The 54,293-nt window shown below is 67.2% G+C and carries 48 protein-coding genes (1 of these 48 cut by a window edge); 26 read left to right on the top strand and 22 right to left on the bottom strand.

From position 1 onward, the window contains the following. Nucleotides 1–234: 234 nt before the first annotated feature. Nucleotides 235–531 carry a hypothetical protein gene (locus tag NFL01S_RS34785; RefSeq protein WP_084493267.1) on the bottom strand — a complete coding sequence of 99 codons (297 nt, stop codon included), beginning with the start codon at nt 529–531 and terminating at the stop codon, nt 235–237. 464 nt (nt 532–995) lie between these two features. On the opposite strand from NFL01S_RS34785, the gene NFL01S_RS26305 reads away from it, so the two are divergent. Beyond that, nucleotides 996–1,637 carry a DUF8020 domain-containing protein gene (locus tag NFL01S_RS26305; protein ID WP_062978971.1) on the top strand — a complete coding sequence of 214 codons (642 nt, stop codon included), beginning with the start codon at nt 996–998 and terminating at the stop codon, nt 1,635–1,637. 321 nt (nt 1,638–1,958) lie between these two features. On the opposite strand, the gene NFL01S_RS26300 is transcribed toward NFL01S_RS26305, so the two are convergent. After that, nucleotides 1,959–2,753 carry an LLM class F420-dependent oxidoreductase gene (locus tag NFL01S_RS26300; protein ID WP_062979005.1) on the bottom strand — a complete coding sequence of 265 codons (795 nt, stop codon included), beginning with the start codon at nt 2,751–2,753 and terminating at the stop codon, nt 1,959–1,961. 313 nt (nt 2,754–3,066) lie between these two features. On the opposite strand from NFL01S_RS26300, the gene NFL01S_RS26295 reads away from it, so the two are divergent. The 3 genes from NFL01S_RS26295 to NFL01S_RS26285 are packed head-to-tail and all read left to right on the top strand — an operon-like array spanning nt 3,067 to nt 5,012. Then, complete coding sequence (locus NFL01S_RS26295) at nt 3,067–3,423, top strand: DUF1048 domain-containing protein (RefSeq protein WP_062978970.1); 357 nt, start codon at nt 3,067–3,069, stop codon at nt 3,421–3,423. A 10-nt stretch (nt 3,424–3,433) separates the two neighbouring features. Beyond that, nucleotides 3,434–4,243 carry an ABC transporter ATP-binding protein gene (locus NFL01S_RS26290; RefSeq protein WP_062978969.1) on the top strand — a complete coding sequence of 270 codons (810 nt, stop codon included), beginning with the start codon at nt 3,434–3,436 and terminating at the stop codon, nt 4,241–4,243. A 7-nt stretch (nt 4,244–4,250) separates the two neighbouring features. After that, nucleotides 4,251–5,012, top strand: a complete 762-nt coding sequence (locus tag NFL01S_RS26285) for an ABC transporter permease (RefSeq protein WP_062979004.1) — start codon at nt 4,251–4,253, stop codon at nt 5,010–5,012. Nucleotides 5,013–5,344: 332 nt separating this feature from the next. Here the strand turns inward: NFL01S_RS26285 and NFL01S_RS26280 are convergent, their stop codons facing one another. Genes NFL01S_RS26280 through NFL01S_RS26265 form a run of 4 tightly spaced genes read right to left on the bottom strand, consistent with a single transcriptional unit; the run spans nt 5,345 to nt 9,291 of the window. Continuing rightward, complete coding sequence (locus NFL01S_RS26280) at nt 5,345–6,784, bottom strand: MmgE/PrpD family protein (protein ID WP_062978968.1); 1,440 nt, start codon at nt 6,782–6,784, stop codon at nt 5,345–5,347. 52 nt (nt 6,785–6,836) lie between these two features. After that, nucleotides 6,837–7,676: a cyclase family protein gene (locus tag NFL01S_RS26275; RefSeq protein WP_062978967.1), complete on the bottom strand. Its 840-nt coding sequence runs from the start codon at nt 7,674–7,676 to the stop codon at nt 6,837–6,839. Beyond that, entirely contained in the window at nt 7,673–8,512 is an 840-nt protein-coding gene (locus NFL01S_RS26270; RefSeq protein WP_062978966.1) for an HpcH/HpaI aldolase/citrate lyase family protein, read from the bottom strand. Before NFL01S_RS26270 ends, NFL01S_RS26275 begins: the two co-directional genes overlap by 4 nt. Then, nucleotides 8,509–9,291 carry an IclR family transcriptional regulator gene (locus NFL01S_RS26265; RefSeq protein WP_062978965.1) on the bottom strand — a complete coding sequence of 261 codons (783 nt, stop codon included), beginning with the start codon at nt 9,289–9,291 and terminating at the stop codon, nt 8,509–8,511. Before NFL01S_RS26265 ends, NFL01S_RS26270 begins: the two co-directional genes overlap by 4 nt. Nucleotides 9,292–9,537: 246 nt before the next feature. Between NFL01S_RS26265 and NFL01S_RS26260 the strand changes: the two genes are divergently transcribed. From NFL01S_RS26260 to pip, 5 genes are all read left to right on the top strand, one after another. Beyond that, nucleotides 9,538–10,905: an FAD-dependent oxidoreductase gene (locus NFL01S_RS26260; protein WP_218019635.1), complete on the top strand. Its 1,368-nt coding sequence runs from the start codon at nt 9,538–9,540 to the stop codon at nt 10,903–10,905. A 78-nt stretch (nt 10,906–10,983) separates the two neighbouring features. Beyond that, nucleotides 10,984–12,444 (top strand): dihydroorotase, encoded by a 1,461-nt coding sequence (locus NFL01S_RS26255; RefSeq protein WP_062978963.1) that lies wholly within the window; start codon nt 10,984–10,986, stop codon nt 12,442–12,444. 11 nt (nt 12,445–12,455) lie between these two features. Further along, nucleotides 12,456–13,664, top strand: a complete 1,209-nt coding sequence (locus tag NFL01S_RS26250; RefSeq protein ID WP_062979003.1) for a CaiB/BaiF CoA transferase family protein — start codon at nt 12,456–12,458, stop codon at nt 13,662–13,664. 31 nt (nt 13,665–13,695) lie between these two features. Then, entirely contained in the window at nt 13,696–14,988 is a 1,293-nt protein-coding gene (locus NFL01S_RS26245) for an MFS transporter (protein WP_062978962.1), read from the top strand. A 186-nt stretch (nt 14,989–15,174) separates the two neighbouring features. Beyond that, on the top strand, nt 15,175–16,146 hold the full coding sequence (gene pip, locus NFL01S_RS26240) for a prolyl aminopeptidase (RefSeq protein ID WP_062978961.1): 972 nt from the start codon (nt 15,175–15,177) through the stop codon (nt 16,144–16,146). A 130-nt stretch (nt 16,147–16,276) separates the two neighbouring features. Here pip and NFL01S_RS26235 read toward each other — a convergent pair whose 3' ends face one another. The 3 genes from NFL01S_RS26235 to NFL01S_RS26225 all read right to left on the bottom strand — a co-directional run bounded on the left by NFL01S_RS26235 (nt 16,277) and on the right by NFL01S_RS26225 (nt 19,111). Next, the gene (locus tag NFL01S_RS26235) at nt 16,277–16,855 is read right to left on the bottom strand and encodes a DUF4351 domain-containing protein (RefSeq protein ID WP_062978960.1); all 579 of its coding nucleotides are present in this window, start codon (nt 16,853–16,855) and stop codon (nt 16,277–16,279) included. Between the two features lie 160 nt (nt 16,856–17,015). Beyond that, nucleotides 17,016–17,645, bottom strand: a complete 630-nt coding sequence (locus NFL01S_RS26230) for a SagB/ThcOx family dehydrogenase (RefSeq protein ID WP_062978959.1) — start codon at nt 17,643–17,645, stop codon at nt 17,016–17,018. A gap of 44 nt (nt 17,646–17,689) precedes the next feature. Further along, nucleotides 17,690–19,111, bottom strand: a complete 1,422-nt coding sequence (locus tag NFL01S_RS26225) for an ATP-binding protein (RefSeq protein ID WP_062978958.1) — start codon at nt 19,109–19,111, stop codon at nt 17,690–17,692. Between the two features lie 609 nt (nt 19,112–19,720). Between NFL01S_RS26225 and NFL01S_RS26220 the strand changes: the two genes are divergently transcribed. Continuing rightward, the gene (locus NFL01S_RS26220; RefSeq protein ID WP_062978957.1) at nt 19,721–20,794 is read left to right on the top strand and encodes an ABC transporter ATP-binding protein; all 1,074 of its coding nucleotides are present in this window, start codon (nt 19,721–19,723) and stop codon (nt 20,792–20,794) included. Nucleotides 20,795–20,922: 128 nt separating this feature from the next. Here NFL01S_RS26220 and NFL01S_RS26215 read toward each other — a convergent pair whose 3' ends face one another. Beyond that, nucleotides 20,923–21,420 (bottom strand): winged helix-turn-helix transcriptional regulator, encoded by a 498-nt coding sequence (locus NFL01S_RS26215; RefSeq protein WP_062978956.1) that lies wholly within the window; start codon nt 21,418–21,420, stop codon nt 20,923–20,925. Nucleotides 21,421–21,524: 104 nt separating this feature from the next. Between NFL01S_RS26215 and NFL01S_RS26210 the strand changes: the two genes are divergently transcribed. After that, a complete protein-coding gene (locus NFL01S_RS26210; RefSeq protein WP_062978955.1) occupies nt 21,525–22,694 on the top strand; it encodes a thiolase family protein in 1,170 nt (389 codons plus the stop codon). A 14-nt stretch (nt 22,695–22,708) separates the two neighbouring features. On the opposite strand, the gene NFL01S_RS26205 is transcribed toward NFL01S_RS26210, so the two are convergent. Together NFL01S_RS26205 and NFL01S_RS26200 are read right to left on the bottom strand one after the other, a co-directional pair. After that, a complete protein-coding gene (locus NFL01S_RS26205) occupies nt 22,709–23,983 on the bottom strand; it encodes an SGNH/GDSL hydrolase family protein (RefSeq protein ID WP_062978954.1) in 1,275 nt (424 codons plus the stop codon). Continuing rightward, a complete protein-coding gene (locus tag NFL01S_RS26200) occupies nt 23,980–25,017 on the bottom strand; it encodes a saccharopine dehydrogenase NADP-binding domain-containing protein (protein WP_062978953.1) in 1,038 nt (345 codons plus the stop codon). Before NFL01S_RS26200 ends, NFL01S_RS26205 begins: the two co-directional genes overlap by 4 nt. A 127-nt stretch (nt 25,018–25,144) precedes the next feature. Here NFL01S_RS26200 and NFL01S_RS26195 point away from each other — a divergent pair, with 127 nt between their 5' ends. After that, entirely contained in the window at nt 25,145–26,062 is a 918-nt protein-coding gene (locus NFL01S_RS26195; RefSeq protein WP_062978952.1) for an AraC family transcriptional regulator, read from the top strand. Between the two features lie 87 nt (nt 26,063–26,149). Beyond that, the gene (locus tag NFL01S_RS26190) at nt 26,150–27,139 is read left to right on the top strand and encodes an o-succinylbenzoate synthase (protein ID WP_084493265.1); all 990 of its coding nucleotides are present in this window, start codon (nt 26,150–26,152) and stop codon (nt 27,137–27,139) included. A gap of 192 nt (nt 27,140–27,331) precedes the next feature. On the opposite strand, the gene NFL01S_RS26185 is transcribed toward NFL01S_RS26190, so the two are convergent. Then, on the bottom strand, nt 27,332–27,862 hold the full coding sequence (locus NFL01S_RS26185) for a TIGR04338 family metallohydrolase (protein WP_062978951.1): 531 nt from the start codon (nt 27,860–27,862) through the stop codon (nt 27,332–27,334). Nucleotides 27,863–27,977: 115 nt separating this feature from the next. Further along, nucleotides 27,978–28,847: a DUF2786 domain-containing protein gene (locus NFL01S_RS26180; RefSeq protein WP_062978950.1), complete on the bottom strand. Its 870-nt coding sequence runs from the start codon at nt 28,845–28,847 to the stop codon at nt 27,978–27,980. A 237-nt stretch (nt 28,848–29,084) separates the two neighbouring features. Here NFL01S_RS26180 and NFL01S_RS26175 point away from each other — a divergent pair, with 237 nt between their 5' ends. The 6 genes from NFL01S_RS26175 (at nt 29,085) to NFL01S_RS26150 (ending at nt 35,802) form a co-directional block, all read left to right on the top strand. Beyond that, on the top strand, nt 29,085–30,368 hold the full coding sequence (locus NFL01S_RS26175; RefSeq protein WP_062978949.1) for an ABC transporter substrate-binding protein: 1,284 nt from the start codon (nt 29,085–29,087) through the stop codon (nt 30,366–30,368). Nucleotides 30,369–30,516: 148 nt separating this feature from the next. Then, nucleotides 30,517–31,443, top strand: a complete 927-nt coding sequence (locus tag NFL01S_RS26170; RefSeq protein ID WP_062979001.1) for a carbohydrate ABC transporter permease — start codon at nt 30,517–30,519, stop codon at nt 31,441–31,443. Next, nucleotides 31,440–32,327, top strand: a complete 888-nt coding sequence (locus NFL01S_RS26165) for a carbohydrate ABC transporter permease (protein WP_084493264.1) — start codon at nt 31,440–31,442, stop codon at nt 32,325–32,327. The genes NFL01S_RS26170 and NFL01S_RS26165 overlap by 4 nt, the downstream gene beginning before the upstream one ends. Nucleotides 32,328–32,389: 62 nt before the next feature. Continuing rightward, nucleotides 32,390–34,729: a transglycosylase domain-containing protein gene (locus tag NFL01S_RS26160; RefSeq protein WP_062978948.1), complete on the top strand. Its 2,340-nt coding sequence runs from the start codon at nt 32,390–32,392 to the stop codon at nt 34,727–34,729. A 179-nt stretch (nt 34,730–34,908) separates the two neighbouring features. Beyond that, nucleotides 34,909–35,370, top strand: a complete 462-nt coding sequence (locus NFL01S_RS26155; protein ID WP_062978947.1) for a GyrI-like domain-containing protein — start codon at nt 34,909–34,911, stop codon at nt 35,368–35,370. Between the two features lie 6 nt (nt 35,371–35,376). After that, the gene (locus tag NFL01S_RS26150; protein WP_062978946.1) at nt 35,377–35,802 is read left to right on the top strand and encodes a GyrI-like domain-containing protein; all 426 of its coding nucleotides are present in this window, start codon (nt 35,377–35,379) and stop codon (nt 35,800–35,802) included. Between the two features lie 368 nt (nt 35,803–36,170). Here the strand turns inward: NFL01S_RS26150 and NFL01S_RS26145 are convergent, their stop codons facing one another. From NFL01S_RS26145 to NFL01S_RS36180, 4 genes are all read right to left on the bottom strand, one after another. Continuing rightward, nucleotides 36,171–37,259 carry an inositol-3-phosphate synthase gene (locus NFL01S_RS26145; protein ID WP_062978945.1) on the bottom strand — a complete coding sequence of 363 codons (1,089 nt, stop codon included), beginning with the start codon at nt 37,257–37,259 and terminating at the stop codon, nt 36,171–36,173. Continuing rightward, a complete protein-coding gene (locus NFL01S_RS26140; protein WP_062978944.1) occupies nt 37,252–37,812 on the bottom strand; it encodes a PadR family transcriptional regulator in 561 nt (186 codons plus the stop codon). The genes NFL01S_RS26145 and NFL01S_RS26140 overlap by 8 nt, the downstream gene beginning before the upstream one ends. A 250-nt stretch (nt 37,813–38,062) precedes the next feature. Then, entirely contained in the window at nt 38,063–38,869 is an 807-nt protein-coding gene (locus tag NFL01S_RS26135) for a DUF1707 SHOCT-like domain-containing protein (RefSeq protein ID WP_062978943.1), read from the bottom strand. Between the two features lie 10 nt (nt 38,870–38,879). After that, nucleotides 38,880–39,962: a DUF1707 SHOCT-like domain-containing protein gene (locus NFL01S_RS36180; protein ID WP_084493263.1), complete on the bottom strand. Its 1,083-nt coding sequence runs from the start codon at nt 39,960–39,962 to the stop codon at nt 38,880–38,882. A gap of 291 nt (nt 39,963–40,253) precedes the next feature. Here NFL01S_RS36180 and NFL01S_RS26125 point away from each other — a divergent pair, with 291 nt between their 5' ends. The 3 genes from NFL01S_RS26125 to NFL01S_RS26115 all read left to right on the top strand — a co-directional run bounded on the left by NFL01S_RS26125 (nt 40,254) and on the right by NFL01S_RS26115 (nt 45,675). After that, nucleotides 40,254–40,664, top strand: coding sequence for a DUF5318 domain-containing protein (locus NFL01S_RS26125; RefSeq protein WP_168433960.1), 411 nt, complete (start codon nt 40,254–40,256; stop codon nt 40,662–40,664). 559 nt (nt 40,665–41,223) lie between these two features. After that, on the top strand, nt 41,224–43,755 hold the full coding sequence (locus tag NFL01S_RS26120) for a transglycosylase domain-containing protein (RefSeq protein ID WP_245670887.1): 2,532 nt from the start codon (nt 41,224–41,226) through the stop codon (nt 43,753–43,755). 123 nt (nt 43,756–43,878) lie between these two features. Continuing rightward, complete coding sequence (locus tag NFL01S_RS26115; RefSeq protein ID WP_245670891.1) at nt 43,879–45,675, top strand: glycosyltransferase family 87 protein; 1,797 nt, start codon at nt 43,879–43,881, stop codon at nt 45,673–45,675. Between the two features lie 371 nt (nt 45,676–46,046). Here NFL01S_RS26115 and NFL01S_RS26110 read toward each other — a convergent pair whose 3' ends face one another. Together NFL01S_RS26110 and NFL01S_RS26105 are read right to left on the bottom strand one after the other, a co-directional pair. Beyond that, nucleotides 46,047–47,606, bottom strand: a complete 1,560-nt coding sequence (locus NFL01S_RS26110; RefSeq protein ID WP_062978941.1) for a TerD family protein — start codon at nt 47,604–47,606, stop codon at nt 46,047–46,049. Between the two features lie 20 nt (nt 47,607–47,626). Next, on the bottom strand, nt 47,627–49,015 hold the full coding sequence (locus NFL01S_RS26105; protein WP_062978940.1) for a TerD family protein: 1,389 nt from the start codon (nt 49,013–49,015) through the stop codon (nt 47,627–47,629). 233 nt (nt 49,016–49,248) lie between these two features. On the opposite strand from NFL01S_RS26105, the gene NFL01S_RS26100 reads away from it, so the two are divergent. From NFL01S_RS26100 to NFL01S_RS26085, 4 genes are all read left to right on the top strand, one after another. Further along, nucleotides 49,249–49,872, top strand: coding sequence for an AIM24 family protein (locus NFL01S_RS26100; protein WP_062978939.1), 624 nt, complete (start codon nt 49,249–49,251; stop codon nt 49,870–49,872). Nucleotides 49,873–49,874: 2 nt separating this feature from the next. Continuing rightward, the gene (locus tag NFL01S_RS26095; protein ID WP_062978938.1) at nt 49,875–50,573 is read left to right on the top strand and encodes an AIM24 family protein; all 699 of its coding nucleotides are present in this window, start codon (nt 49,875–49,877) and stop codon (nt 50,571–50,573) included. A 73-nt stretch (nt 50,574–50,646) separates the two neighbouring features. Beyond that, entirely contained in the window at nt 50,647–51,408 is a 762-nt protein-coding gene (locus tag NFL01S_RS26090) for an AIM24 family protein (protein WP_062978937.1), read from the top strand. Between the two features lie 85 nt (nt 51,409–51,493). After that, nucleotides 51,494–52,459: a DUF389 domain-containing protein gene (locus NFL01S_RS26085; protein WP_062978936.1), complete on the top strand. Its 966-nt coding sequence runs from the start codon at nt 51,494–51,496 to the stop codon at nt 52,457–52,459. 132 nt (nt 52,460–52,591) lie between these two features. On the opposite strand, the gene NFL01S_RS26080 is transcribed toward NFL01S_RS26085, so the two are convergent. Both NFL01S_RS26080 and NFL01S_RS26075 read right to left on the bottom strand, forming a co-directional pair. Next, nucleotides 52,592–53,515, bottom strand: coding sequence for an HAD family hydrolase (locus NFL01S_RS26080; RefSeq protein ID WP_245670886.1), 924 nt, complete (start codon nt 53,513–53,515; stop codon nt 52,592–52,594). Next, nucleotides 53,516–54,293, bottom strand: the 3' portion of a protein-coding gene (locus NFL01S_RS26075) for a phosphoribosyltransferase (protein ID WP_063916043.1). The gene runs 1,889 nt beyond the window's last position; 778 of the gene's 2,667 nt are visible here — the last part of the coding sequence; the start codon falls outside the window, past its right edge — the gene reads right to left on this strand; the stop codon is at nt 53,516–53,518.

Genomic DNA, 54,293 nt, shown 5'->3' with positions numbered 1-54,293 from the left:
CATCGGGACGGGAGAGGCGTTACCGGACCGGAATGCCGTGGACCGTGACGCCGGTGCGGCCCGGCGAACAAGCACCCACGGGCCCGCAACAGCGATCGTGTTGACCGGTTCCGGAAAGGCCCGGTGACAGCTGTCTGCGGCCGAGCCGTGACCGGCGGCGCTTACACCGGTCGCGGCGCCGTGCGCCCTATCGCTTTCCCTCCGGGCCGGGGTCTGCTCGCGGATTCTCCAGGGTCAGTGTTCGTCGTAGTGTCCGTCGTGGGGGGCATGGCGGTGGCCGTCGTGGATGTAGTCGACATGGTCGCCGTGCGGGACAGCCACATGGCCGCAGCCCTCACCGTGCACATGGTCGTGGCTGCCGTGTTCGGTATGCGCCGCGGGCTCACATTCGTCGTAGTGGCCGGCATGTTCGCGGTGCAGGTGACCGTCGTGGACGTAATCCACATGGTCGCCGTGCGGGACCGCGACATGCCCGCAATCCGGTCCGTGTTCGTGCTCGTGTTCGGTGTGCTGTGCATGCGCCGTTGTCATAGGTGTTCCTTCTTTCCTCGAAACGGTCAGCTGGAACTACGCACACAGTTACATTATCAAGTGCGCATCAGTGCAGATAGCCACATATTCGCCGATCTTCCACCCCGGGGCGCGAGCGACACGCATACGGAGACCGATTCCGCGCCCGCAGGCGGGCAGCAGCGGTCGTTTTCCGGGGGCAGGAAAGACTGTCGCATAGGCATCCACCACAGTCGGCGAACTTCACCGACCGGCCGGCTCGGGCGGGACGGCGCTCTCGAATAGCCCATTCATCCCATCTTTAAACTTTCCCGGAAGAAATTCCGTTAAAAGATGTCGCACTTGCGCCCTCGTCGGCGTAGTGTCTCAAATGTTCGAAACCGCCGGGGCCCAGCCGTTTCGGTCCGGCGGAACTCGGTCGGCACGGCTGTCCCGACGGTAAACCGCCCTTGGCGACACCGTGATCAGATCGGACATGTGAACCAATGAGGATCCGCAAGATTGCCGCGGCCGTCGTGCCGCTCATAGCCACCGCGACCTTCGGCGCGGCAACCGCTCAAGCGGCACCGACCGCCGCGCCCGATATCGGTTACCGCACCGAACTGGTGGGCAAAACCGTTGTCACCACTCTCACGCACGGCACCTTCGAGGTAGCGGGAGAAACCGTCGATATCGTCGACGAATCCGGCGCCACCGTGATGACCCTGCCGCTGTCGGTCCGTGAGGGCAGCACCGAGTACCCGCTACCGCACGCGGTCCGGGACGAGGGCCGGGTCCTGGAGCTCACCGCGGTCAAGGATCCGGCGGCGGCGCGGCCGGCCGCCGAACCGGTGGCTTCCCCGCAGGAGAACCTCGCGGCCCAGGACAATCTCACCTCCCAGATAGGTCTCGCCTCCGCCATCGGCGGATTCATCGGGACGGTTGTCGGTGCTGTTGCCGGACTACTCATCACCGCAGGAAGCGGCGTCGGAATACCCGCAATTCCCGCCGGGATCGTCACCGGCGCGGCCCTCGGCGGCGTGATCGGCACGATCGTCGTCGGCGGCCCGACCCTGATCATCGCCGCGGTAGACCTGGTCAACACTTTGACCGCGCCGCCGGGCACCACTCGGTGGGCCGAGAAGTAGACGCCGGGGATAGTTCGTTATCGCCATCGGCGACTGCGCGGCCACGCCCGGTAGTTCAGGGCGTGGCCACTCGGCGGTGGCTGTAGCTTCGCGCCGCCCGGATACCCGGCGATGCCGGTTCTCCCGAACGAACCACTGTCATATCCCACCCCGCCCGATCCGGGCGGATCCGATTGCGCAGCGGTCACTCAGGCCGTTTCCCTTGCTTGACAGAAAGTTGGACGTTCGCACCCCGGGCCTCCGGTTCCATCGGCCGCCGAGCCGACTCGGTCCGTGCCCGCGTGCCACGCAGGCACGGAATATCGGAACGCAGCGGCGTCGTCAGGCGATACCGCTGACCGGTTCCGGGTTGACCCGGTCCCGCCAGGTAACCGCCTCCCGGACCTGGGTCAGGTCGTAGTCCGGGCCGTTGATACCCACGGTGAACAGGGTCGCCCCCGCGGCGTGGTAGGCGGGTGCCGCTTCGACGCCGGGCCAGGCCACCGACCGTTCGATCTTCGCCGGCTCGGTATCCACTCGGGCGCAATGCTCCTCCAGGATCTGGCTCTTGTGGGTGAATACGTCGAGTTCACCGAAGCTGTGCCAGATTTGAGCGTACTCGGCGACCAGTCGCAGCGTCTTCTTCTCCCCACCGCCGCCGATGAGAATCGGGATCTCACGGACCGGTTGCGGGTTCAGTTTCTCCAGCCGACCGGTGATCCGGGGCAGGTATTCCTTCAGTAGGTCCAGGCGACTGCCCGCGGTACCGAAGTCGTAGCCGTATTCGTCGTAATCGCGCTGAAACCAGCCCGAACCGATACCCAGGATGAGCCGGCCGCCGCTGATCTGATCGACGGTGCGGGCCATATCGGCGAGCAGATCGGGATTGCGATAGCCGCCGCCGGTGACCAGCGCGCCGATCTCCACCCGTTCGGTCTGCTCGGCGAACGCACCGAGCATGGTCCAGCATTCGAAGTGGGCGCCGTCGGGGTCGCCGTACAGGGGATAGAAGTGGTCCCAGTTGAACACGATATCCACGCCGGCATCCTCGGCGCGCAACACTGCGTCGCGAATGAGGCCGTAATCGGGAGCGTGCTGGGGCTGGAGTTGAATTCCGATCCGAACCGGTCGGCTCATCTGCATGACTCCTCGTAGTCGGGTTGATCTCCCGGACCCGAGGCTACCGGCGGGGCGGCGCCCCAGCCGGTTTGTTCGCCGTGGGCGCAGAGCGGCAGCCTCGGCGATCCGTTCGCTACGTCGCCGGGCGCGGCCACGACGTGCGGGCTCGGCACCAGCGCGAGCACCTGGATTTCCACCCCCGGGACACAGCCGTCCAATCCGACCCTTGCGTGTACGTATATGTCTACTTATAGTTACCTCACGCGATGTACGTATACATCTACTTATAGTCAGCTCGGTCGCGAGGTGGCGCAACGGAAGGCAGGCAGTCATGGATATCTCGAACATCACCGCGAAAGTGGTCGGAGATCTCGGCGACAAACGGCGGTGGCGGCAGTACAAGACCAGGGCGGCGCAACTACCCGGGAGTCAACGCACAGCGGTCGCAGGCTTCGAGCGATACCTGCTGCACACCGGCCGAGTAGGCGGCGTCTCGATTTTCGAGGATCTGACCGAAGTCTTCGAGCGGAGCGCGGCCGAGGGGACTCCGGTCCGCGAGATCGTCGGCGCGGACCCCGTGGAGTTCATCGAGAAGTTCGCGCGGAACTATCCCGAGGACTCGTGGATCGGCCGGGAACAGGCGCGGCTGACCAGCGCCATCGAACGCGCCGCCGGCGCTGGGAAGTAGAGGCAATTCGATGACCACACACCAAGCTCCGGCGATCCACGTACAAGGCCTGGAAAAGTCCTACAACAAGCTGGAAGTACTGCGTGGCGTGGACTTCGAAGTCGAGCGAGGCAGTATTTTCGCCCTCCTCGGATCGAACGGGGCCGGCAAGACCACCCTGGTGAAGATTCTGTCCACACTGTTGAAAGCCAACTCAGGGGCAGCCTGGGTCAACGGCTTCGACGTCGCCGCGCAACCGGGCGACGTGCGTGAGTCCATCAGCCTCACCGGCCAGTTCGCCGCCGTGGACGAAATCCTCAGCGGCCGGGAAAATCTCGTACTCATCGCGAAACTCCGGCATCTGCAGGACGCCGAGCAGATCGCCGACAACCTGCTCGAGCGGTTCTCGCTCACCGATGCGGCCGGCCGGAAAGTCTCGACCTACTCCGGCGGTATGCGTCGTCGCCTCGATATCGCCATGAGCCTCATCGGGAATCCACCGGTCGTCTTCCTCGACGAGCCGACCACCGGACTCGATCCCCAGAGCCGCGTCGAGGTGTGGCAGGCGGTGGCCGAGCTCGCCGGGCAGGGGACAACGGTGCTGCTCACAACCCAATACCTGGAGGAGGCAGAGCAACTCGCCGACCGGATCGCGATCCTGCACAAGGGACGGATCATCGTCGACGGCACCCTCGCCGAACTGAAGCAGCTGCTGCCTCCCGCCGAGGTCGAATACGTCGAGAAGCAGCCCAGCCTCGAAGACATCTTCTTCGCACTCGTCGGTGATGCCGGCGACAACGACCCCACCGGCACCGGCCGCAACCCGGCACGGACGAACTAGGACCATGATGACCACGCATTTCTTCCCCGACACCACACTGCTGCTGGGACGCTCCCTGCGCCATATCACCCGCAGCATGGACACCATCATCACGACCACGATCATGCCGATCGCCTTCCTGCTGCTGTTCGTCTATGTTTTCGGCGGCGCGATCGACTCCGGATCGGATTCCTACGTGCAGTATCTGCTGCCCGGCATTCTGCTCATCACCATCGCCTCGGGTATCTCGTACACCGCATTCCGTCTGTTCCTCGATATGCAGAGCGGTATCTTCGAACGCTTCCAGTCCATGCCGATCGCGCGCTCCGCGGTGCTCTGGGCGCACGTGTTGACCTCGCTCGTCGCAAACCTGGTCTCGGTGGTGGTCGTCGTGCTCGTCGCCCTGCTCATGGGGTTCCGGTCGAGTGCCGGGATACCGGCCTGGCTCGCGGTCGCGGGCATCTTGATGCTGTTCACCCTCGCGCTGACCTGGATCGCGGTCATTCCCGGCCTCACTGCCAAGTCACCCGACGGTGCCAGTGCGTTCTCCTACCCCCTGATCTTCCTGCCCTTCATCAGCTCGGCCTTCGTACCTACCGAAACCATGCCCGGACCGCTACGGGCATTCGCCGAGAACCAGCCTGTGACCGCGATCATCGACACCATCCGCGACCTGCTCACCCAACAGCCGGTCGGCAGCGATATCTGGATCGCATTGGCCTGGTGTGTGGGAATCCTCGTGGTCGCCTACCTGTTCGCCATGAGCGTTTACCGTCGCAAGATTTCCTGAACGGTCGCAGTGGGCCGGGACCGCCTACTTCCCGGCTGGTACTGAACAAGCGGACACGGAATCCGGCCGGGGAGATCCACCGGCCGGATTCCACTGTTGGGCGCCGTATGGCGGTGCCGGATACGGTTGACGAAGAGATCGCGACCGGAATCCTCACCGGGCGTTCGCAATTCCGAAAAGTACTTCCGAGGGGTTTTGCAGTGCCGACCGCCCCGGAACGAAGGCCACTCGGGGTCTGCGGAAATTCGATTGCTGGAGTTCCTCGACCGCTGAGAGCGACGGACCGTACCGCCCCGGGTGCGGCACGGTCCGTCGACGATGCGCCGGCGGGTTCAGGCGCGCACAGCCGCCATCAGTGTTTCCAGTGAATCCGCGACGGGGAGCGCGAGGGCGTAACCGGCAACCGCACGGGCCGCGTCCGGTTCCAGCCGGCCCTCGACGTTGAGGTCGAACTTCATGGTGAGTTCGTCGTCGGAGAGCGGATTCGCCGGACCACCGCGGTTGTGGTCCACACGGGCCTGGTGCCAGGCGCCGTCGCGAGTACGCACTCGCAACACCGCCGGGAACTGGTGCGGATAGATTTCGTCGCACCGGTCGTCGCTGTGACTGGTGACCAATCGCGCGAGTTCCAGCGTGCGTGGATCCGCGGCGGCTTCGTCGGTGAAATCCGCATGCCCCACACCGAGACCCGAACCGCCCAGCAACGCGCGGGCCACGGTGAACGGGCCGGAGAACGCAGCGTGGTACCCCGATTCGGGGGCGGCCTTGGCCGCGGGCGGTTCGGCGATGGTACGCAGCACCGGTTTCGGCACACCGAGTTCGATCGCCACGATCTCGGCAGGGTCGATTCCGTCGCGGCGCAGGATCCGGGCCGCATCGATACCGGCGTGGGTGAAGTGGTTGCACGGGTAGGGCTTGAAGAAGATTCCCGGCAGTTCCCAGTGTTCGCCGAGCCGGTCGAGGACCTTGGCGGTATCGGCGCGGTCGCCGCAGAAGGCGTGCAGGAAACCGAACCGGCCCTCGATCACCGTGGGCGGGCCGGTGAGTCCGTGCCGGGCGAATTCCGCGGCCGTGACACCGGAATGCGCCGCCCACCCGCAATGCGCGCGTTTGACGGTGCCACCGGTCCGGTTGGCCTCGAGCAGCCCGGCGCCGAAACTTGCAGCGATACCCATGGCGTCGGCGATACCCTCGGCGTCCAGCCCGTACAGCATTGCCGCGGCGCCCGCCGAACCGACGGCCCCGCAGATGGACGTGGCGTGCTGGCCACGTTCGAAGAACTCCGAATTACCGAGTTCCTCGTCGTAACCGCCCATACCGAGACGTACCGCGATCTCGATGCCCACTCCCGCGGCGTCGAGGACGGCAGCGCCCGTGGCACCGGTCGCCTCACCGACCGCAAGGGCGGCGGGGACCACCGACGCCGAGGGGTGCAGCACCGACGGAAGGTGCGTGTCGTCGGAATCCATCGAATGGGCGAGGGTGCCGTTGACCAGGGCAGCGGTGGCGGCGGGGAATTGTTCGCCGGTGCCGATACCGGTGGCGCGGGCAGCGCCTGCCCAATCGCGGGCCACTGCGGTGACTGCCCGGGCCGAGGGCTGGTCGTGTGCCGCGAGGGAGTTGCCGAGAACGTCGAGGACGCGGCGGGCCACGTCGGTGCGGAGGTCGCCCGGGAGCCCTTCGGTGCGGGTCCGTGCGGCCAGGGCCGCGAGGCGGCCGACAACGGTGTTCTCGAAATCGTGGCGAGTGTTCGCGCCGGGCTGATCAGGCATTACAGGATCCCTCCGTGGTTACGTTTCGCTGCCGCTTCCCGGCCCGATCCGCTCATTTGGCGACGACCGCGACCGGGCGCACGGGCGAACCGGTGCCGCCGGTGATCCGCAGCGGCGCCATCACGAAGGTGAACTCGGTGAGCCCCCGGGCGCTCGCGGCTTCCAGGTTCAGGTGTTCGATGATGTGGATACCGTTGTCCACCAGAAGGATTCGGTGCACTGGCAGTACACTGTGGCCCTTACCCGGCGGAATGTGTTCGAATGCGGTGGTATCCGCGCCCGCCGCCACGATTCCCGCGTCCGCCAGCCACTGCCCGGCACCGACCTCGGCGCCGGGCACACCGTCCTGCTGGCCGAGATAGCGCTGGGCGTCGTCGAAGTGGCGGGCCCAGCCGGTGCGGATGAGCACGACATCGCCGCGACGGGGAGTCACGCCGGCAGCATCGGCGGCATCGCGCAGGTCCTGTTCGGTGACGGCTTGGCCGGCTTCGAGGGCCTCGACACCGCGTACCCGCGGCACATCGAGCAGGAGCCCGCGGCAAAGCATGAACGGGATGTTCTCTGCACCGTGCTTGGAGTGGCGGCCGCCGCGCTGCGCTTCCTCGGCGTCGATATCGCCGTGCAGTTTGCCGCAGTGACTGACATGCGAGAGGGCGTCCACATGGGTGCCCACGTGACCGCCGGTCACGATGATCTCGTTGGAGGCCGAGCCGCCGTCGGGGCGGACCATATCGCCGTGCCGGCGGATGAGGGTCATCCGGAAACCGGGGTGGTTGGGCGAACACGGCATACCGGTCGTATACGGATGCCCGAGCTCGACCACCTCGAGATCGCTGCCCACCACGGCGTTCAACAGGGTGTCGGGGCCCGCGGTGACGGTTTGTTCGGTCATGCTTTCACTCCTCGTGCTGCTGTGGCCTGCGCTCGATCGAGGACCACGCGGGCATTGGCGACCACGGCGGGGTCGATGAATCTGCCGTTCTCGTCCAGAACCGCGGATTCGCCCGCCGCCATGGACGCGGCCGCGCGGTCGACGATCCGGCGCGCCCGGTCCTGTTCCTCTGCCGTCGGCGTATAGGCCGTATTGACGATGTCGATCTGATTCGGGTGGATGACGGAACGGCCGAAGAACCCCTGGGCGCGACCGGCCCGCGAGGTTTCGGCCAGGCCTGCCGGATCATCCACAGCCGTCCACACGCTCTGCACCGGTGAGGACAGTCCGGCAGCCCGGGCCGCGGTGACGATCCAGCCGCGCGCCCAGACCAGCCCTTCGGGCTCGGCGCGCAGATCGGCGGCGAGATCCGCTTCACCCAGCGCGATCCCGGTGACCCGCGGGTGGCAGCGGGCGATCTGCGGGGCGGCGAGCAAGCCCGCGGCGGATTCGATGGTGGCGTGTACGGGGCAGCGGAGTCGTTCCGCGGTGGCGGCCACCGAGTCGGGGTCATCGGATTTCGGCAGCCGTACCCCGGCCGGGTCGGGCCCACCGGCGAGTGCGGCCAGTTCGCGGTCGAGCCATTCCGACCCGAGCGCGTTGAGCCGCAACCACACCTGCCGTTCCGGCGGGGCCGCCCACAGTGCGTCGAGCGCGTTGGCGAGCGCCTGGTCCTTCGCGCCGACCGGGACCGCGTCCTCGAGGTCGATCACCACGGCGTCGGCGGCGCTCTCGATGGCCTTGCGGATCCGGTCCGCGCGGTGTCCCGGCACGTATAGCCAGCTGCGCGGGGTCATTTCGCCGACACCGCCGACCGGTGGCCGAGGGCGCGCGATACCCGCTGGGCCGCATCACGCAGCGCGTCCTCGTGCCGGTCGCAGGCTTCCTCGGTCATCCGGTAGCTCGGTCCGCAGACCGAAACCGAGCCGATCACCGCGCCGTCGGCGCCGAACACCGGCGCCGCGATCGAGCCGGCGCCTTCCTGCCGTTCGCCGGTCGACCGGCACACCCCGCGTTCCCGGGCTCGATGCAGGGCGGCACGTAGGGCATCCGGGTCGATGATGGTGCTATCGGTGAGTCGCGGCAGCGGCCGGGACAGCAGATCTTCCTGCTCGGCCTCCGAGAGATGCGCCAGGATGATTCGCCCCGACGAGCCGCTGTGCAGTTCGAAGCGGCGGCCGAGTTCCACGGTCATCTTGATTTCCTGGGTGCTCTCGACTTGATCGAGGTACACGCGCCCGCCCGGCAGGCGTCCGGTCACTGTGGCGGTCTCGCCGGTGGCGCGCTGGAGTTCGACGAGCGCCTCCCGGGCCATCCGGCGCAGCGGGGAGACGTCCAGAGCCCGGGCGCCCAGGGTCGCGGCGGCCGGGCCCAGCAGGTAACGGCGGGTTTCGGGTTCGTAGAGCAGCAAGCCGCATTCCACGAACGTCGTGAGGATGCGGTGCGCGACGGCCTTGGAGATACCGGTCGAGCGGGCGATCTCCGAGACGCCGAGTGCGCTGGACCGCCGGCCGAACTCGAGCAGTACCTCCGCTGCCCGTGCGGCGGATGTGGTGCCGCCACTCGTGGGCTCCATCGTTGGCTCCGTTCTCCGGGGTGGATTCGTGTTCCGCCGGCCCCGCCGCATGGGACGAGGCCGACCAAGCGCTGAACAAGTTGTACCGCTTAGCGAAACGATTGTCTAGCCGCTTTTTGTCACCGCAGGCCGAGTTTCCGGCGAGTAAATCCGTTCAACAGGCACTTGTGCACAGAATGCCGAACGTGCATAGTGCAGGGGACCACATTCTTGCGTTCCGCTAGCCGGAACATGATTGGAGGAAGCGTGGACGGTCTGGATTTCGATCTCGTCGTCGCCGGTGCAGGCGGCGGACTGGTCGCTGCGCTGCGCGCCGCCGAGCTCGGTGCGAATGTCCTGGTGATCGACGCCGACGAGCACTTCCAGCGCGGTAACAACACCTCGATGTGCACCGCGATGATCCCGGCTGCCGGAACCCGCTGGCAGGAAGCGGCCGGAGTTCAGGACGACCCGGACCGTTTCCTCGACGACATCGCCCGTAAGACCGGTGGCACCGCCGACCGCCGCGTGGCCCGCGCACTCGCCGAGACCAGCGCACAGCTGGTCACCTGGCTGGCCGACAACCAGGAACTCGAACTCGAACTGGTCACCGATTTCCGCTACCCCGGCCACACTGCCGACCGCTGCCACAGCATCCCCGGACGCCACGGCTCCCGGCTGCTACGGCACCTGGTGCAGCGGGCGCAGGCACATCCCCGGATCGAGCTCATCGCGCCCATGAGCCTGCGTAACGTACACACCAGCGGCGGGCGGGTCACCGGGGTCGAGATCGCCACCCCCGACGGCAACAGTGAACACCTGACCACCCGAGCCGTCCTACTGGCGACGAACGGGTTCGGCGCCGATCGCGATCTCGTCCGCCACCACCTGCCCGAAATCGCCGGCGCCCACTATCACGGCGGCCAGTTCAGCCGCGGTGACGCGCTGCGGATCGGCGCCGCACTGGGTGCCGACAGCGCCTTCCTCGACGCCTACCAAGGACATGCCGCGCTGTCGTCGCGCAGCCAGACGCTCATCGGCTGGGCGACAGTCGTGCACGGCGGCGTCATCGTCGACCGCACCGGTCGCCGCTTCGCCCCGGAAACCACCGGCTACTCCGAGTTCGCCGCCATTCTCGCCGGCCGGCCCGGCGGTACCGGCTGGATCGTCATCGACGAGCACATCGAGGAACTCTGCTCGGTATTCGACGATTTCCGCACCGTCGCCGAAAGCGGATCGCTGATCCGATCCGCCACCGCGACCGGGCTGGCCGAGAGCATCGGAGTGCCCGCCGCCGCACTCGACGACGAACTCGCCGCGGCCCACCGCGCCGCCGCCGGGGCCGAACCCGACCGGCAGGGCCGCACCGACGCCCGCCATCCGCTGACCGCGCCCTACATCGCGATAGCCATCACCCCCGCCCTCTTCCACACCCAGGGCGGTCTCGTCGTCGACGAGCACGCACGAGTACTCGCCGGCGGCACCCCGATACCCGGCCTGTACGCCTCCGGCGGCGCCGCCATCGGTATCTCCGGCCACGGCGCCGGCGGTTACCTCGCGGGCAACGGTCTCATCACCGCACTCGGTCTGGCCTTCCTCGCCGCCGAGCACGTGTGCAGCGCCGTCGCTGTCTGACAGCGTGCCGCTGCCCGGCAACACCGGCACGCCGCCCACACAACAGAACAACTGTCCAGATATTCGCCAGGAGAAGAAATGACCACCTACCTGATCAAGAACGGCACCGTCGTACGCACCGAGGACACGGCTCCCGCCGAAGGCGAGCTCGCGGATGTCCTCGTCATCGACGGCAAGATCGCGGCCATCGGCCCCGACCTGAATGCCGAAGGCGCCGAGATCGTCGATGCCACAGGCAAACTGGTCTTTCCCGGCGTTGTCGACGCGCACCAGCACTGGGGTATCTACAATCCGTTGTCCGAGGACACGCAGACCGAATCGCGTGCCAGCGCACAAGGTGGCGTGACCACCGCGCTCACCTATATGCGCACCGGCCAGTACTACCTCAACAAGGGCGGCGCGTACGCCGATTTCTTCCCCGAGGTACTGGACGCCGCCGCGGGCCGCAGCTATATCGACTACGCCTTCCACCTGGCGCCGATGTCCAAACAGCACATCGGCGAGATCGGTGATCTCGCCTCGGACCAGGGCGTCACCTCGTTCAAGATCTTCATGTTCTACGGCAGTCACGGCCTGCACGGCCGTTCCGCCTCGCAGAGCGATTTCCTGATGATTCCCGAGGACGAACGCTACGACATCGCGCATTTCGAGTTCGTGATGCGCGGGGTGCAGAAGGCCCGCGAGCAGTTCCCCGGACTCGCCCCGCACATCTCGCTGTCGCTGCATTGTGAAACCGCCGAGATCATGAGCGCCTACACCAGGCTCGTGGAAGAAGAAGGCAAGCTGACCGGTCTCGCCGCCTACAGCGCCTCCCGCCCGCAGCATTCCGAGGGCCTCGCGGTGACCATCGCCTCCTTCCTCGCCGACGAGACCGGCCTGCCGAATATCAACCTGCTGCACTTGAGTTCGGCCAAGGCGCTGAAAGCCGCCATGAAGATGGCCGAAGCGTTCCCGCACGTGAACTTCCGCCGCGAGGTCACCATCGGGCATCTGCTCACCGATATCGACAACGCCAACGGCCTGGGCGCCAAGGTGAATCCGCCGATCCGTCCGCGTGAGGACGTTGAGGCGCTGTGGGAGCATCTGCTCGCCGGCAATATCGACTGGGTCGTCTCCGACCACGCCTGCTGCAAGGACGAGGTGAAGTTCGGCGAGGACCGCGATGACGTGTTCGCCGCCAAATCCGGTTTCGGCGGTACCGAATACCTGCTGCCCGGCCTGATCACCGAGGGCCGCAAGCGCGGACTGTCGCTGCGCCGTATCGCCCAGCTCACCGCCTCCAACCCCGCCGACCGCTACGGCCTGCCCGGTAAAGGCCGGCTCGCCGAAGGCGTCGACGCCGATATCGCGATCGTCGACCCCAACCGCACCTGGACCGTGCGCGCCGCCGATTCCGAATCCACGCAGGAATACACGCCGTTCGAAGGTTTCGAGCTCGGCGCCGCCGTCACGGACACCTTCGTGCGTGGCAACCGGGTCCTGGCCGACGGTGCGGTTACCGGCGAACCCACCGGCCGATACATCTCCCGGCCGTACTGAGAGGTGTGCAGTTGACTGCCGACAAACAGCCGACCGGCCCGCTGCGCGGTATCAAGGTCCTGGATGCCTCCACCATCCTGGCGGGACCGCTGACCGCGCAGATCCTGGGCGACTTCGGCGCCGAAGTCATCAAGATCGAGCATCCGCAGAAACCGGACGGGATGCGCGGGCACGGTCTCGACAAGGACGGGATTCCACTGTGGTGGAAGATGGTCAGCCGCAACAAGCAGACCGTCACCCTGAACCTCAGCACGCCCGACGGTCAGGCAATCTTCCGGGATCTGGCCGCCGAGGCGGATGTGGTGGTCGAGAACTTCCGGCCGGGCACGTTCGAACGCTGGGGTCTTTCCTACGCCGAACTGTCCGAACGTAATCCCGGCCTGATCATGTTGCGGGTCACCGGTTTCGGCCAGCACGGCCCGTACGCGAAACGTCCCGCGTTCGGCACGCTGGTGGAATCGATGAGCGGTTTCGCCCACCTCACCGGCCAGCCCGACGGGCCGCCCACCCTGCCCGCCTTCGGGCTCGCCGATTCCATTGCCGGTGTTGCCGGTTCGTCGGCGGTCTCGATGGCGCTGTTCGAACGCGAACGCAACGGCGGCACCGGCCAGGAGGTCGACCTCGACCTGCTCAGCCCGATCATGACCGCTGTCGGGCCCGGCGTGATCTACGCCGACCAGCTCGGCATCGACCAGCAGCGCACCGGGAACAGGTCGCAGAACAACGCCCCCCGCAACCTGTACCGCACCGCCGACGACCACTGGCTGGCGATCTCCACCAGCGCGCAGGCCATCGCCGAACGGGTGATGCGGCTCGTCGGGCATCCCGAAGTGATCGACGAGGAATGGTTCGCCACCGGACGCACCCGCGCCGAACACGCCGACCTCCTCGACGAATACGTGGGCGGCTGGATCGCCGAACGCACCCGCGACGAGGTCACCAGCATTTTCGAAGAAGCCGGCGCCGCCGTGGCGCCGGTCTACCGGCCGAGCGATCTGCTGAAAGATCCCCAGGTCGTCGCCACCGACATGGTCACCACTGTCGGCGACGACGAACTCGGCCCCATGCGCATGCAGAACGTCATGTGGCGCATGACCCGATCCCCCGGTGCGATCCGTCACACCGGTCGACCCGCCGGTGCCGATACCGACAAGGTCCTCACCCACCTCGGGCGCACGCCCGAGGACATCGACGACCTGCGGGCCCGCGGGGTCATCTGACCCCGCGACTGCTTCATCCGAGGAGTTCGCTATGAAATCGCGTTGGTGGACAATCGCCATCATTCTGGGCCTGGTGGTGGTGAATTACGTCGATCGCAGCGCCATCTCGTTCGCAGCCACCGATCTGCGTGACGAATTCGGGATCACGTCCGGCCAGTACGGCGTCATCAGTTCCGCATTCTCGATCGGCTATATGCTGTTCGCCCTGCTGTCCGGGCCGCTGGTCGACCGGTTCGGGTCCCGGAAAGTGCTCATGGTGGGCATGTTCATCTGGGCCGCGGCCACCGCACTGACCCCGTTCGCCGGTGGATTCATCGGCCTCATCCTGTTGCGCATCCTCCTCGGCGCCGGCGAAGCTCCCTGCTTCCCGGCGGCGACGCGGCTCGCCAGCCGCTGGCTGCCAGCACATGAACGAGGTAAAGCACTCGCCCTCATCGGCGGTGTCGCCGTCTCCGGCAGCCTGCTCATCGGTGGTCCGATCCTCACCCAGCTGATCGCGCTCACCGGCTGGAAGGGCATGTTCTGGGTGCTCGCGGTCGCCGGCCTCGTGTGGGTGGTCGTCGCCTACCCGTTCCTGAAGAATTCGCCCAGCGAGGCGTCGTTCGTTTCGAAGGAAGAACTGGACTACATCCGGTCCGGGCAGACCGACGGCGAGGACAGCGGTCAAGAATCCAGCACCGACTGGGGCGAGATCCTGCGCAACCGCAACCTGTGGCTGGTCGGCCTCGGCTATTTCGCCTGGGGCTTCATGTTCTGGGCGTTCATGTACTGGCTCCCGCAGTACCTGGAACACGAATTCGGCCTGTCCATCAAGGAAGTCGGCGCGTTCTCGGTGGCGCCGTGGGCGTCCGGTGTGGTCGGTGCGCTGCTCGGCGGTGTCCTCGTCGACCGCGTCTACAAACGCACCCAGAGCATCCGCTCCCGGTTCGTGATCATCGGTGTGGCACTGCTGCTCGCCGGAATTTCGATCGTGCCGATCCTGTTCTTCGGCAGCAACCTCACCATCGCCCTGATCTGCATCTCGGCCGGCGTCGGCTTCGGCTTCGTCACCGGCGGTATCTGGTGGGTCGCCTCCATCGACGCGGCGCCCTCGCAGCCCGGCACCGCCGCCGGTTTCGCGGACGCCTGCTTCGCCCTCTCCGGCATCATCGCCCCCGCGGTGATGGGCTTCATCGTCGGCAGCACCGGAACCTACAACGGCGGATTCATCGTCATGACGGCCCTGTGCCTGATCGGCGCTGCCGCCATGCTCTTCTTCACCAAGGAACCGGAACGCGCGCCTCTCGGAACAGACCCGGAAGGTGAACTCGCCCCCGCGAAATAGATCCACGACCGGCGTGCCCATCGCGTGCCGGCCGAGACGGCACCGCGTGATCGATGAGGGTTCACGCGGTGCCGTCGCACCGAACTCCGGCGCCGCTCTCGCCTCCCTCCAGAGAGCGGCGCCGGACCCGTACCCGGTGAAAGAAGTAGCCGAGAGCGACACCGAGCTTCGCTACCGTTGACCTCTGTGCCGACATCGCAGCCGAAACTGCCGTATCCCGAGATCGAACCTTATGCGTCCGGGCTGCTGGACGTCGGTGACAACAACGAAATCTACTGGGAAACGAGCGGTAAGCCGGATGGCCGGCCCGCCCTCGTCGTGCACGGCGGCCCCGGAGCCGGTGGAAGCCGGGGCAGCCGCCGGACATTCGACCCGGACATGTTCCGGATCGTGCTGTTCGACCAGCGTGGTTGCGGCGAGAGCCGGCCGCACGCCTCGCATCCGGCCACCGATATGGCGCACAACACCACCGAGCACTTGATCGCCGATATGGAACGCCTGCGGGAACATCTCGGAATCGAACGCTGGCTGCTCTACGGCGGTTCGTGGGGTGCCACCCTGATCCTCGCCTACGCGCAGCGTCACCCGGAGCGGGTGAGTGGGATCGTGCTGGTCGGCGTGACGATGACCCGCCCGCAGGAGGTCGACTGGCTGTACAACGGCCTACGGTTGTTGCTCCCGATCGAATGGGAGCGGTTTCGCGACGGTGCGCCCGCCGAATATCGGGACGGGAACCTCGTCGAGGCGTATCGGCGGCTCGTGGAAGACCCCGACCCGGCAGTACGCGAGAAGGCCGCGCTCGACTGGTGCGCCTGGGAGGACGCGGTCATCGCCCACGAAACACTCGGCGCACCCGGCCAGTACACCGCTCGACCGGATGCCGCGCTGATGGCATTCGTCCGCATCTGCACCCATTATTTCGCCCACACCGCCTGGCTCGACGACGGCCGACTGCTGCGCGATGCACACCGGCTCGCCGGAATACCCGGTGTCCTCATCCACGGCCGCCTCGACCTGTCCGCCCCACTACACACAGCCTGGGAACTCGCTCGCGCCTGGCCGGACGCCGAACTCCAGGTCATCGACGACTCCGGCCATACCGGCAGCCCCGCCATGCGAACCGCCATCATCGACGCGCTCGACCGATTCGCCGGCTGACCTGGTCTTCGCCCGGTTTGGGGCTGGAGCCACTCGGACGTCACCCGGCGTCGCGCTTGCACTCGAGTTCCCGCCGGCGCTGCGCGCGGACCCACTCTCCGCAGCCGGGCTTTGCGATACTGCGACCGGGTCAGGCAGGACCGAAGATCTCATTCAGAGTGTTCACCGTGAGCACGCGCGGCGTCCACACTTCCAGTTCGTCGGTACTCCCCGAACGCACCCGGTCGACCACCGCGGCGGGCAACGTCCCAAATTTGGCGGCCAGCAGTTTGAGGAGCACCCGGGCCTCCCCCTCGGCGCGGCCTTCAGCGCGGAGTCGTTCTGCGGTGGTCACAGCTACCTCCTTGACTCGCGGACCGAGCTGATCCAACACGGCTTGCAGATCCTCGAGACCGGTATCACCCTCCAGGAAAACGTACTCGAATACCCGCCACAGATCATCCGTACTCAACGCACTCAGATCGGCGAGGAAGGGCTGCAGATCGTGGCCGAGGCTCGTGTTCTCGGCAGTGATTTTGTGCAAGACCCGCACCAGCCGCGCCGGCGGGGTGAGATCACGGGCTCGGATCGCGGCGATATCGACCCGCGAGAGATCGTCGAGCAGGATCTTCAGCCTCGGCAGGTGCCCGGCCAGCTCGACCAGGTGTAGCTGTCGGCGAACGTCCGCGGACAATGCAATCGTGCCACGGCCCTCGGTTCCACCGCTCACCCGCGCTACCGCTGAAGAAGCGGATCGACTGGCATAGCCGGCGGCGGTGGGGACAAACGCACAGACGAGTCCCGGCGTTTCTTGCGGCGGCCGGCCCCACCCGCAGGCATGGATATCACCCCGATACCGGATTCCTGATCCAGCCGAGAAGCAGCGATGATTACGCCGGATGCCCGACGGCGATTATACAAAGGGGGTGATGGCCGACCGGAAGAACCGGCGGGCGTGCCGCCAGGAGCCGGTCGTCGTGGAATCCACCGACGAGTACGGCCCCGAGTCCGGACTCGGCGGCCTGGAGATAGACGTTCTGGGCCGTATGCCCGGCCTCCAACCGCACATAGCGTTCGCCGCGCCGGCCCTCGGGCGGCTGTTCTGCGAAGTGTGCATTCGCCGCTGAGAGATCCCCGGCGACGATGAGCAGTGCGCCGGCCTCGGGGAGCCAGGCCAGGTCAGCAATTGTGGTATCGGCAACCATACGGCGCCGATCGTCAGGCGAGATCATGCGAAGGCCGTCGCGAGCATTGTCGTAACGGTATGTCCCGGCGGGTAATTCGGCTACATTGCCGACCACAGCCGTGACCGACAGCAGGTACAGCCGATGCGCGGATGCTGTCACCCGCCGACCGTCTGGTAGCTGTCCCTGCGCCGCCCACATCAGATCTGCGAGGTGGTGCAGCCGTATCGGACGTGATGCGAATTCCCGGATGGTACGTCGCCGGTGCAGCAAGGTCTGCAGACCGGCGGACTCACGACCGCCGGTGTGTACCAAGGAGTACTCGCGATCGGTCATCTTCGTAGTCGACCACGATCGGCAGTCCACCGAAACCCACGACCTCAGATCCATGCCTTGAGCAGATCGTCCGGCGTCAATACCCGCACACCTTCCACGGAACCTCCTGAGCGTGCGACCGCCAGCATCGGCGTATCGACATCCGCACCCGGCAGTTGCAATCTATGGACGATGAGAGCCGCGAGATCGCGCTGGTCGAAAGGCTTCCGTTCGAGCCATTTCACCGATCCCACACAGGTGATCCGCTTGGCTACCGGCCCCCGGTCCGCGGCCACGATATCGATTTCCGGATTGTTGGTCCGCGTCCAGTAACCGCCGACCGCCCCGGTCCCCTCAGGCAGATACAGGTCCGCCGCACGCCACAGCGCCTCCCGGATCAACGGCTCCACAGCCCGGCCCCGCCAGGATGTCCAGCCCGCCTGAATCGTTTCGAGGACCCGGTCTCCGCGGCCGCGTTCGATGGCGGGCATACCGGGCCCGAGAAAGAACAGCCAGAACCGTAGGTACGGATCTTCGATGCGATAGCGGGTTTCCCGGCTGGCCCGCACGGATAGCGGCCGCTCGGCGGCCACCATGCGCCGCTCGGCGAGCAACCCGAGCGAGCGGGTGAGCGAGGTCGGGGCCAGATCGCCGGCCGCCCGGCCGATCAGACTGAAAGTGCGCTCGCCGTGACCGATCGCGCCGAGTACTGTGCGCGCCTGTGCCTCGGTGGGGAATTCCGCGGCCAGCGCGCGTTCGGCGCTGACCAGCAGGGCCGAGGTGGGACGGCGTAACGCGTAATCGAGGTAGTCCCAGAGGCCGGCTCCGCGCGGCCATTCCTCGAGAATGAGTGGCAAACCGCCGCTCACGAGGTAGGCGTCGAATGCATCGGCCGGTGTCAGCTCGAGCATGGCCGCGACGTCGCGCGGGTTCATCGCCGGCACAACCATTTCGGTACCACGCTGATAGAACGGCCGACCGTAGGTGTTGAGCTTCTCCATCATTGCGATATCGGATCCGATGAGCACGAGCAGCACCGGCAGCTTCGACAGCGTCCGATCGAACACTTTCTGCAGCGTGCCCTCGAACGCCCGATCTTCGCGTACCAGATACGGCATTTCATCCAGCACGACGACACTCGGCCGATCCGTGGGGAGCGCAATAGCCAGGAGGTCGAAGGCAGCCTGCCACGTCTTGGGCGCTGCGAAGTCGGCGACCCGCTCGGCGCCGGGAAGATCCGAGCATGCCAGTTCCGAAACGAACCCGGCGAGATCCTCGTCCCGCGAGCCGCCCACCGCCGTGAAGAACATGTACGGCACCTGCGCCCGTTCCAGAAACTCCTCCACCAGCCGCGACTTTCCCACCCGCCGACGGCCACGGATCAGTACCGCCCGTCCGGGCCGCCCCGACCGACTGCCTTGGGTCAACGGTTCGAGCAGTTCGTCGAGCAGAGCGAGCTCAGTGCGTCGCCCGATAAACCCATCCATATGACCTCCGGTGACACTATCTTCAATGATACTATCTTGAATGATAGTCATACGCAGGTGCCCATTTGTGCCGTACGCGGTAACGCCGCGCGCACCGCCGGTTCGGTCCGCGCGCGGGTTCACGCCGAGGACAGGCGCCTACTCGCCGCGCGCGTAGCGGATCGAGGCGGCGACCGCCGCCAGCGCACCGTCCGTGTCTGGTTCGCCACCGAGTGCCTCGCGAATCTCGAGTATCGAGCCGTCGACGGTCGGGCGGGCCGGCGTGATCAGCTCCTTGCGGACGTACTACCCCAGCGGGATCCCGGACGCGGCGGCGCGTGCCGAGAACACACTCCAGACGTCGGCGGGGAGATCGTAGACGTCGACAAGTGCCTGGAACACCCACACCGGCGCCGGAAGTACCGATGTGTCCGCGACCCGCGCCCGGGCTGGATGACCGGCACGGATGGGTGGACAGTGGATCGGTTCGCTGGCACGATTTGCACCGAAAACCTACAGACCATGCGGAGCCCGAGAACACCGGCGGTAGCCTCTGACGCCATGACCACGCACATGTTGCGAATTCGCTCCACTTCGCGTGTTCCACTCGGTGAAGGGAAGTGAACAGCCGTGGCCACGGTGACCTTTGATCGCGCCACCCGGCAGTACCCGGGTGCCAAGACGCCCGCTGTCGACCAACTGCAGCTCGAGATCGCCGACGGCGAGTTCCTGGTGCTGGTGGGCCCGTCGGGCTGCGGGAAGTCGACCTCGCTGCGGATGCTGGCCGGGCTCGAGGAGGTGACCGGCGGGCGCATCCTCATCGGCGATCGGGATGTCACCGATACCGATCCCAAGGACCGTGATATCGCGATGGTTTTCCAGAACTATGCGCTGTATCCGCATATGACCGTTGCCGAGAACATGGGTTTTGCGCTCAAGCTGGCCAAGGTCGACAAGGGTGAGAAGAAGCGCCGGGTGTCGGAGGCGGCGCGCCTGCTCGACCTGGAACCGTTCCTGGACCGCCTGCCGAAGGCACTGTCCGGTGGTCAGCGGCAGCGGGTCGCGATGGGGCGGGCGATCGTGCGGGATCCGCAGGTGTTCCTGATGGACGAACCGCTGTCCAACCTGGACGCGAAACTGCGCGTGCAGACCCGAACCCAGATCGCGCAGTTGCAGCGCCGGCTGGCGACCACCACCGTCTACGTCACTCACGACCAGGTCGAGGCCATGACCATGGGCGACCGGGTCGCGGTCATGCGCGACGGCCTGCTGCAGCAGTGCGCCTCCCCGCGCGACCTCTACCGTGACCCCGCGAACGTGTTCGTCGCCGGTTTCATGGGTTCGCCGGCCATGAACCTGTTCACGCTCCCTGTGGCCGGCGGTGAGGTCCGGGTCGGTGGTTACACCTTGCAGCTGCCGAGGTCGGTGGCCGACGAGGCGGGGTCCTCGGTGACGATCGGGATCCGCCCCGAACATCTCGACGCCGGCGAATCCGGTATCGAAATCGAGGTCGACGTGGTCGAGGAACTCGGTTCCGACGCCTTCATCTACGGCCGTCCCGCCGACCACACCGCAGGTGTCGAGACGATCGTGGCGCGCACCGACTGGCGCACTCCGCCGGCCAAGGGCAGCCGTGTACACCTCACTCCGGGCTCCGATCACATCTATTTCTTTGCCGCCGACGATGGCCGCCGCCTGAACTAGCCGGAAGCACTGATTCACCGAGGACGCTTCGGCCTCGGGAGGGGTCTTCTGTCGTGTGCTCCCACGAGGACGGCCTCTTCGCCCGCGCCGTGCCGAGCGCGCCGCGGTCGAGTTCTGTGATCGCCGCCCTACCTGTGCCGCCGGGTAGCCCGCCATTCCTCATTGAGTCGCACACCCAGCTCGTCGACGCCGATCTCGCGGCCGGACTCGCTGCGGACCTGCACCCGGACCGGGTCGCCGGTGGATGCCTCGACCAGGTCCAGCGGTGGGGGGCCGGGCTGGAGGTAGGTGTTGCCCCATTGCATGAGGGCGAGGACAACCGGGAGTAGATCGCGGCCCTTGTGTGTGAGGACGTATTCGTGACGGGTGCGTTTCCCTTCCTCCTGGTAGGGCTGTTTGGTGAACAATCCCGCCTCGGTGAGTTTGCGTAGCTGACCGGAGACCGCCGCGTCGGTGAGACCTACCCGGGAAGCGAATCCGTCGAAACGGGTGGTGCCGTAATAGGCCTCGCGCAGGATGAGGATCGCCGAGCGGGTTCCGATCACGTCCATCGCCAGCGCAATCGAGCAGTGGTCGGGTTTCCACGAGTTCAGATCGGCCAGGGGGCCTTCCATCACGGCTGCCATACGCTCATTCTATCGACCCTGGCTTGCCTCGGCTCACGTCAGCACCTACCCTGACTTTAGACAACTTTAGCCAGAGCGACCCTCTGGCGACGGAAGGAATCACCATGCGAGACGCAGTCATCGTCGACGCGGTCCGGACGCCGATCGGCCGGGGCAAACCCAGCGGAGCCCTCCACTCGGTCCATCCGGTGGACCTCATGGCGCACAGCCTGCGCACCTTGGTCGAACGCACCGGAGTGGATCCCGCACTGGTCGACGACGTGATCGGCGGGGTCGTCAGCCAGGTCGGCGAGCAGGGGGTGAACATGACCCGCCGAGCCGCCCTCGCCGCCGGTTTACCGGAATCGGTACCCGCCACCACGGTCGACCGGCAGTGTGGCAGCAGCCAGCAGGCCGTGCATTTCGCGGCACAGGGAGTAATCGCCGGGGCCTACGACATGGTGATCGCCACCGGCGTCGAATCCATGAGCCGGATCCCGATGGGCTCGAGCGCACGGGGCGCCGACGATATATCGGGCGTCGGCTTCGCGCAGCGTTATCCGGAAGGCCTGGTCCCCCAGGGGATCAGCGCCGAACTCATCGCCGCGAAATGGGGCATCTCGCGTACCGAACTCGACGAATTCGCGCTCGGCAGTCACGAGAAAGCGGCGCACGCAACCAAAAATGGGCGATTCGCCGCCGAACTCGCCCCCATCGCCGGACTCGAAACCGACGAAGGCATCCGCACCGGATCCACCCTGGACACTCTCGCCGCCCTGCGCCCGGCCTATTACGACGAGACCATGGCCGAGCGTTTCCCGCAGATCGGCTGGAATATCACCGCCGCCTCCGCCAGCCAGATCAGCGACGGGAGCGCCGCGGTCCTGATCACCACCGGTGAACGAGCCCGCGAACTCGGCCTGCGCCCACTGGCCCGGCTGCACAGTTTCGCGGTGGCGGGCGACGACCCCCTGCTCATGCTCACCGCGGTCATCCCGGCAACCCGCAAAGTACTCGACCGCGCCGGCCTCACCATCGACGATATCGATCTGATCGAGATCAACGAGGCCTTCGCCTCCGTGGTCTCGGCATGGACCCGCGATACCGGCGCCGCCCCGGAGCGGGTGAACGTCAACGGCGGCGCGATAGCGCTCGGCCATCCGCTCGGCGCCTCCGGGGCCCGGCTGCTCACCACCCTGGTCCACGCCATGCAGGACAGTGGCGCTCGTTATGGGCTGCAAACCATGTGCGAAGCAGGCGGTCTCGCCAACGCCACCATCCTCGAACGCCTCTGAAGGTCCGTCCCCGGCTAATCGGCTGGTCCCGTCAATACGCCCACGGCGGCGCCGGCCATCGCGGAATACCCGGCGGGGCCGGGGTGCAGGTGATCTCCGCTGTCGAACCGCGCGGCCAATACGTCCGGGTCCGCCGGGTCGGCGAGCACGCGTTCGAAGTCGACGACGGCGTCGAACTCACCGGAATCGCGGATCCAGGTATTGACCGCGTCCCGGACTCGTTCACCGCGCTCGCTGTAATAGAGAGCTCCCCGGTAGGGCGGCAGGGTGCCGCCGACGATGCGCAGGCCGTCGGCGCGCGCCATCCGGATCAGCAGGCGGTATTCGGCGATCAACTGGTCGGCACCGACCTCGGGATTCGGGCGCATCCACGGTTCGTGCACTTCACTTGCGCCGATATCGTTGATGCCCGAGAGCAGGATCACGGTGCCGATGCCCTCTTTGTCGAGCACATCGCGGCGGAACCGGGTTGCGGCGCGCTGCCCCACGTACGCGGAATCCGATACGACGCGGTTGCCGCCGATGCCGGTGTTGAGCACGGCGCGTGGCCGGCCGGCCACGGCAAGCCGGTCGGCCAGCACGTCCGGGTAGCGATTGTCCATATCGGGCCATGCCCCGGCACCATCGGTGAGGGAATCGCCGAAGACGACCACACCGTCGCGGTTCGGCCTGCCGGCGACCTCCACGCCGGTCAGGTAGTACCACGACCCGCTTGATTCGTTGAATGCCTCACCATCGATATCGGCGCTGTGATCGCCGATCGCCCGATACGTGGTGCTGTTGGCGAGATAGTGGAAGGTGGCGGGCCCGGTGGGCCGGGCGAGATACAGGGTCACGGTGAGCGATTGCCGCGCGTTGACCGGGTAATCGATGGCGTCGCCGGTGAGTTCGGCGCCCGGCGGGATCATCGCGCCCGGTGCACCGCCGAAGGAGAGCGGGCGCACCGTGCCCGAACGGACGGCTGCCCCTTCGCCTGCCTGTGCGATGGTGGCCGACGCGATGGGCAGCGGCCGATCACCGAACAGATTGGACAGGGTGATCCGTACGGATTCGCCGGCGAGGGTGGGGCGCACGGTCTGGCGGATGGTGTGACCGGCGAAGCCGGCGGTCGACCAATTCGGCCCGAGCACATCACCGGCGGGTATCTGCGCCGCGGACCAGCTGTCGAGCCAGGTTTCGTGTGACCTGCTCGATCCGGAGGCGCCGACGTACAACGCCGTACCGGAGACAGTGAGCAGTACTCCCAGTAGCGCCGAGAGCACGACGGTTCGAACCTGTCGAAAACTCATCGGCGCACCGGCTCCTCGATGCGCCAGGTGATTCCGTGCGGGACCAGCGCGTCGAGGAATGCCCGGGGTGTGAACGCCTCGGCGGCCGCCAGAACCCCGGAGTTCACGGTCGCGTTCTCGACAAGTGCCGTCGCCGCGGTCACCGCCATGAGCGCGGAGTCGCGGTAGGAGTCGACGCCGCTCAGTACCGCGCGCACGGTTACGCCGTCCGAGCCGACCGCATCCACCACGAGGTCGTATCGCATATCAGCGGTCGCCGACGGCGCTTCCGGCAGCGTGTCGACGAGGTCGGGGGTCATCGCGCCCACGGCCGCATGGATGTTCACGTCCAGGACCCCGCTCACGAAGCGGACCGGGGTGTGCCGGGGAATTGTCAGCACCGGTGGTTGCGGGAATTTGGTCACCGCGGTCTCCTCGGTGTCGCCGGGGAACAGCATCGTGGTGTGCCTGTCGAGAGGGCCGCGCCGTAGCCGCTCGTCCTGATAGTGCCAGCCACCACTGCGGAACCAGTCCAGGCTCGCCAGCAGAGTCCGGGCGCTCCCTCGCGACCCTTCGCCGCCGCTTCTGGTCCGGTGGCTGATCACGATATCCGCCGGCCCGTCGATTCGCCGGGCGGCGAGGTTGGCAAGCAGATCGCCGGGCAGATTGCTGTCGGTGATCCCGGGAACCGCCGCCACACCCGCTTCGCGGGCGGCCGGGCCGAAATCGTCGAAGGCCCGCTTCAACCACAGTTGTTCACCGGAGAGGTCCACATAGTGCGTCCCCGCGGCGATCGCGGCCGCCAGCACCGATGCGCCGTGTTCCACATAGGCCGGAAGACTGCTGATCACCGCGTCGACTCCGGTGAACGCCGCGACAAGAGCTTCGTGGTCGTCGAGTGTGGCGATCCGCATCTCGGAGCGGGTGTCCCGGGCGAGCGACCGCAGCCGGTCGCTGTCCCGCCCAACCAGGGCCGGGTCGGTACCCCGGCGCAGCAGCTCTGCGGTGAGGTGGCCCCCGGTGTGGCCGGTTGCGCCGTATACAGCGATTTTCATCTCGAACTCCCGTCCTGGGCCGATTGACTTCGATGATGAACCTACGGATCCCAGGTGAGTTCAGTAATGGGTGAAAAGCTCATATACATGTCCAAAACACTCAGACAATCGGGGATACAATCTATTTGTGGACATCCTCTCCGATGCGGTCTCCGCGATCCGCACCAGCAGTCCGAGTTCCGGCTTGTTCGTCCGGCACGCCCCGTGGGGCCGGCAATACCCGGTGGTGCCCGGCGCGGGCTTCCATGTCGTGCTGCAAGGGTCGTGCTGGCTGCGGACACCCGGCGGCGACGCGATCGCGCTCGGGATCGGCGATGTGGTGTTCATGCCACGCGGCGCGGACCACGTCCTCGCCGACGATCCAGCCACCCCCGTCACCGAGACCGCCCGCCCCGGCGAACCCCGGGAGATCACCGGCCCCGGCCCGCGCAGCATGCTGCTGTGCGGCGCGTACGCACTCGACCGGCGCCATCCGCACCCGATGCTGGACGGGCTACCGGAGTTCGTGCATCTGCCCGCCCGACTGGGCAGGCACACCGGCCTGCGCGGCGCGGTAGACCTGCTGGCCGCCGAACTGGCCGAACCACGCGCCGGGACAGACGCCCTCATCCCCTCGCTCCTGGATACGTTGCTGCTGTACATCCTGCGGGCATGGCTGGAGGACAACGCCGATACTCGACCGTCCGGATGGGCCGCGGCATTCGGCGACCCAGCGGTCGCAACGGCATTACGCGCCGTGCACGCCGATCCGGCACGCCCGTGGACCGTAGACGACCTGGCCGCGGCGGCCGGGGTCTCCCGAGCAACGCTGGCCCGCAGATTCGTCGCCACCATAGGCGAAGGACCGTTGTCGTACGTGACGAGCTGGCGGATGATCCTCGCGGCCAAGCGGTTACGCGAGAGCGCCGATGCCCTGTCCACGGTGGCACGCAGGGCCGGCTACAGCTCGGAATTCGCGTTCGCCAAAGCATTCAAACGCCGATTCGGCCTCGCCCCCGGGCAATACCGCAAAGAGGCAGAGCGCGCCGAGCCCGTCGCGGTCTGACGCACAACGCATCCACGGGATGGGCCAGGACATACTTCTCGGCCGGCCCTGCGGACAGCAGGCGGCCACCCTACTAACGTGAGGACGGTGACCGAGCTGCCCGAGATCGACTCCATCACCGTCTACGCGATGCCGATGCGGTCGAAGTTCCGGGGGATCACCGTGCGCGAGGGCATAGTCCTGCACGGACCGCGAGGGTGGGGTGAGTTCTGTCCATTCCCCGAATACGACGATCACGAAGCCGCGAACTGGCTGGCGACCACCGTCGAGCAGGTCGGCGCGGACCGGCCGGAGCCCGTACGTGATCGCATTCCGATCAACTGCACCGTCCCCGCGATTGCGCCGGACCGGGCATATGATCTCGTCGCCGGTTCGGGTTGCCGGACCGCGAAGGTCAAGGTCGCCGATCACCCCGGCGCACTGCCCGAGGATCTGGCCCGGGTGGAAGCGGTGCGGTCGGCGCTCGGGCCCGGTGGCGCGATCCGGGTGGACGCGAACGCGGTATGGGATGTGGACACCGCCGTCCGAAGTATTCGCGAGCTCGACCGCGCCGCAGGGGGTTTGGAGTACGTCGAACAACCCTGCCGAACGATCGGGGAACTCGCCGGAGTCCGCCGCAAAGTGGATGTTCCGATCGCCGCCGATGAATCGATCCGGCGCGCGGAAGATCCGTTGCGGGTAGCCGTCGCCGGCGCCGCGGATGTCGCGGTGATCAAATGCACACCGCTCGGCGGGGTCCGGCGGGCCCTGGAAGTGGCCGCGGCGGCAGGGCTGCCCTGCGTGATCTCCTCGGCACTCGAAACCAGCATCGGGTTGTCCGCGCAGCTGGCTCTGGCAGGGGCGCTCCCGGAGCTGGAACACGCCTGCGGACTGGGCACGGTGACCCTTTTCGAAGGCGACCTGGTCGCCGATTCACTGCGCCCGGTGGACGGCTATCTACCCGTCCCGCGCACTGCTCCATCACCGGAACCCGCCCTACTGGAGAAGTACCGGCACCCCGACCCCGAGCGCAGGGCCTGGTGGACAGAGCGTCTCACCCGGGTATGGGAGGTGTTGGACCGTCGACACGGTGAGTGAGGCCGCCCGTGACAGAATCCGAATGCGCCTGTACCCATATGCTGTGTCGAGTGCGACCGTAGAAGTTGGATTCACACACCGGCCCCTGCGTACCCCGGCGACAACCCGTGTTCATGCCGGCCCGAAAATCGGACCCGGCGCACCGAAACCGACGGCATGCCTTCGCGAGCATGCCCCTACTGTGGACACTGCTCAAGTGAGCGATACACCGCTGTCGTAGAAGGTGATTCGCAGGAGTAGACCCGCTTCGGGACCGAGCACACCTTCGACGAGATCGACGTACCTGCCACAGAATTCCGGGCCGTGCGGGGCAACAGCGTCCGGGCGCGACTCGAGGTGATGGGCGATTTCGTGCAGTATCACCAGCTCCCGCAACGCCCATGGGCCGCCGCCGCGGCGGGAACTACTGCCGTGAACAGGCACAGCGAGCACATCGCGGCCGGATTCGTAATGGGCCGCAACTGTTCCCGCCCGAGCACGCACCCGAATCGGCGTCGCGGCCCGTTCCCACTCCGCCGCAACCCAGTTCAGGCGGAAGACACGATCGCAGTACTCCTGCACCGATTCCACCGAGGCGAATTTCCGCTCTGCGGGCAGGGTCAGGCGTGAACCGTGGACTTCGACCGTGCGGCGCCCGAATTCGTCGGCCCGGTCGAATACAGCGCGAACCAGCTGTTCGGCGTCATACACCTTGGCGCGCTGAGAATCTCGTAAGGTGCTCATTCCGCGCGCCGCCCGAACCCGGCCGGGCGGGCAGGAATGCCGGTGCCGCGTAATCGTTGCGCTCGATCGTGCGGCGTCCGGGCGGTACTCGCCGGAATCGGGTTCCGGGCCACCACTACCCGCCCGAACCCTCGAGCCGTCCACGCGCCGCATCCAGTTCCGGCGAAAAACCCAGCCGCGCCACGCGGCCCGCGCGATCGCCGGCCTGCCGGGCGTCCGGTGCGTAGCCGGTGGAAGTCTGCGGACCACGCCAGGTGCCACGGGCTTCGGAGTTGCGACTGTAGAAATCGGCCAGTTCGAGTTCCTTGCCGCGCAACGCGAGCGCGGTCCCGGCGGCCTGTTCTTCGGAAATCGGCTCGGCGGCGCGGGTATCGCGCGTGGTGGCGGCCCGCTCCACCTCTTTCCTGGTCTCGGCCAGCCGCGCCCCGACCCGCGCCGCGAACGCCATCTGGAAGTTGAGCCGGGCGGTGACCCCGGCCACCGGAACCCGGACCACCCGGCGTACCCGCCGTCCGCGGCGCCGTTCGACGACCACCTTCTCCATCGTCGCCGACCGGTGTGCGCCGGATTTGATGTACCGATCCGACGCCTGCACCATCTGCACCAGCAGGCTGGAGTACAGGGCCTCGCAGACGTCGATATCGGCGGCGTACCCGTACGCGTACACCTGGGTGGAGGTGCGGGCGACATCGCAGCGCACATCGTTGGCGTCGGCGATGGCCACGAACAACTGGACGTAGGTGCGCAGACCTTTGCGGCCGGGTTCGCCGATCGGAATCATCCGCTGGACGAGCGCCGCGCCGCGTTCCCGGTCCCGGGTGTGCGCCCGCGCCACCGCCAGGTCGATCGAGGAGCGGGTGGCCAGGCGCTGGGCGGCGGCGAGGAATGCCTCGGCCTCGTGTTCGTTGTCGGTGGACTCGGCTTGGCGCAGCAGTCCACCGATCCTGGTGAGCAGGCGTTCGGATACTGCGTTCGCGACGGACATCGCGACCCAGCCTAATCACGCCGCCGGCCGTCACGACCGAAGGGCGCGATCGCGAGAGGCGCAGCACACCGACCGGCGCGACCCTCCTACCTGTGGTTTATGCCAATTGCGGGACCGCCGAACGCCGACCGGGCGATGAGCGGGAGCTCCTTCGCCACAGGAGTACCCCACACGCGACGTTCACACCATGTATGTTGCCTTGTGCTGCCGCTCACGTGTCGACCCTGGAGTTCCGCGATGGCTTTCAAGAAGGTGCCGTCTCTACGTGCCGCGCTCGTGCTTTGGCCGATCGCGCTGCTGACTGTGACCTTTGCCACCGCATGCAACACCAGCGATACCGATGAGCAGCTCAGCAGGAACCAGGACGGCCGCGGCCCGATCACCTACGTCGAAGGTAAGGACACCACCGAAACCGGTGCGGTGAAACAGCTGATCGACCGCTGGAATGCCACCCACCCCGACGAGCAGGTCACCTACAAGGAACAGTCCAACGACGCCTCCGCCCAGTACGACGATCTGGTCGAACATATGCGGGCGAAATCACCGGACTACGACGTGGTGGCACTGGATGTCCCGTGGACCGCGGAGTTCGCTGCCAAGGGCTGGATCCAGCCGCTGGAGGGACAGTTCGCGATCGATACCGCACCGCTGTTGTCCCCGCCGGTCGCCAGCGCCACCTACAACGGCACCCTCTACGCCGCACCCCGCAACACCAATGGTGGCCTGCTGTTCTACCGCAAGGATCTGGTTCCCGACCCGCCGCGCACCTGGTCGGAGATGCTGGCAAGCTGCCCGATCGCGCGGGAACAGCAGATCGGCTGCTATGCGGGCCAGTTCGCGCCGTACGAGGGTTTGACGGTGAACACCGCCGAGGTGATCAATGCGTTCGGCGGTACCTTCGTCGGCACCGACGGCCGTACCCCGACCGTGAACAGTGCCGAATCACGAGCCGGGCTCCAACAGTTGGTGGATGCCTACAAAGTCGGCGATATCCCCCGCGAAGCCGTCACCTTCCAGGAGCCGGAAAGCGGCGCCGCATTCAACCAGGGCAAGCTCATGTTCTTGCGCAGCTGGCCGTCCACCTACGGTGACGCCGCATCGGAATCGTCGGCGGTGAAGGATGAATTCGGTGTGGCCCCGCTGCCCGGCGACACCGGGATCGGTGCCTCCACACTCGGCGGCTACAACGCCGCGATCAGCGCGTACTCCGAGAACAAGGCCACCGCACTGGATTTCCTGAAGTACCTGATCAGCGAGGAGGCGCAGCACATCGTCGCCTCCGGCGCACTGCCCTCGGTGCGGGCCTCGATCTACGACGACCCGGCGCTCATCGCCAAGATGCCGTACCTGCCCGCCCTCAAGGATTCCATCGCCAGCGCGGTGCCCCGACCGGTCACCCCGTTCTATCCGGCGGTGTCCAAAGCCATTCAGGACAACGCATATGCTGCCCTGACCGGAACCAAGTCCGTGAACGACGCGATCATCGGCATGCAGAAGGGTATCGAGACGGCCGGATCGTAGTTACTGTTCAACCGGACCCGGCGAGCCAGGAGAGAGAACGGTGTCGGATCCTTCCGGAACGGACGCGCAGGCGTCGGTCCGTACAGATGAGCCCGCGAACGCAGCGCGTACCGGCGGGACGGCCCTGAAGTTGCGCGACGACGTGCGGATGACAGGCAGGGCGTGGCTGTTCGTCGCGCCGGTGCTGATAGCCCTCGCCGTGGTGATCGGGTATCCGGTGTTGCGCGCGCTGTGGATGTCGTTTCATTACGACGATCAGCTCGACGCCGTCACCGGCCGCTTCGTGGACAACGGGGAAAGCACCTTCTACAACTACCTGCACTGGCTGGTCGGCCAATGCCAGGTGATCACCGGCGGTGTCACCGAATGCCCCACCGGCAACCTGGGCTCCGAATTCTGGGGCGCCGTCGGGGTGACGCTGTTCTTCGCCGTGGTGACGGTGACGCTCGAGGTCGTGATCGGGCTCGGCATGGCGATCGTCATGGGCAAAACGTTCCGGGGCCGGGCGCTGCTGCGCGCGGCGGTACTGATCCCGTGGGCCATCCCGACCGCGGTGACGGCGCGGCTCTGGGAGTTCATGTTCCAGTACGACGGCCTGGTCAACACGATTTTCGACACGGAGATCCTGTGGACCTCCGACACCTGGCCCGCCCGCTTCGCGGTGATCGCCGCCGATGTGTGGAAAACCGCGCCGTTCGTGGCACTGCTGCTGCTGGCGGGGCTGCAGATCATCCCGAACGATGTGTACGAGGCGGCCCGGGTCGACGGTGCCTCGGCCTGGCAGCGGTTCACCCAGGTGACGATGCCGCTGCTGAAACCGGCGCTGCTGGTCGCGGTGCTGTTCCGCGCCATGGACGCGCTGCGCATGTACGACCTGCCCGCCATCATGACCGATAACTTGCCGGCCACCCGGACCTTGTCGGTCCTGGTGGTCGAGCAGACCCGGCAGGGTCCCAACAGCGCGGCGGCGCTCTCGACGATCACCTTCCTGTTGATCTTCGCGGTGGCCTTCGTCCTGGTGAAGGTACTGGGCGCGAACGCGGTGCGGACGCAGGAAGAGCAGCGGAAGGCATGACCGCGGTGACTACACAGCAAACCGGTACCCCCGCCCGGCCCCGCCGGTCCTGGCGGCGCCGTCTCGGCTCGGCTCGTATCTACGTGGGCGCGCTCATCGTGCTGCTCTGGGGGCTGGGCCCGTTCTATTGGATGGCGGTAACCGCGTTCCGCGACCCCGCCTACACCTTCGATCCCACCCCGTGGCCCACACACATCACCCTCGACAACTTCCGCGATGTCTTCGACACCAGCCGCGGTAACGATTTCGGCAAGGCACTGCTCAACAGTGTGATCATCGGCGCGGCCAGCACGGCGATCGCGCTGGTCATCGGCGTGATGGCGGCCTATGCGCTGGCGCGGCTCACCTTCAAGGGCCGCTACTTGGTGTCGGGGGTGATCCTGAGCGCTTCGATGTTCCCCGTGGTCGTCCTGGTGACCCCGCTGTTCCAGCTGTTCACCGATATCGGCTGGATCGGCAGATACCAGGCCTTGATCCTGCCCAATATCTCCTTCGTACTGCCGCTGACGGTCTACATCCTGGCGTCGTTCTTCGCCGATCTGCCGTGGGAGCTCGAGGAGGCCGCCCGGATCGACGGGGCCAGCAGGTTGCAGGCTTTCCGGCTCGTGATGCTGCCGCTGGCGGCACCCGCGGTGTTCACCACCGCGATCCTGGCGTTCATCGCCGCGGTCAACGAGTATCTGCTCGCCCGGGTGCTCTCCGGTAGCGACACGGAACCGGTGACAGTGGCCATCGCGCGCTTTTCCGGGAACAATCCCCAGGTAGAGCCGTATGCGTCGATTATGGCGGCCGGCACGCTGGTGACCGTGCCGCTGGTAATTCTGGTACTGGTGTTCCAGCGACGCATCATCTCCGGACTGACCGCAGGCGGAGTCAAAAGCTGATCACTGGGTATCCTGGGGTCGGGCGGTGGTGCGCCTGAGTTTTTCCGACGCTCCGGGAGGAGATGATCGTGAGCTCGTTCCGACCCCCGCGTGGCCACAGCACTCCCAGATCGCCCCAGTATCCCTCGCTCGCCGGTTGGAATCAGCTCGACACCGGTGGGCGACCCCGGCCGCCCCGGCCTCCCCAGTACCGCCGCCCGCCCCGTACCCGGGGCCAGCGTATCCGCCACCTGATCCTGTGGCTGTTCATCATCCTGGTCGCCGTCCCCGCGCTGCTGGTGGCGCTGGTGTACTGGAGCGCGGAGATCCCGGCGGCCGGAACCGTGCCGGTGGACCAGACCGCCACGATCACCGCCTCCGACGGCACCACGGAGCTGGCCAAGGTGGTGCCGCCCGAGGGCAACCGCACCCCGGTACCACTGGAACAGGTGCCGGTCCACGTCCGCGACGCCGTACTCTCCGCGGAGGACCGCAACTTCTACGACAACCCCGGTTTCTCCCCCACCGGCCTGCTCCGCGCCCTGCGCGACAATGCTCTCGGCCGGGCCGATGCGGGCGGCGGCTCCACCATCACCCAGCAGTACGTCAAGAACGCCTTCCTCGGCCCCGAGCGAACGGTGAGCCGTAAGGCGCATGAGCTGATCATCTCCGCCAAGATGGCACGGGAGTGGAGTAAGGACGAGATCCTGCACGCCTACCTCAACACCATCTACTTCGGGCGCGGCGCCTACGGGATCGAGGCGGGTGCGCATGCCTACTTCGGTAAGGGAGTCGCCGAACTGTCCGTTGCCGAGGGGGCTGTACTGGCCGCACTCATCCGCTCCCCGTCCGGGCTGGACCCGGAGACGAAACTTCCGCAGCTGCTGCAACGGTGGAACTACGTCGTCAACGGGATGGTGGCGATGGGGTCGCTGGCGCCCGGTGAACGTGACACAGTCGTTTTCCCGCCCACGATCCCGCCGCCGGTATTCGACGAGAACATCGTCGAACGCGGACCGGAAGGGCATATCAAGGCCCAGGTACTGCGCGAACTCGCGGCCGCCGGGATATCGCAGGAAGTGGTGAACACCGGCGCCCTGCGCATCGTGACCACGATCGACGCCAAGGCACAGCAGGCCGCGCAGGCGGCTGCCGGCGAAAGTCTCGGTGGGCAGCCGCCGGACCTGCGCAGCGCGGTGGTATCCATCGACCCGCGGTCGGGCGCGGTACGTGCGTACTACGGCGGCGCCGACGGTATCGGATTCGATTTCGCCCAGGCGCCGGTGCAGACCGGTTCGGCGTTCAAGACCTTCGCGGTGCTGGCCGCGCTACAGCAGGGAATTCCGCTGTCCCGTGCGTTCGACAGCGCACCGGTGAACGTCAACGGCGTCGAGGTACGCAATGTCGAGGACGAATCCTGCGGGACGTGCCCGCTGTCCGAAGCGTTCAAACGCTCCCTCAACACCAGTTTCTACCGGCTCACCCTCGCCATGAACAATGGTCCACAGGCCATCGCCGACGCCGCGCACCAGGCCGGGATACCGCACGATATCCCCGGTGTGCCGGGGAAGTCGCTGACCGAGATGGGTGAGGAGCCCATGCCGTCGATCGTGCTGGGCACCTACCTGGTGCGGCCCCTGGACATGGCCTCGGCCTACGCGACCATCGCCGGTGGGGGCCGCTACTACCCGCCGTATTTCGTACAGCGGGTGGTTCGCGGCGACGGGCAGGTTCTGCTGGACCGCAGCAGCGACCCGCAGCAGCAGACCGGAGAACAACCGCCGCCGTCCGAACAGCGCATTCCCCCGGATATCGCGGCACGGGCTGCCACGGCCATGCTGCCGATCGCCGACTACTCCAACGGTCACGGGTTGAGCGGGCGCCCCTCGGCCGCCAAGACCGGCACCACCCAGTTGGGTGACACCGGGCAGAACAAGGACGCCTGGATGGTCGGTTTCACGCCCTCGCTGTCGACCGCGGTATGGATCGGCACCGAACGCAATCTGCCGATCACGACCGCGGGCGGCGGTCGCATCTACGGTTCCGGACTGCCCGCCGATATCTGGAAACAGACCATGGACGGTGCGCTCGCCGATACCCCAGTGGAACAGATCGGCACCCCCGCCCCCGCGCCGCCGCCGGCAGCGGCGCCCGGGACCGGCCAACAGCCCTCGGGCAACCCGTACGACATCCTCAATCCGCCACCGCAGCCGGAACCGGAGCAACAGCAGCAGCCGTTCATCGTCATCCCGCCTGCCTCCGAACCGTATGTGCCCGAACCGGAGTACGAACCCGAGCCCGTGCCACAGCCCGCACCGCCCGCGCCCGCACCGCCGATCATCGCGCCGCCACCACCGCCACCGCCTCCGCCACCACCGCGGGTGGTCGAAATACTGCCCGGCGTTACCGTTCCGGTGCCGTGATCCACGGATTTCCGCTCGGGATACCGACGAAGGAACGGCCGGCATGGCAGCATCGTTGGCCAGAGTGAGATGTCGCCCATCCGACCGACCGGCACCGGGCCCACGCTCGTGCCGGGACGGGCGTGCGGGAGGATATGCGCTGGAGCGACGACGGATGACGAGACATAGGGGCTACGCCGGTGGAATTCAATGTCGTTGACCGCCCGGAAACGCTGGTGGCGGGAATGGTGCTTCGCAGCCCAGCCCTCGCTGTGGAAGGGCCGCGCCGTAAGAAAGTGGAGGAGGCGTGGAAACTCAATCTGTCCCGGGCCTTACCCGGACCGCCGGCCAGCGCGTTCGTCGATCATGCCCCCGAGATCAATTCGTACCTGACCCATATCATCGGTTACCGCTGCCGCGGCCTCGACGATCTACTACCCGGGGATGTGCTCGCCCGGATCCCCGCCGGGCGGTACGCCCGGTTCACCCTCAGCGGTGAGAATCTCGGCGAAACCATCGTGACCCTGTGGCGCGCCATCTGGGATGCCGAAGCCGCCGGCCGTCTGGTGCGGTCCTATACCGGGGATCACGAACGGTATCCGGACGAGCACACGGTGGAGGTTTTCGTGGCACTGGCAGAAGACGATTCGGCGGGCAGGTAGGAAGCTGTGGATTTCGAAATTGTCACCCTCGACGAGAGTATGGTCGCCGGGCTCACCGTTCCGCTGGCGGGCCGTGAGGTATCGGCCCGCGATCTGGACCTGGTCAACTTCACCTGGGATCGCTATCTGAGCCGGGAGAAGGACGTGCCCCGCGTCGCCGCCTACATCGGGCAGGACGATCACGCGGTGGCGGTCCTCGGCTACGAGATCACCGGCCTCACCGACCTCGATCCGGGCGATGTACTCACCCGTGTTCCGGCCGGTCGCTACGCGAAATTCGTGGTCACCGAAAAACCGTACGACCTGCTGCGCACGGCGTGGGCCCGCGTCCGGGAAGCGGAGAAAGCGGGCACGATAACCCGCTCCCACACCGCCGAACTCGAACGCTACACCGGCCCCACCTCGGTCGAGGTATACGTATCCCTCGACTGAGCAGCGCCGTTCGGGCTCTCCGCGGCCCGATCCCGTCCTGAGGGCAACCACAGCGACGCCGAGCTCAGGCAAGCTCCTCGAGTCCCAACGCAACCACGGCGGCGCCGAGTTCAGCCAGGCACTTGAAGGGTTTGGCCCGTCCGTGCTTTCCGCCCGCGAGACAATACGGCGCAGCCGCGAGTATCGCGGGCGGAGAGCACGGACCAAGGGGGCCAAACCCCCGCGCGCGTCAGCGCGCCAAAAACACAGAGCCTTTGCGAGCAGCCCACCCGCAACCTTTGCGGCAGCGAACACCCGGCTGCGGGCAGCCCACCCCGCAGACCCAGCTCACCCGAGGCTCCCCGGGCGCGCTGCCCGCAACACCCCAATCAGCCGGTGATGAAGGTTTCCAGCTGGGCGCGGGCGACGTCGTCGGCCATCTGCTCCGGCGGGGACTTCATCAGGTACGCCGATGCCGGCAGCACGGGGCCACCGATTCCGCGGTCCTTGGCGATCTTGGCGGCGCGTACCGCATCGATGATGATGCCCGCCGAGTTCGGGGAGTCCCAGACCTCGAGCTTGTACTCCAGGTTCAGCGGCACATCACCGAACGCGCGGCCCTCCAGCCGGACGTAGGCCCACTTACGGTCGTCGAGCCAGCCGACGTGATCCGACGGGCCGATGTGCACATCGCCGACACCCATCTCCTTTTTCAGGTTGCTGGTGACAGCCTGCGTCTTGGAGATCTTCTTCGACTCCAGGCGCTCCCGCTCGAGCATGTTCTTGAAGTCCATGTTGCCGCCGACGTTCAGCTGCATGGTGCGGTCGAGCTGCACGCCGCGATCCTCGAACAGTTTCGCCATGACCCGGTGGGTGATGGTCGCGCCGACCTGGCTCTTGATGTCGTCGCCGACGATCGGCACCCCCGCGGCGCGGAACTTCTCGGCCCATTCCGGATCCGAGGCGATGAACACCGGCAGCGCGTTGACGAAGGCCACACCGGCGTCGATAGCGCACTGGGCGTAGAACTTGTCCGCTTCCTCGGAACCGACGGGCAGGTAGGAGACCAGCACGTCGACCTCGGCGTCTTTCAGCACCTGGACGACGTCGACCGGGTCGGTTTCGGCGAGTTCGATGGTTTCGGCGTAGTACTTGCCGATGCCGTCGAGGGTGGGGCCGCGCTGCACGGTGACACCGAGCGGCGCCACGTCCGAGATCTTGATGGTGTTGTTCTCGCTGGCGAAGATCGCCTCGGACAGGTCGAAGCCGACTTTCTTGGCGTCCACGTCGAAGGCGGCCACGAACTGCACGTCACGAACGTGGTACTGGCCGAACCGCACGTGCATCAGGCCGGGCACCGTCGCCGTATCGTCGGCGTCCCGGTAGTACTGCACGCCCTGCACGAGCGAGGAGGCGCAGTTGCCCACACCCACGATGGCGACGCGAACACTGGACTTATTGGTGTCTCCACTACTCATGGCCGGTATTTCCCTCTTTCTGTGGTGCCGCCTTCGTCGATTGCTCCGCCGCAATCAACTCGTTGAGCCAGCGCACTTCGCGCTCGCTTGATTCGAGTCCGAGTTGATGGAGTTGGCGGGTGTAGCGATCCAGCGAGCCACTCGCCTTCTTGATCGCCTCCCGCAGCCCCTCTCGGCGCTCCTCGACCTGACGCCGCCTGCCCTCCAGGATCCGCATCCGCGCTTCTGCGGGAGTGCGGCTGAAGAAGGCCAAGTGGACGCCGAAGCCGTCATCGGTGTAGTTCTGCGGACCGGTATCGGCCAATAGCTCGCCGAACCGCTCCCGGCCCGCCGGTGTCAGCTGGTACACCCGCCGGGCTCGGCGGGTCGTCACCATGCCCTCGGGCGCCTCCTCTGCGATCAGCCCATCCGCCTGCATACGTTTCAAGGTCGGATACAGCGATCCGTAGGAGAAAGCCCGAAACGCCCCGAGCAGGCCGGTGAGCCGTTTCTTCAGCTCGTAGCCGTGCATGGGCGCTTCCAGGAGCAGCCCGAGGATTGCCAGTTCGAGCACCGGGCTTCACCCCCTGACTTCCGTACAGACCTAACCAATGGATGCGATTACCAACTATATCGGAGCGATATAACCGTGCATAGTTCAGTCCGCTACATCACAGGTGGCAGCCAGGTGCATCACCCACCTTCGGCGGCGCTCAGACCCGGCGACGCGACCGAACCGACGAGGGCGAGTACCTCCGACTGTCGTCCGGACGGGCAGGCGGCAACCGAGGACGACGCCGCAGTCGGGCATGACGCCCGGCCGCTCAGCGCGCGGGAAATACCTCCAGCGGCACACCGGCGAACGAGACCGACAGGTGGCCGGTATCGCCCGCGGGATCCTCGACGAAGATCTGGATCACCGGCCCGGCATCGGCCGGCGCGATCGGTTCGAACCCGATGCCGAGATGTTCGACCGCACCCTGCTCCAACCGGACCGAGGCCGGGGCTCCCGCCAGTACGGCAGCCAATGTCGTCAGGTCGATATCGGCCAGATCGATCGGCCGCCCGTCCGCGTTGCTGGGCACCTCGACCCCGACCTCGTCGAACCCCTCGGCGGTGAAGTGGAAGTTGCGAGCGCTACCCCCGACCAACCGCTGGACCAGCAGAAAGTCCGGATACACCGTGGCCGTATCGATCACCGTGTCGCCGAACTCCTGCCGGTAGGTGTCGATGAAATAGGTCAATCCATCGGCGGTGAGCAGGTTCGGCAGCGCCTCGGTCTCGGATTCGGCCTCCACAGCCGCGGCGATACCCGGCGCCGGGTCGTTTCGCGCAACGAACCCGACCCCGCCGCCGAGCACGGCCGCGGCCGCCAACACCGCGACCGGTATCCACCAGGGCCGGGACCGGCGGTCGCCGCCCAGGATTGCGGCGCCGGCCAGTTCGCCGGGCACTTGTAGATCGCGGACGAGTCGGTCCAGGTCGGTGGTGAATTTCGCCCGCATCGCCGAGCGGGTGCGGGTGGCATGTTCGTCGGCCGTCAACTGCCCATCCGCCAGCGCCGCATCCAGCAGCGCGCCTACCTCGACCCGATCGCGATCACGCGCCCTGACCTGTTCTTTCTTCGCCATTACCGGTCCCTCATCCCTCGAACGGCCAGACCCGCAGGACTTCGCCCGCAGGACCGACCATCAGCCATCCGCTCTCGTCGAACGAATTGGAGACGTAGACGCTGACCGTGGGTGCGCCGGCATGCGGCGGGAAGGTCTCGATATCGAAGCTCATATGGGTGACCACGCCGTCGGGGACGCGGGCGATCGCCGGGGCATCGGTCAGCACCCGGCCGATCGCGCCGGTATCGAGCGCGCCCAGGTCCACGGTCGGGGTATCGACCGGGCGGGTGGTGAGATCGTCGGACTGGTGGAAACCGCCCCGATAGTCGTAGCTCACCAGGCGGTTCGGCTGCCCGGGTACGGCACGTTCGATATCTCCGTGGTCGTCGTACAGCCAGACCTCGTCGGCGACGGTATCGCCGAAGCGCTCGCGGTACTCGGCGATGAACTGGGCGAGCCCGGCGCCGGTCACGAGGTTCGGCGGGGCGAAAACCAACGGCTCGGGTTCCCCAGGCGCCGGCCGGGGGTCCTCGGGTACCGGCGCCACGGCTGCCGGGGGCGGCGCGCTCGCCGCGGAGCCGGTATCGCGGCCGGCGAGCATGTACGCACCGAATGCCACTGCCAGCGCGGCGGCGGTGAGGACGGCGAAATAGCGACCCGAGCGGCCGGAAGCGGGCGGGCGGGGCGCCACCGGAGTGGGCCGCGAGCCCTGGAGGTCCGCGGTGATATCCGCGAGGTCGCCGAGGGTGGTGGCCTCGGCGAGCAGCTCGGTGGCCGCGCGATGTTCGTCTTCGGTCAGCTGGCCTTCGCCGTAGGCACGGTCGAGCAGTTCGCCGGCTGCCCGGCGGTCGACGGTCCGGGCCCGGGTACTCGGCGGATATTCGGACCGTGGTGCCGGAACGACCGCGGGCGGAGCGTCGGCGACCTGCTGCAGGTCGGCCACGAGATCGGACAGTTCACCCAGCGTTTTCGCGACCCGGGCCGCAGCGATGCGGTCGTGATATTCGGCGGCGCTCAGCTGGCCTTCGGCGTAGGCCGCATCCAAATTTCCGGCGGTTCGGGCGCGATCGATATCGCGCGCTCGGGTCCGGCCCGGAACTCCTGTCGACACCAGCGAATTCTACGTTGCGCAGGGCTTCTCGGAACGATCTCGGTTCCTTTCTGTGGCGACAGCCACTCAACGGCCCAACCGCCCGGAAGCCATTGGCGCAAATGCGCCAATGGCTCTGCAGGGGGCCGACCCCGCCCGGACGGCCGCCCCCACGCCCGTTTTCGCGCCACACTCGGAGGTTCCCGAGGAGGTCGATCCGGTGCGGATGGCCGGCGCCGTCTCGACCAGACCGTCCACCCGGATCCAATCCGGCCGTGGGCGGCAGCAATACAACACGGCTACTCTGGGGGCGTGCGAATTCAGCGGCAAGTGGTGGACTATGCGCTCCGGCGCAAGTCGCTGCTGGCTGACGTCTATGCGGGCCGTGTCGATGTCGCCGAGGTATGTGACGCCAATCCCTACCTGCTGCGTGCGGCCAAATTTCACGGCCGGGGGAGCGAGGTCACATGCCCTATCTGCCGGAAGGAACAACTCACTCTCGTATCCTGGGTCTACGGCGACGGCCTGGGGCCGATCGCGGGTTCTGCGCGCAGCCCGGAAGAGCTGGTGCGCCTGGCCGAGTCCAGAGAAGAGTTCTCGGTTCATGTCGTCGAGGTGTGCCGGACCTGCAGCTGGAATCATCTGGTGCAGTCCTATGTACTCGGGAAGACGCCGCAACGGCGGTCGCGTTCCCGAGTGAATCGGCGCACCGCCGCGGAATGAACCCGCCCGGCCCGATGATGGTGTCCGCGCCGAGTGCCATGGGGCACCGGAGCACCGGCCCATCAGACCGATACGAGCTTTGGAGACCTTGTCAGTGACTTCGCCCTACGAGCCCCCATCCGGCGATGACCCGCGCGGTGGTCGCGGCCCCCGTGGGCCGGTGCCGGGCCGGGAACCGCAGCAGCGTCCGGGGTCACCGAATCGCGGTCCCGTGCCGAACGCCAACGCTCCCCGTCCGGGGCCCGGTGGACGACCGCCCGGCCCGGGTGGTCCACGTCCCGGTCCGCGCCCCGGTCCCGCGACCGGCCCCCGCCCGGCGGCGGGCGGCCCGCGTCCGGGCCCGGCCGGTCCGCGGCCACCCGCCAACAGCGGGCCCCACCCGGCTGTCGCCCCGCCGCGTCCCGGCCCCGGCGGCCGGCGTCCAGGGCCCAACGCCGGCGGTATGCCGCCGGGGCCCCGAGGGCCGCAGCCCCCGCAGCGTCCCGGTCCCCCGGGCGGCCCACTGCCCGGGCGCCCGCCGCAGGGTGGCCCACCGCCGCCCAATCAGTCGACACAGCGGATGGGCCGCCCGGGTGCACCGGGCCCGCAACGCGGTGAACAGGGCACCGTGAAAATGCAGAATCCCGCCGGGTCCGCAGAGGCCACCCGGCGCGAACGCACCCCGGCCGGCCCCAGCGCGGCCACCCGTCCCGGGCCGAACACCGGGGAGCGGCGGGCCGCCGGCGCCGAGGGCCGGGCACGTAACCGTTCCGGACCCGGTGGTGGCCCACCGCCGCGGAGGCCCGGCGGGAATCGTTCGGGTGGTCCAGGCGGCCCCGAGGGCCGTGGTCCCGGCCAGAAACGCAAGAACCGCTGGAAGATCGCGCGCCGGATCGCCTATGTCCTGGTGGCACTGGCCATCGTGGTGCCGAGCACGGTATTCCTGGTTGCCTATTCCACGGTGTCGGTCCCGGAACCGGGTGATCTCAAAACCAATCAGGTCGCGACGATCCTCGCCGAGGACGGGGAAACGGAGATCACCCGCGTCGTTCCACCGCAGGGCAACCGCACCGATGTGACGATCGACCAGATTCCGCCGCATGTGCGCAACGCCGTGATCGCCGCGGAAGACCGCGACTTCTACAGCAACCCCGGTTTCTCCATTTCCGGTTTCGCCCGCGCAGCGCGCGATAACCTGCTCGGCCGCGAAAGCGCCGGCGGTGGTTCGACGATCACCCAGCAGTACGTGAAGAACGCGCTGGTCGGTGACGAACGCAGTTACACCCGTAAGCTGCACGAACTGGTCATCTCGGCGAAGATGGCCCGGCAGTGGAGCAAGGACGAAATCCTCACCGCCTACCTGAACACCATTTATTTCGGCCGTGGCGCCTACGGTATCGACGCGGCCGCCAAGGCCTATTTCGGTAAACCGGTGCAGGAGTTGAACGTCGCCGAGGGCGCCGTTCTCGCCGCGACCATCCAGTTGCCGTCGCTTCTCGACCCGGAATCGAATCCGGAAGGCGCCGAGACCCGCTGGAACTATGTGCTCGACGGCATGGTCGCCGGCGGCAACCTCGACCGCAACGAACGCGCGGGCATGACCTATCCCGAAGTGGTCTCGTCGTCCGCGGCGACCGGGCAGAAAACCGATTCCTCGGGCCCGGAGGGCCATATCAAGGCGCAGGTGCTGCGCGAACTCTCCGAGGCCGGAATCAGCGAACAGCAGCTGAACACCGCCGGCCTGCAGATCACCACCACGATCGATCACCAGGCACAGCAGGCCGCGGTGAACGCCGCGCGGACGAATATGGAAGGCGAACCGGACAAACTACGTACCGCGGTGGCTTCGATCGACCCGAAGTCCGGTGCGGTACGTGCCTATTACGGCGGTGAGGACGGCTACGGCTACGACTTCGCCAATGCCGCCCTGCAAACCGGTTCCTCGTTCAAGGTGATCGGCCTGGCACAGAACCTCGAAATGGGTATTCCGCTGTCGCAGATGTACGACAGCACGCCCGTCACGGTCAACGGCATCAAGATCACCAACGTCGAAGGCGAAGACTGCGGGGTCTGCACCATCGCCGAAGCGTTGAAACGATCCCTGAACACCAGCTTCTACCGGATGCAGCTGGAGATGCAGAACGGCCCCCAGAAGATCGCCGATATGGGCCACAAACTGGGCATCCCGGAAGAGCTTCCGGGCCTGGGCCCCACGCTGACCGAACCCGGAGGCGCGGGCCCGAACAACGGTATCGTGCTCGGCCAGTACCAGGCCCGCCCGCTGGATATGGCCTCCGCCTATGCGACGCTGGCGGCGTCCGGGATGTACCACAAACCGCATTTCGTGACCAAGGTCGTCACTGCCGACGGGCAGGTCTTGCTGGACCGCGGCGATGTCGCCGGAGAACGCCGGGTTTCGGAGGCGGTCGCCGACAACGTGACCGCGGCCATGGAGCCGATCGCGGCGTACTCGCGCAACCACGGACTCGCCGGTGGCCGTCCCTCCGCCGCAAAAACCGGTACCGCGCAGCTGGGTGATACCGGAGAGAACAAGGACGCGTGGATGGTGGGGTACACGCCGTCGCTGTCCACGGCGGTCTGGGTGGGCACCACCGACAACTCGCCGCTGCGCAACTACGGCGGCGCGATGATCTACGGTTCGAGCCTGCCATCGGATATCTGGAAGGACACGATGGACGGTGCCCTCCAGGGCACACCCAACGAGAAATTCCCGAAACCCGCACCGATCAAGGGCCAGGCGGGCGTCCCGAAGTGGACGGCCCCGTTCACTCCGCCGTCCACGACGATGCCGAGTTTCGAACCCCCCGTGGTGATCGAGCCGAGCCAGGTCGAGATCCTGCCCGGTATAACCATCCCGGTACCCGGACTGCAACCCAATCCGCGTAGCCAGACGCAACCGCAGGGTCAGCCACAGGGCAACGGCCCCGGTCCGATGCCCGGGCAGCCGACCGCCGGAGCCGAGGGGACCGCGCCGACAGTCACTCAGGCGCCGGACGCGGGTACCGAAAGCGATACCGGCGGCGAAGCCGATTCCGGCGGCGATAGCGGTACCGATACGGGTGGTACCGACAGCGGCGATTCCGGCGGCTGACACGCGGCCCGCCACGCTCAGGGGTCCGGCTCGGTCCGGGCCGGACCCCGCCAACAGGTAACCTCGGGTGCCGTGAGCGAGCAGCGACTGGTGGGTGGGCCGGACGACGGGCACCAGCCCGGAATCGGACCGACCCACCAGGATGCCGGCCGCGGGTACGATTCGCCCGCACCGCTCGCCCCCGACCTGCGATCGGCCGACGCCCGGGACAAACCGAGCCGCAACGATTCGATGGCCGCCCAACTGTGCACTGTGGTGGGCGGTCCGGTCGGCGATCACGCGCTTATCGGCCGTGCCCGTTTCTGGACTCCTGTGCGGGTGCTGCTGGCGTTCACGGTGATCTTCCTGGCCTTCGGATGGTTCGCCAAAGCCGGCTGTATCCAGCAGACCGCCACCCCCGGCGGCGGTCTGTCACTCGACTGGAACGACGGCCGCCAGTACACCGCCATGTGCTACTCCGATACCGTCCCGCTCTACGGTGCCGAACGGCTCAACGAGGGCGCCTTCCCGTACAAGAAGTACTGGGTGGAGGAGTCCCCGGGCGGCGGTACCGAGATCCGGCATATGGAGTATCCGGTGCTTTCCGGGCTGTACCAGTACGTTTCGATGCTGGTGGCCAAAACGTGGGACGCAAGCCCGCTGCCCGGCGCATTGCAGGTGGTGCTGTACTTCAATGTGGTCGCGCTGGGTTTGTCGATGGCCTGGCTGGCGACCATCTGGGCGACCGCGCTGCTCGCCGGGCGCCGGATCTGGGATGTCGCGCTGATGGCGTGTTCACCCCTGGTGATCGTGCATGCCTTCACCAACTTCGACTTCCTCGCCACCGCCTTCGCCGCCGGTGGTCTGCTGGCCTGGGCCCGGCGCCGGCCCCTGCTGGCGGGCGTCCTCCTGGGTTTGGGCGGTGCGGCGAAACTGTATCCGCTGCTGCTGCTGGGCCCGATCCTGGTGCTCTGCCTGCGCGCCGACCCGATGCAGCGCACTCCGCGCGGTCAGCTGTCGATGCGGTTACGCGATGTGCGCGATGCGGATTCCCTGGGCACCTGGCTGACCGAACTTCCGGCCCGGACCCGGTTGCTGGGCACCCGCCCGCTGGGTGCCGCCGGATTGACCGCCGGTGGCGCGCTGGCGACCTGGGGGCTGGTGAATCTGCCGATTGCGTGGCTGTACCCGGAGGGCTGGCGAGAGTTCTTCCGGCTCAACACCACCCGCCACGCAGACCCGGATTCGCTCTACAACGTGGTGATGTCGTTCACCGACTGGAACGGTTTCGACGGTGTGCTGCGCCACGGTGAAGCACCGGCCGTCCTGAACATGGTGTCGTTGCTGCTTTTCGCGACCACCTGTCTGGGTATCGCCTATATCGGTCTCACCGCACCGCGCCGCCCGCGCCTGGCGCAGTTGTGTTTCCTGGTGATCGCGGCCTTCCTGCTGACCAACAAGGTGTGGAGCCCGCAGTACTCGTTGTGGCTGGTGCCGATCGCCGTGCTGGCGTTCCCGCATCGGCGCCTACTGCTGACCTGGATGACGATCGACGCCCTGGTCTGGGTGCCGCGCATGTTCTACTACCTCGGCGTCGACCGGAAAGGCCTACCCGAGCAATGGTTCACCGGCACCGTCCTCGTGCGCGATCTCGCGGTGATCGGGTTGTGCGTGCTGATCATCCGCCAGATCTACCGCCCGGACGAAGACCTGGTGCGCCGCGACTACCTGGACGACCCCGTCGGCGGGGTGGTCGACCGAGCCCCCGATCCGCTACTGCCCTGGCTCCCACAGTTCCTGCGCCCCCGAATCTCCCTGGACACCCATTGGACGGGAGCCGCCGCAGCGCCCCGCCGAATACGCCGGGGAAAGTCGGCCGAACCCCAGCCGGTACCCCACGCACACCCGCTCGAGCCCCGGCCGCCCGCTCGCCTGGGCTGATTCCGGGACCGCGTACACAGTTCCACGGCCCCGGACGGACAGCACCGCCGCTGTCCGAGCTGAGCACTGCCCGGGCTCCCGCGCCGGCGGCGCCACGCAGGGCGCGCCCGGCGCGGGAGCATCCCCGATCGTTCTCAGCGCCGGCCCTGAACAGGACCCCAGCGAGCTCAGGCGCCGCAGCGCCGATCCGCATTCCGCACAACTCTCCCAGCGAAATCGGGAACTTCGCAGGCTCCCGCCCGGGACTGAACGGTCCCAGCGGCCGCGGATCAGCGCGGCACTCGCAGGCCCCACCCGAGAACACCGAGTGGTGGTTACCGGGGTCAGCGCGGCGCTGAAAAGTTCCCCCGCCGAATCCACATGCCGACAGTTCAGCTCGCGCGCAGGATCCTTGCCTGTTGTTCCGGTTCGTGCGGCAGCATGTCCAGGTCCAGCTGCCAGGCGTTGTTGGTCCACGGATCGAACAGCGGGGTTCCGGCGATCGTCGGCAGATGCCGGCAGGCCCGGGAGAGCGTGGCCACCATGTTGTCGTGGGAGTCGGTTTCGGCGGTGCCGACGATCACGGTGGACAGCCCGATCAGGTCGCCGCGCGCCAGTAGTGCGGCCAAGCGCTGCGCGTCCGCAGACTGGTAGCCGTGCGGGAAATCCGCCGCCAGCAGAATGCGATGCTCGGCCGGCGGTACGCCCTGCCCCGAGTTGTACGCCATTTCGGCGAGTTCGGCGGCGTCCACGAGTTGTTGCAGCCGTGGCGAGATATCGGCGTGATCGTTGATCGGTGGTCCTGCCAGTACCGGCGCCAGCATTCCCGTGAAACCGGTGAACGCTCCGGTGAGGTCGATGATGTCGACGATCGTGCGACGGCCCGGCGCGGCCCGTAGCAAGCGGGCCAACAGTGCGCCGATCACCGGGGCCACCGCGGCGGACGATTCGGTATCCACCCACAGCGGCCGGTTCAGCGGGACCGGCACACAGTACGGGATCCGCAGTGCGCTGCGGTCCAGCGCATAGAGCTCACCGAGCCGGATGCCGTCGGCAGGCGCCGCCGGGTGATCCCAGGCCGGCGAATTCCACGATGCCAGCGCGGCGGGTAGTACCGCGTCCGCCTCGGCGAGTTCCCGTTGCAGTTGGGCACTGTCGCGCTGATGACTGTTCTCGGCGGTGGCGGTGAGTTCGTCGTAGCGGCCCTGTGCGGCCGTGCGTGCGGCATCGGCGGCGGGGGTGTTGCGGGTCGCCGGATCCGAAACCGCCGCGGACAGTTCCTGGTCGAGCCGTTGCGCCGCGTAGTCGCGGGCCGATTCGAGGGCGGCGGCCGATCGGGCGGCGTCTTCGAAGATCATCCACAGTCGCTCCAGCCCGTGACCCACCTCCAACGGAGACCCCTCGGTGGGCGCGGGCGGGGCGGAAGCCGAGGTGTCCATACCACCGACAACGGTGGTAGTGGCGGCCGCGGGCGGTACCGCTGTCACATAGTCCTGGGCGCCGTGCGCGCGCAGGAGCTCGGCGATACCACCCGCATATCCCTGCCCGAGCGCGCGCAGTCTCCAACCCGTACCGCGCCGATACAGTTCGAAGCAGATCAGCGCGGTTTCCCCGGCCTGCGGGGTGATCACGAATTCGGCGACCGGCGTGTCGTTTTCGGAGAGACGCGCGGTGACCACGCCCGGCACACCGGGGGCCGAAGCGGTCAACAGCACCGCCTGGGCGTCGGCTCGCACCTCCGCGAGAGTGACCACCACCGCGGTGGCCGCCGCATCGATCTGCACGCCCTGCCCCGTAGGGCGTTCCGGAACAAGGACATCCGCAGCCGTTTTCACCCGTAGGTCCGTGGCCACCACCAGCGCCGAAACGGTCAGCGGCACCGCCGCGTGCACCTGGAAGCGGGACACACCGCCGTCGAGGGCGATGTTCTGTCCCGCCTGCAAAACCTTCATATCCTGTCCCCCGCTACCACTCATGCCTGCAGGAACCGGCCCAGCTGCGGAATGGCCTCGCCCGGGTGTTTGGCGTTGAAGCCTTCACCGATGGCCTGCATCTTCCAGTCGGTGCCGACCCGGAACAGCTTCGCCATGGCCATGGCCGTGGTCGGGGTGCCGCCGGTGAGCGAGTACCGCGCCAGTTCGGCGTTGTTCGCGCCGTCGATCAACCGGCAGAAGGCATTCTGTACCTGGCCGAAGGTGTGGCCCTTATAAGAGGTCACGATGAACACCATGCTGTTGACATGCGCCGGTATGCGCATGAGGTCGACCAGGATCACCTCGTCGTCGCCGGCGCCCTCACCGGTGAGGTTGTCGCCCTGATGACGGATCGAACCGTCCTTCGAGGTGAGCTGACCGTAGTAGGCCACATCGACGGGGTTCATATCGGCGAACATCACCACCGAGGCGTCCAGGTCGATATCCACGGTGCGGCTACCGAACAATCCGCGCTGCTGCACCGGATCCCAGCCCAGGCCCATCTTCACGAAGGTGAGCGCGGCGCCGTCTTCCTTGCGGAGGCTGACCCGCTGTCCCTTCTGCAGGCTCACCGGACCGGTTTTGCTCAGGCTGATCTCGCCGGACGGCTGCTGCGGCGGCGCCGACGGCTGCTGATAGCCCGGGCCGGGCGCCGACGGCTGCTGATACCCCGGACCGGGCGGCGGCGGATAGCCCCCGCCCTGCGGCGGATAGGGCGCGGTGGGCGGCGGCTGCTGGGGCGGGTAGGCAGGCGGGGCCTGCGGCGGAGGCATCGGGGCCTGCGGCGGAGGCATCGGGGCCTGCGGGGGTGTCGGCGCCGGCGCCGGCTGCGGCGGCGGGGCGGGCGCCGCCTGCGGGGGCGCGGCCTGTGTCTGCGCGGCCGAATCGTCCACCGTGACACCGTGGTCGGTGACCAGCGCCGCGAAACCACCGGCGTAGCCCTGGCCGACCGCGCGTACCTTCCAAGCACCCTGCCGTCGATACAGTTCGAGCGCGATCACGATCGACTCGCTGGCCAGGCCGTCGATCCGGTACTCGAACAGCTGGGCTCCGGACTGATCGGAGACATAGGCGACCGGCGGCGCGAACTGACCGAAATTGGTATTCGGATCGTCGAGAGTGATCACCGCTCGCACCTGCGCGATATCGGCGGGTACCGCCGCGAGGTTCACGACCAGCGCGGCCGGCTGACCGGCCTGTCCGGGCCGCAGGTCCACCCCTGGCCCGCTGGGCTGGTTGTAGAACACGAAATCGGCGTCGGACCGGACTTTGCCCTGCTCGGTGACCAATAGTGCGGACAGATCGGCCGGAGCGGCCAATTGAATCGAAATCACCACGTCATTAGTGGCCAGTGGACCGTTCTGGCCTTTGGCGAGTGTTGCGGACAAGTCAGACCCTTCGCTTGTCGGTGCGTGTACGTGCCACTCTACGAGATACACGCCGACCACAAATATCGTTGACAACGGCGCGGACCGTTCGAGGCCACCGTCGGACATATTCGGCCCGGCCCGCCCGACCGCACGGATGGACGCGATCGAACCGCGACGATTAGGGTAGCGGCGATGGACGGGCGCCGGACGGGAACGGTGCTCGGGGCGGCGACGACGACGGGCGATTCTTTATGGCACAACTCTTCGAGCAGTCGAAGAAAGTGGTGGAGGCGCACCTCGCGAACTCCGGTATTCGCGCGATCTCCGGTTCGATGGTCGCCTACGAGGGCGCCGTCCAGTTCAAATCCGCGGGATTCGGCGGCGGTGACGGCGTTCTCGCCGGTATGAAACGCCGCGCCACGGGCGAGAAGTTGTCGCTGATGGAATGCGGCGGTAACGGTCGGGTCTTCCTGGCGGTCAACGGCCAGTACGTATCCGTGGTGAACCTGAACAACGAAACCCTGCAGGTCGAATCGCAGCAGCTATTGGCCTTCGCCGGGAATCTGCGCACCGATGTACGTTTCGCCGGGGTCCGCGGGGCGTCCAGCGGACAGGGATTGTTCACCACCACGGTCAGCGGGCAGGGGCAGGTCGCCCTGCTCTCGGCGGGCGGACCACTCATCCATCTCGAGGTCTCCCCGCAGTTCCCGCTGGTGGTGGACCCGGATGCGTTCGTCGCCGCCCGCGGCAACCTCAACCAGTCGTTCGTCACCGATGTGTCGTGGCGCTCGATGATGGGGCAGGACGGTGGCGAGGCGTTCTCACTGCGGTGGGACGGGCAGGGCGTGGTCTCGATCCAACCGGCGGAACGGTAGGCATGTTCGAGCAAATCAACTCCAAGGTCGTCAAGGTCGATATCGGCGCGGCGGGAGGTGTGGTCGCCCGGGCCGGCGGGATGCTGTTCTACACCGGCGATGTGTCCTTCGCGCCGCACGAAATTCCGGGTGGCGCCGGTATGGGCGGGGGCGGTGGCCTGGTGCGGATGGCCGGCCGGATGATGGCCGGGGAACATCAGCGCACCATGTTCGCCCAGGGCACCGGCCAGGTGCATTACGGATTCGCCGGACTCGAGGTTCATGTCGTGCCGATCCAGCCGGGGGCAACGCTGCAGGTCGAAGCGTCGCGGCTGCTGGCCCATACGGCGGGATTGCAGACCTCGGTGGTTTCGGTCGGGAGCTCCGGCGGCGGCGGTGGGGGCGGCGGCCTCATGGGCGCGCTGCGCGGGGCGGCCTCCGGCGCGCTCACGGGCCAGGGCATGTTCACCACTCAGCTCTCCGGGCACGGCAGCGCGGTGCTGCTGGCCCACGGTGGCTATCTCGAATTACCGATCGGTGGCCCGAACCCGGTGGTGGTGGACCCGCAGGCGTTCATCGCCTCCTACGGGAACGTGCAGACCGAGTTGAAGGCCGCGGTGAGCTGGCGCGATGCCGTGGGGCGCGGGTCCGGGGAGGCAATGCAGTTGCAGTGCGCCGGACAAGGCGTCGTTTACGTCCAGGCGTCGGAGGAGAAACTGTGAGCGAGCTTGCGAGCGAACCATCGACACAGCGCGCATCGCGCACGACGGAGCCGAGCGCCGGCGAGGTGCAGTCGTGAGCGAGATCCTCAACCCGATGACTCTCGAGGAAAGCGACAATATCCCCGGGAACAGCTACGCCTACTGCATCGACCTGAACAAACCCTGGTTCATGCGCAAGGGCGCAATGATCGCCTACTACGGCCAGATGCGGTTCCAGGCACTCACCCACGGACTGCAGGGCCAGCTACTGCATATGGTGGCGCATCAGTTCTCGGCGCCGCTGTTCACCGGGGACTATGTGGTCGCCGAGGGACAGGGCAAACTGCTGATCGGCGACCGTGGTTACGACATCAACTCCTACGATCTCGACGACGGCAACCTCACCATCCGGGCTGCGAATCTGCTCGCCTTCGAACCGGGCTTATCGCTGAACCAGTCGATTGTCCCCGGTTTCCTCACCCTCATCGGCACCGGCAAGTTCCTGGCCTCCTCGAACGGTCCGGTGATCTTCGCCGAACCGCCGCTGCGGGTGGATCCGGAAGCCCTGGTCGGCTGGGCCGACTGCCCGTCGCCGAGCCATCATTACGACCAGCGGTGGGTTTCCGGTTTCCTGTCGGCGGGCGCGGCCGCCTTCGGCGTCAACTCCGGGGAGGAACGGCAGTTCGATTTCACCGGCGCCGGCACGGTACTGATCCAGTCGAGTGAGAAGGTGCTCAGCGACTCCGCCCTGATCCGCACCATCGAGGGACAGTTGCAGAGTGGAATCACGGTGCCCGGTTTGCAGCGGTTGCAGGGTGTGATCGCACAGCAGTTGGCAGGTCAGCAGGGGCATTGACCCCCTGAGCCCGCGCGGCGACACACCCTCTGTGTCCGGTTCGCCCGCGTAGGCAATGCCTGTCCGACCGGGAAGACTTGGGCCCATGCTGCATCTGCGGGTCATGTCACCGGCCGAACTGACCGACGAGGTGCTGGGCGTTCTCGAATCCGACGATGCCGTAAGCGGATTGGCGGTGTTGCGCGGTAGCGCGATTCGCCCGGCCGGCGATGTGATCCTGGCGGATCTGGCCCGGGAAGCCGCCAACGATATCGTCGGACGTCTGCGCGCCACCGGCCTGCACCATCACGGCAGTATCGAATTGGAGCCGGTGCGCACCTGGATGTCGCTGTCGGGATATCTGGCCGAGCTCCGGACGCCGGGCTACAGCGCGGACTCGGTGGTGTGGGCGGATGTGACGCAGCGGTCCTATGAGGAAACCGAACTCAACTGGACCTACCTGAGTTTCATGACCCTGGCCACCACCCTGGCCGGTATCGCGATCGTGGTGGATTCCCAGATCCTGGTGATCGGCGCCATGGTGCTGGGCCCGGAGTTCGGTGCGATCGCCGCGCTCGGCGTCGCACTGGTCCGGCGCCGACCGGCACTGCTCGGTCGCGCGGCCGGCACGCTGCTCGCCGGATTCGTTGCAGCCATCCTCCTCGCGTTCACCGCTGCAGTGGGTGCTCGGCTGCTCGGCTGGATCACCGTCGATGTGGTCACCGGAGAGCGCCCGGAGACGGCGTTCATCTACACCCCCGACAAATGGTCGTTCGTGGTGGCGCTCATTGCGGCCGCAGCCGGGGTGCTCTCGCTGACTTCGGCCAAATCCGGCGCCCTCGTGGGCGTTTTCATCTCGGTGACGACAGTGCCCGCCGCCGGGAATATCGCACTCGGCCTCGCTTTCGGCGCCTGGCCGGCGATCTGGGGTAGCGCATTACAGCTGATGGTGAACCTGGCGGGGATGGCACTGGCCGGCTGGGCGACGCTGGCGTTGCAGGACGTGGTCTGGTCGCGGGTCGCGTTGCGCCGGGCCCGTACCGAGGCGCGAGCGCGTCGCCGGATGCTCTGACGGGTACCACAGGCGACACCCGGCAGTCCGTACGCCCCGGACAGAGACGAGGTGGTGCCCCCTCCGGCGGCAACGGATGCGGTATCCGACGGGCCGGTGAGTTCGGTGCCCGGGTCGGCCCACAACCGATCCCTATGTGGGACGCTCCTTGATCGCCGCCCGGACCTCGCCCAGCGCACCCGGCCGCGTCTCATACACGTCGGCGTAGATCTGAGCGGTGGGTTCGGTGACCCGGCCCGGTAAGGCGGCGGTGAACCAATCGACGATCTCCTCGCCGGCGAGAATTCCGGTCGCCGAGGTGACGCTGACACCGGGGTGGACCCAGCCGAGTTCTTCGAGTTCACCGTGCCGCGGCCGGATCCCCCGATCGGCGGCCATCAGCATTTCCGCGTCCAGCGCGCCGTCACCGGCGGCCAGTATCGGTGCCGACGGGTCGAGGCGGCCGGTGGCGATCAGCCGGTCACGGACCTCGGCCACCGCCCTGCTCTTACACACCGCCGTCGGCATGGTGTAGATCTTTCGCCCCTGCCGCGAGGCCGACCAGCCGCGCGGCCGGCACCAGCTGTCCCATTCGGCCAGGAAATCGGCCGGGGTGGCGGCGAGATCGACCACCAGGTAGCAGAACAGGTCGTCGGCCTCGCGGTATTTGAGCACCCACGAATCGTCGATCCGATCGCGCAGGGCGGCACCGATCTCGGCGAGAGTGGCACCCCCCGCCCGGACCGCGGCATCGACCGACCGGCGCCACCGGACGTCGGGCGACCCCTCCACCAGTATGTTTCCGCCGTTGCTGGTGACCGCGAACGGCCACGGGGCACCGGGGAGCCGGATCCGGCCGAATTGCGCGATGGTGCGGGTGGTGGTCGGCAGCACCGCCGCCCCGGCCGCCAGCTCCGCCATCGCGCGGGCGGCGGCGACGGTCATATACGACAGCGGGTCGCCGTCGAGATATTCCACGCAGACCGTTTCGGGTTCGCTTGCCCCGGAGGCATTACGCGAGTAGATCATCGTGCGATCCAGATCGGTCGCCACCAATACCGGTTTCGGAGACATCATCTAGCGCCGCACATCCTTGATCAGCCCCATACACGAATAAGCCAGCTCCGGTACGACCTCCACCGGTACCTCTCGTGCCTGCGCCAGCAACCGGATATGCGCGTGTTCGGCGGCATCGGGTTCGCGTACCAGAACCCGCCACGGCACCCGTCGTAACAGCACCCGGGTCGTCTCCCCGACACCCGGTTTCACAAAGTTCACGCTGTCGACGCCGTATTCGGCACGAACCCGCTCCACCGATGCCCAACCGGCCCAGGTCGGCGTTCGGTCGGCGGCCCGCAGGTGGCCGACCTGCTCGGTTACCCGGTCGCGGACCGAATCGAAGGCGGCGGTGACCGTATCGACGAGGCGGCCGGAGACATCGTCGGCGGCGAGATCGGCATAGAACTTCGCCCCGTGGAAATCTTCCGGACCGATGAGGTCCCGGTTGAGCACCGTGCGCGACACCAGACCCGAGACCGTGGAATTGAGGCAGGCCGAGGCGATGAGGAAATCGTCGCGGGTGCCGTAGGTGCGCACACAGTGGCCGGGATCGGCGAGTACCGCGAGGTCGGCGTCGAACCGCGCACCGCCGGCTGCATGGTAGGCGTCCAGGGCCTCGGTGAGTTCCTTGGCGATCGCGCCCTTGCCGGTCCAGCCGTCGACGAACACCACATCGGCAGCGTTGTGGCGTCCAGCCAGGTAATCCAATGCGACAGTGTCGATGCCGCGGTCGCGCACGATCGAAACCGCGTAGTGCGGGATGTCCAGGCCGGGCCGGGACCCGTGCCCGGTGGCG

Origin of the sequence: Nocardia flavorosea NBRC 108225 (genome assembly GCF_001613385.1) — a bacterium.
In the GTDB taxonomy this organism is placed as follows: domain Bacteria; phylum Actinomycetota; class Actinomycetes; order Mycobacteriales; family Mycobacteriaceae; genus Nocardia; species Nocardia flavorosea.
This window is presented reverse-complemented; position numbering and strand designations above follow the sequence as displayed.

Excerpts from the sequence above, each read along its gene's own strand:
- NFL01S_RS34785 (WP_084493267.1), bottom strand. The coding sequence starts at position 531 with ATGACAACGGCGCATGCACAGCACACCGAACACGAGCACGAACACGGA.
- NFL01S_RS26305 (WP_062978971.1), top strand. The coding sequence starts at position 996 with ATGAGGATCCGCAAGATTGCCGCGGCCGTCGTGCCGCTCATAGCCACC.
- NFL01S_RS26300 (WP_062979005.1), bottom strand. The coding sequence starts at position 2,753 with ATGAGCCGACCGGTTCGGATCGGAATTCAACTCCAGCCCCAGCACGCT.
- NFL01S_RS26295 (WP_062978970.1), top strand. The coding sequence starts at position 3,067 with ATGGATATCTCGAACATCACCGCGAAAGTGGTCGGAGATCTCGGCGAC.
- NFL01S_RS26290 (WP_062978969.1), top strand. The coding sequence starts at position 3,434 with ATGACCACACACCAAGCTCCGGCGATCCACGTACAAGGCCTGGAAAAG.
- NFL01S_RS26285 (WP_062979004.1), top strand. The coding sequence starts at position 4,251 with ATGACCACGCATTTCTTCCCCGACACCACACTGCTGCTGGGACGCTCC.
- NFL01S_RS26280 (WP_062978968.1), bottom strand. The coding sequence starts at position 6,784 with ATGCCTGATCAGCCCGGCGCGAACACTCGCCACGATTTCGAGAACACC.
- NFL01S_RS26275 (WP_062978967.1), bottom strand. The coding sequence starts at position 7,676 with ATGACCGAACAAACCGTCACCGCGGGCCCCGACACCCTGTTGAACGCC.
- NFL01S_RS26270 (WP_062978966.1), bottom strand. The coding sequence starts at position 8,512 with ATGACCCCGCGCAGCTGGCTATACGTGCCGGGACACCGCGCGGACCGG.
- NFL01S_RS26265 (WP_062978965.1), bottom strand. The coding sequence starts at position 9,291 with ATGGAGCCCACGAGTGGCGGCACCACATCCGCCGCACGGGCAGCGGAG.
- NFL01S_RS26255 (WP_062978963.1), top strand. The coding sequence starts at position 10,984 with ATGACCACCTACCTGATCAAGAACGGCACCGTCGTACGCACCGAGGAC.
- NFL01S_RS26245 (WP_062978962.1), top strand. The coding sequence starts at position 13,696 with ATGAAATCGCGTTGGTGGACAATCGCCATCATTCTGGGCCTGGTGGTG.
- NFL01S_RS26230 (WP_062978959.1), bottom strand. The coding sequence starts at position 17,645 with ATGACCGATCGCGAGTACTCCTTGGTACACACCGGCGGTCGTGAGTCC.
- NFL01S_RS26225 (WP_062978958.1), bottom strand. The coding sequence starts at position 19,111 with ATGGATGGGTTTATCGGGCGACGCACTGAGCTCGCTCTGCTCGACGAA.
- NFL01S_RS26215 (WP_062978956.1), bottom strand. The coding sequence starts at position 21,420 with ATGGCAGCCGTGATGGAAGGCCCCCTGGCCGATCTGAACTCGTGGAAA.
- NFL01S_RS26210 (WP_062978955.1), top strand. The coding sequence starts at position 21,525 with ATGCGAGACGCAGTCATCGTCGACGCGGTCCGGACGCCGATCGGCCGG.
- NFL01S_RS26205 (WP_062978954.1), bottom strand. The coding sequence starts at position 23,983 with ATGAGTTTTCGACAGGTTCGAACCGTCGTGCTCTCGGCGCTACTGGGA.
- NFL01S_RS26200 (WP_062978953.1), bottom strand. The coding sequence starts at position 25,017 with ATGAAAATCGCTGTATACGGCGCAACCGGCCACACCGGGGGCCACCTC.
- NFL01S_RS26185 (WP_062978951.1), bottom strand. The coding sequence starts at position 27,862 with ATGAGCACCTTACGAGATTCTCAGCGCGCCAAGGTGTATGACGCCGAA.
- NFL01S_RS26180 (WP_062978950.1), bottom strand. The coding sequence starts at position 28,847 with ATGTCCGTCGCGAACGCAGTATCCGAACGCCTGCTCACCAGGATCGGT.
- NFL01S_RS26175 (WP_062978949.1), top strand. The coding sequence starts at position 29,085 with ATGGCTTTCAAGAAGGTGCCGTCTCTACGTGCCGCGCTCGTGCTTTGG.
- NFL01S_RS26170 (WP_062979001.1), top strand. The coding sequence starts at position 30,517 with ATGACAGGCAGGGCGTGGCTGTTCGTCGCGCCGGTGCTGATAGCCCTC.
- NFL01S_RS26165 (WP_084493264.1), top strand. The coding sequence starts at position 31,440 with ATGACCGCGGTGACTACACAGCAAACCGGTACCCCCGCCCGGCCCCGC.
- NFL01S_RS26160 (WP_062978948.1), top strand. The coding sequence starts at position 32,390 with ATGATCGTGAGCTCGTTCCGACCCCCGCGTGGCCACAGCACTCCCAGA.
- NFL01S_RS26145 (WP_062978945.1), bottom strand. The coding sequence starts at position 37,259 with ATGAGTAGTGGAGACACCAATAAGTCCAGTGTTCGCGTCGCCATCGTG.
- NFL01S_RS26135 (WP_062978943.1), bottom strand. The coding sequence starts at position 38,869 with ATGGCGAAGAAAGAACAGGTCAGGGCGCGTGATCGCGATCGGGTCGAG.
- NFL01S_RS26120 (WP_245670887.1), top strand. The coding sequence starts at position 41,224 with ATGGGCCGCCCGGGTGCACCGGGCCCGCAACGCGGTGAACAGGGCACC.
- NFL01S_RS26110 (WP_062978941.1), bottom strand. The coding sequence starts at position 47,606 with ATGAAGGTTTTGCAGGCGGGACAGAACATCGCCCTCGACGGCGGTGTG.
- NFL01S_RS26100 (WP_062978939.1), top strand. The coding sequence starts at position 49,249 with ATGGCACAACTCTTCGAGCAGTCGAAGAAAGTGGTGGAGGCGCACCTC.
- NFL01S_RS26095 (WP_062978938.1), top strand. The coding sequence starts at position 49,875 with ATGTTCGAGCAAATCAACTCCAAGGTCGTCAAGGTCGATATCGGCGCG.
- NFL01S_RS26085 (WP_062978936.1), top strand. The coding sequence starts at position 51,494 with ATGCTGCATCTGCGGGTCATGTCACCGGCCGAACTGACCGACGAGGTG.
- NFL01S_RS26080 (WP_245670886.1), bottom strand. The coding sequence starts at position 53,515 with ATGATGTCTCCGAAACCGGTATTGGTGGCGACCGATCTGGATCGCACG.